The organism is Alcanivorax hongdengensis A-11-3 (assembly GCF_000300995.1).
Classification (GTDB): Bacteria; Pseudomonadota; Gammaproteobacteria; order Pseudomonadales; family Alcanivoracaceae; genus Alcanivorax; species Alcanivorax hongdengensis.
The window spans coordinates 112,142-169,812 of the sequence record NZ_AMRJ01000001.1 but is presented as its reverse complement, the minus strand read 5'-3'; the positions used below and the strand labels follow the sequence as shown (position 1 = coordinate 169,812).

The following is a 57,671-nucleotide window of genomic DNA, read 5'->3' as shown; positions in this document are numbered from 1 at the left end:
CATCGCGCAGCACCGCGCTCAGCTCGCTGGACAGCGGCACCCGGGCGCAGCTGGTGGAGTCGGTGCCACCGGCAATGGCCAGGTCGGTGTAACCGGCGACAATGTTGTCGGCCACGTTGGCGGTGGTCTGGAAGCTGGTGGCACAGGCGCGGGTAACGGAATAGGCATCCACCGTGTCCATGCCCAGGGCCAGGGCGATTTCCCGGGCAATAAAGGGGGCCTCCGGGATCATCACCGTCATGCCGAACACCAGTTGCTCGATGTCCTTCTGGTCCAGGTTGTTCCGGGCCATCAGCTCCTGCACCACCATGGCACCCAGGTCGATGGCGTTGAGGTCCTTGTAGTGGGTGGCGATGCGCGCAAACGGCGTGCGCAGACCATCGACAATGGCCACGCGGCCGGCGCGACCGGCCAGCTTCATCTTGCGAACGGGCATTCCTGTCTCCTTGGCGGATTCATGCCGGCATGGTGTAATTTAAATTACACAAGTGGCGGACATAAAAACTGACATTGAATAGTGTCAAAGTGTTTCGAGACTAGAAGGGTGTTGGAACCGAGTCAATGCCAAGGTGTACACTGTCCGACAGTGGTGTAATAAAAATTACAGACTGACATTCAAGGATACCCAGCCGTGACTTCCAGACACGCGGTGCTACCGCTCTCCCGGCAGGACCCGCAAGTGCGCGCGCGCATCGAGTGGGCGGCAGTACAGGTGTTTGCCCGCCAGGAATTCCACCAGGTCACCCTGCAGGAAATCGCCCGGGCCGCCCAGTGCAGCCTGCAAACGCTGTATCGCTACTATGGCAGCAAGGAGGCCCTGCTCAGCGCCTGCCTGCACCACGGCCTGGAGCAGCTGGCCGAACGCATGCTTGACCACCTGGCCGGCATCGATACCTACCGCGACCGGCTCAGCAAGGTGTTCTGGGTGGTGCTGGATTTCTTCGACCGCAACCCGCAAATGGGCCGCATGATGATCAACTCGGTGTACCCGGGGCGCTGGGGCAGCGACACCACGCCGGGTCAGCAGCGCCTCACCGAACTGTTTCTCAGTGTGCTGCATGAGGGCCAGCAACAGGGCATCCTCAACGACCGGGTGGCCACGCCCATCCTGCTGGATTTCTTCTACGGCGTATTGCTGCGCATTTCGCAGATGCATCTGCTGCGTGGCCGCGAAGGTCCCATGGCCGATCAGCACGGCGTGCTCTTCGACATGCTGTGGCGGGCCATTACCGCCTGATCAGGCCAAAAGCGCGCACATACCTTGTGGTTTGTATGGCCCTTTTCTATGTTGGTGAATCAAATCCGAATCGCCCATAGAGAGGAAGGTCCCATGCAGTCAGGCACCATCGCCAGTAACGGCATCGAGCTGTTTTATGAAAGTCGCGGCCCGGAAAACGGCGAGCCCGTGGTCTTTGTCATGGGGCTGTCCGCGCAGATGGTGTTCTGGCCCGACGTGCTGCTCGACGAGCTGGCCGAACAGGGCTACCGGGTGATCCGCTTCGACAACCGCGACGTGGGCAAATCCACCCGCATCCGCAAGCGCTTCAAGCAGGGCCCCATGGGCGCCATTGTGCGCAGCATGCTGCGCATGAAAGTGGAGTCCGCCTACACCTTGCACGACATGGTCGCCGATACCGTCGGCCTGCTCGATGGCCTGGGCATCGACAAGGCTCACCTGGTGGGGGCCTCCATGGGCGGCATGATCTCACAGCTCACCGCCGCCACCCACCCGGATCGGGTGCTCAGCCTGACCTCCATCATGTCCAGCACCAACAGCCCGCTGCTGCCGCCGCCCAAACCGGCGGCCCTGAAAACCCTGGTGGCGCCGCGAGTCAAAATCGAAACCGAAGAACAGTTCATCGAATTCGGCCTGGCCATGATGGCCAAGCTCGGCGGCACCCTGCCCCAGGGCACCGAGGAGCTCACCGAAATGTACCGCCAGAGCTGGGCCCGTGGCATCAACCCGCGCGGCATCCGTAACCAGTTCATGGCCATCATGGCCACCGGCAACTTCACCCGCCAGCTCAAGCAAGTGCGCTGCCCCACCACCGTCATCCACGGCGGCGCCGACCCGCTCATCCGCCCCGCCGGCGGCCGCGCCTCTGCCCGCGCCATCCGCGGCGCGCACCTGTCCATCATCCCCGGCATGGGCCACGACTTCCCGCCCTCGGTGATCGACCGCATTGCCACCTTGATCGTGGAGAACGTGCAGCGGGCCCAGGGCCAGGGCGAGGCGGTGGTGGCGTAACAACAATGGACCGTTGATCGTTGAGAGTTGACAGCTCGCGAGGACGGGTTGTTGATGCTGAGCTCATAGGAGCCGCGTCCATGGATTGGGTGCGGCTTTTTTGTTGCGGGGAGCTTGATCGGTTTTCAACGGAATCGGCCTTGATATTGGCAGAGTCTTCCTGCCCGTAACGCTAATGCGCTGATATATATCGGGAAAATTGAAACATGGAAAAGAAAACAGGGGGCAGGGTTCAAAGGAACGTTCCTTTGAACTCCGTGTAGGAAATTTGCCATTACATTCTATCGTGTTGTTATGGCAGGATTTTCTCTCAAGGAAGGGGGGGGCGGCTTCAGAGTTATAAGGAACCGAGTTATACGGAACGTTCTAATGAATATGCTGTTAGGCTTGCAAGAGAACATCGCGCATCGTGATGTCGTTTTAACAACAGGAGACATGCCATGGTCAAAGTAGCCTTGTTCGTTCGCCTTGAAGCGAAACCCGGAAAAGAGAAAGAGGTTGAGAACTTCCTTGTGAGTGGCCTTCCCATCGTCAATGAGGAGCCTGACACCACTGCGTGGTTTGGCATTCGCCTTGGACCAAGCACTTTCGGAATCTTTGATGCTTTCCCGGATGAAGCGGGTCGGCAGGCCCATCTCTCCGGCAAGGTCGCAGCCGCGTTGATGGCAAAGGCAGGTGAGTTGTTCTCCGAGCCCCCGTCCATCGAAAACGTTGATGTACTTGCGGCAAAGCTACCTAGCTAGCAAGCCTAACAATTCGTTCAAGCCGACGCCGCTTCGCGGCGCGGCTTAACTCAGGCGTTAGATTGAAAGGAAAATATGGCCAAAATCAGCCCATTGTATTCCAAAAAACAGGTCGCAAAAGCAGGTGATATCCTGAGGGATGCCGCATCCGAAAAAGCAGACAAGACTTGGGCAATGGAAGTGTTGAGCAATTGGAGGGGAATCCACTCTTATCCAATCAATACATTCCAGGCAACTCTCAGGGACAAGCTAAGAAGCATTGATAACGATGCTCTTGTTGCTCAGCGACTTAAACGTGCCCCCTCAATCATCAGTAAGTTGCAGCGCTTTCCCGGAATGAAGCTGTCAAGGATGCAGGATATTGGTGGTCTGAGGGCTGTGGTGGGCGATCTGGAAAAGGTATTCAAGCTAAAGGAAAATTATAAAAATTCCCGATTTCAACATGAGTTGGTTGGAGAAAAAGACTATATCGAATCGCCTAAGGATACGGGGTATCGCGGTATACACCTAATCTATAAATACAAAAATAATAGGGTCAATCACTATGATGGTTTGCAATTAGAACTCCAGATTAGGACAAGGCTTCAGCATGCTTGGGCAACCTCTGTCGAAACGATGGGGACCTTTCTAAATCATGCATTAAAATCTTCTGAAGGTCCTGATGAGTGGTTGGATTTCTTTGCTTTGACAGGCTCTGCTTTCGCGCTATATGAGGGCTGCGGTCCTGTGCCTGGCTATGAAGCGTTAGGTGAGATAGAGACATACGAAAGAGTGCTTGAAGAGGCCCAAAGATTAGATGTTATAGATAGATTGCAGGCTTTTGCTGTAGCTGCGCATTCTATAACAAATGATAGTCAAGGTGGGAGCTACCATATCGTTATTCTTCGCCCGCATGAAAAAACAGTTGAGATTGAGAGTTTTGGCAAGAAAAAGCTCCCTCAAGCTAACGCAAGGTATTCAGAGTACGAAAGCAAAATAGAAGCTGGCGATGATATTCAGGTTGTTCTCGTTGCGACTGGATCTATTGATTCTTTGAAACAGGCGTACCCAAATTATTTTTTGGATACGCATGAGTTTGTAAACGTTATCTATGTGTTAGAAGAGAAGGTAAAAGAGGCTAACAGCCCGGAGAATACAGGCAAATAAACTGCGCTACTTTATCGAACGGTCTTTTTATGAATAAAATACCTAGTTTACTTGCTTCCTTCCCATTGAGCGAGCCTAAAGAAGGTCGCGCCCAAAACTCCATAAATGGAGGTGACGCAGAATCATACGCCATGAGTAAGTTTATTTTGGCATGCAGGGGAGAAGGGCATTGGGGGTCAAGAGAGGAGGATAATTCGAAGATTGATCTAATCTTTTCATTCGAACATCCCTGGGCATCTGGGGAAAGAATGATGGTCCTTTGCCAAGTGAAGTCCGGGAACTCCTATGGCTCATTGACCGAGAATGGATTTGAATTAAAAAGTAAGGCGAAGGCAGCTGCAATTCGGTCAAGTCACCAAATATGTGTTGTTTGGATCGACCGTAATGAGAGAAAAGCTTTTTGGGCCTATATCCACCCTGACTCGGTCGCTAGAGCGCAAAAATATGGAGCATACCATGAGGTGACTCCTGCAACTAAGTTTGACTTGGCCCGCTGCATCTCTATGGCTAGATCGGGTTCAAAGGGGGCTAAAGGCTTACATATCAGACGAAGGGATACACCCATTGCGATTCGCAGAAAGACGGTGAAGGGCCGCTACCAGGATATTAGAACGGTTCGATCACCGGTTCTGGGTGAAATAGAGCTGGGCAGAGTAGGCTGGCGGCACATGTTCAGAAAAGGACGCCGCAAAGAAGGTAAAATCAGAAGTTTAGAAATCATCCCTTACTTGCACCGATTGCTTCCTAGGTGGCCAACTACTCACGCTATAACTTCTAGTTCAGAGTTTAAGGTTAATGGCTACACATACCAAGTTCGTGAACACCTCTTAAAGTTCGATGAGCTAACTGTGTCTTCAAAAAATGAGGAGGTGCGGGAAGATCTATGCGCCCACGTGAGAGTAAGAGAGGAAATCTGCTACCCAAACGACTGGGAATCAGTTGTCATGCTTTCCCAGCAAGTTAAGAGGCGTATAGTTTTAAAATCAGCGTATTACAAGTAAAAAAATGGTTGTTGGGCTGCCAGCACTTGCGTCATTGCTCTGCCAGAAGTACCGGAGCAACCCAGAATTTCATGGCATGGTTAGCAGATAGCGTGCTGGGCGCTAGCGATGCCAGCGCACTCAACCCAACTCCCAGTAAAGTCTCCCATTATTCGCGGGAGTTTGGCAAATCAATCTAACCAGTAGTTGCAGTTCGTTTCGGCCCTGGCGGGCCTCCACCGGACCGATTTTCCGGCGCGGTAGCGCCTCCAAACCGGCCGCTGAACATTGGCGTTATATTTCTTGGTGCCAATCATGTGGCTTCTAAACAAACTTTTTACCCACGTAGATCAGCCGAAACCTCGGTTTGCATTTCAAGGCACCGTAAATTGGATGCGAGGCTTAGCCATTCTCGCGGATGATCAATTTTCCCACCAGCAACTGAGGCTGTTCTATCAGGCTGTTCAGCGCCGCCAGCCAAATGAACAAGCAGATGCTTTAGCCTATGAATGCCTCACGATGTCGATGCACAACGTCAGTGCGCTCGATTCGCTAGAGGTAATTGAAGACCCTTACCCAATCGTAAGGTCAGCAATTGTTGCGTGGTATTACGCCACTTACTATGCCGCTAAGGCAATGTTGGCGGCGTCTTCTGGTGCTGATCCCCAAACGCACGCGTCAGCGGGAAAGGTGTGGCAAGCGGAGATCGTAGCTGGTGGTCTAGTTAAATCGCCGTTCGATCTGAGTATTACCGACATTACCCCCAACAACGTGCGCCAAGTTATGGCTACCTTGAGAGGCGGTAACAGGCACGACCTGAATACTGAGCCAACGGACGAAGATATGGCCAATGGCGCTCTCTACTCGTACCTCAAAGGAACGGCAGAGTACGAGCAGTGGCGCCTTGAAGAAATGGTTAAAGCAAGCCGCGAATACAGGCAAGGTGGTTTCAACAGCTTCCGATCTAATGCGGCAAAAGCCTTGCGGGATGCAAAGCTCAGACCCGCTCACGTGAACTATCTGGTCCAAGCGTTCCGCTATCGAGGCAAAGCCAACTATCGTGACGCCATCTATTTGTCCTACGGGCGAGATGATACGGAAAGGTTGCGGCAATTTGTCTCTGATCTCGCCACCGTAGCTGGTGCATTCTCACTAATGGCAGCGCACTATGCAGCAAAGCGTGTGATAAGAAATGATTGGGCCGAATTCAGTGCTGATTTGGAAGAACATGCAAAATTTGAGTTGCCCTTCGATTTGGGCGAAACCTAGTATCAAGTTTGAACCGCGACAGTAATCGGTGTCAGCAACCATAGTAGATTTCCTCTGGTGTTTTATAGTTGTGTCGCTTTCTTGGGCGGGAATTGAGCTTATCTGCGATCCGGTCACATTCAATCTGTGTAAGGCCTGACATAGTGGCGCCCTTGGGAAGATATTGCCGAACAAGGCCGTTCGCATTCTCGTTGCTGCCTCTCTCCCATGAGTGGTGAGGGGTGGCAAAGTAAAATTTGACACCGGTACGCTCTTCTATCTTTTTGTGCTGATGGAACTCGGTTCCGTTATCCGCAGTAATGGTCTTGTACGAGGCGGGATCACGCCCAATTAAGCGAATCACTTTTTTGTTGAGTGATTTTGTCGATCTATCCTTAAGCTTCCCGATTTGTATAAAGCCAGATTTGCGTTCAACGATGGTGACAATACAGTCCGTTGAGCCTGTGCCCATCACCGTGTCGATCTCCCAATGCCCCCTGTAACGCCGAGTTTCGACAGTTGCTGGCCTTTCTGAGATATGTCTCTTGTCGGCTAATCGGCCTCTGCTGTCATAGGCCCTGTAGCGTTTTCTACGCTGCTTGCTTGACTGCCTGAGATGCATCCACAGATTGCCGCCATCTGACTTGTCTCGCCATAAATACTGATAAATCGTTTCATGGCTTATATGTCGCGGCATTAGCGAATGACGCCGGATGTGACCGCTAATTTGCTCTGGAGACCACTTCTGTCGAAGCAGCTTGCGGATGATTTTGAAATCCGCATCCGTGTAATGCCGATTGCGCCTGGAGCGGCTGCGGCGGGCCCGGGTTCGTCGCTCAGCTTTGCTGGGCCGATAGGAGCCGTCAATGTGCGAGCAGCTGTTGCGTTTCAATTCCCGATATATCGTGGAAAAGTGACGCCCAAGCTGTTTGGCAATTTCTCTGACAGACAGGCCTTGCTGTCGCAATGTGGAAAGCATTACCCTCTCTTCGTAGGTGAGCTGTATATATCTCATGGCAATTTCAACTTCTTGGCGGGAGTGAAAGTGCTGGTATTACAGCTCACCTTTTTATTGCAGGGAAGTGTCGCGCTTAGTTTATGAATTCGGCAAACATAACAAGCGATTAAGCACGGACGCAGCAAAGCTGCGCCGCTTAGCTTGTCGTTAAGTGTAAGAGGATGCTGAACGATGATCATCAATAAAAAAAGAATCAGGTCGTTATCGAGCTACGCAAAGGGAATTCCAGAAAACCAAAACGTGGTTATAGCAGTTGCAGTTCCGGATATCGTTAAAAATAATCCACAAGATGTGGGGTTTAGCGACCAATTGGAACCGGGCGAAAAGGTGCTACCAACGGCTATTGGCAATGTCACTCTCTTCAATTCAGGTGGAAAAGAAATACCTCTGAAAGACCAGCCAAAGGAAACTCACTATCGGCAGCAGGAGTGGGCGTGGAAAGAGTTTAGGGGGAGATATGACTTTGAGGAGAAGTCAAGAATAGTAGATATACCTTATGAGCGATATCCCAGAAAGATAGTCCCTCCGCCGTCTATCGAGATTAGCATTGCTGTCGATATAGCGGGCACGAAGCTCATAGTGGCTGATCCAATTAGCTTAAACGCAAATAATGAGGAAACTATCGTTCATGTAATAAACATGTTCTTGGAAGCGTTTGGTATTTGCGAAATACGGAACGAGGACCTAGATTCCGTCATCCGGTCGCCCATAAAAAGATTGAATTGGGATGTGCTTCCAAAGGGTCAAAAACCTTGGGGAGCTTTAAAGCCGCTATTGCAGCCAGTAATTAATAATCAGTCCGAGGGCAACAAAGTTGTAATTGAAAAGCGTTTCGAAGCAATAAACTCTTGTGAGCCCGAGTTTGTGGCTGTTGGGCAAGCCGGATTTTCTGGATATATCGTTTTCGGTTTTCCAGAATCGGATTTATACGTCCTGGAAAGCACTCAGACAAACAATGCCACTTATGTTATTGAAAATAACTGGGAGTATTTATCCGGGTTAACCAAGGCCGAAATTCTTCAGAACAATCTCCACAAAGAGCGAATAATCCATAGGGAGAATTGGTTTGAAGAAATTGGCAGAGTTTTGTCCGAGTAAACACTTAACAATCGCAGGCAATCCGACGGATTTTTCGTTTCGCCTGCGGCTCCACTACAAACCCACGGTTGCTCCTGGCGTTAGGCAAAAGGAAATATGCGTTCAACAAGAGATAATCTATATTTCGGCGAACAGTCAAAAGATTTCTGGGTGTGGGTCAACCCCCAGAGCTTCTCTGTTCGCCACCAAATTGGGGTTGTTGGATGTTTTACATCTGCGGGCAGTATTGAAAGAGGAAAAAGTAATCTTCCTTTTGTGGTGAATCCTGATTTCCAGGGCGATGTTTCGCCGTTCTCGATTGGAGTTACACACCAATATACCGCCGAATATAACTTTGAAATAAACAGACTGTGTTACTTTGCCGAATACCCAAGTAGATTGAATGCGATATATCTTTTGCCATCAGAGCAAGAGGCAGAGAAATATAAGCAGCGACATATGGGGCATGTTGGTGGAAGGATTCTAAAAAAGGTGAGGTCAGTCGGGCCGTTTGTTTGTTCAACTCATGATTCTGGCTGGGTTGATTTTCTGAGGCTTCCTCATTGTTGTGATGACGATACGATACACAACGTTACGCAAGCCTATTGGCGAGGTGTTAATGTAGACCAATGCGGGTTAAAGTCTTTTGGCAAACCTTGGTCGCAATCACCTATTACTGAGGTTCTTTTTTTGGGTAGGGTTGACTTTTATGATCGTGCTTTGCCAGACCAGCAAAATGCCTAACAATTTGGTGCAGTGGAACCAGTTACGCTCCGTAAATTATATGGTATCGCTTCGCTCTTTTTACCATAAAATTTACTCCCACGGATCCGGGGCTAGGTCTCTCATCGTGCAATCGAAAGCAATGTTCAAGCCTAGATCAAAAAAACGAGACCATGACAAATGCATGAGCATTTATTAAATACAATCCTCGTCATCCGGCTTGCCGCAATTCAGGCAATGTTTCTTGAAGAAAATATCGAAGACATTCATTACGTCTCCTGACCTTACGTAAAACTGGCCTTCGCACCATGGGCAAAACCCCCTAAAAAAGAAGTTGAACCATAAAGCAACGGTTAGAAAAGTCAGGAAAATCAAAGGTGCGAAGAGGATTTCGTCAGATAAGCCAAGAAGGCTTGCCAGCACTGCACCAGCCGGTATAAAAACAAAAAAGCTTAGTAGAAATTGCTTTTTTGCCTTCATCATTTTCCTGTAGCGAAGGGTTTTGTCTCTGTCCTTGAGCTCAGCCATTCTATGCCATCCATGGGGCATGTAAGCGCCCTGGCCAAAAAATAACCAACAGAGCCAGGCCCCCATTTCCCATCAATACAACAGCCTGGAAAGTGTGAAACCTGACCCTGATCTTTCCCGTCCTTAAACCCGAGACCTGCCCCGAATCATATCCACCGCTTTCTCCGCAATCATCATCACTGGTGCATTGGTGTTGCCGCCGATCAGGGTGGGCATGATGGAGGCGTCGATGACGCGCAGGCCTTCCAGGCCGTGGACACGCAGTTGCGGGTCGACCACGGCGCTGTCGTCGGTACCCATTTTGCACGAGCCCACCGGGTGGTAAACGGTGTCGGAGCGTTGCTTGATGACCTCGCGGATCTCGTCATCGCTGTTCACGTTGGCGGTGAACATGTCTTTTTTCATCCAGCGTTTCATGGAGGGAGCCTGCATGATGTCGCGGGTGATCTTGTAGCCGGCGACCATGTCTTCCAGGTCCTGCGGGTCTTCCAGGAAAGCCGGGTCGATCAGGGGCAGGTCGTCCGGGTTGCCGCTGGCCAGTTGCACGCTGCCGCGGCTGCGCGGGCGCAGCAGGCAGACGTGGCAGGAGTAGCCCTGGGTGAAGTGCAGTTTACGGCCGTGGTCGTCCACCAGGGCAGTGACCATGTGCAGCTGGATGTCCGGGGCGGTGAGTTGCGGGTCGGTTTTCAGGAAGGCGCCGGCCTCCGCGAAGTTGGAGGCCCACAGGCCGCGGCGCTCCTTGCGGTAGGTCACCATGGCCTTGAGCGCTCGCCAGATACCGCCGGGGGAAAAGCCGAAGGTGGCCGGGCTTTGTGTGGTGTAGCCGAAAATGAAGTCCGGGTGGTCCTGCAGGTTCTTGCCCACGCCGGGCAGGTGATGGACCACCGGGATGCCGTGTTTTTTCAGTTCCTGCTCGTCGCCCACGCCGGACAGCATCAGCAGCTGCGGTGACTGGAAGGCGCCGGCGGACAGCAACACTTCCTTGCGAACACGCAGGGTGCGCAGTTGCTTACCCTGTTTGAATTCCACGCCCACGGCGCGTTTGCCCTCGAACAGGATGCGCTGCACCTGGGCCTTGGTTTCCACCTGCAGGTTGCGGCGTTGCAGGTGCGGGAACAGGTAGGCGCGGGCGCTGCTCCAGCGTTCGCCGTCTTTCTGGGTGACCTGGAAGACGCCGGCGCCTTCCTGTTCGGCACCGTTGAAGTCGTCGGTGATGGGGATGTCGCATTCGCGGGCGGCATCCAGGAAGTAGCCCTGGAAGGGGTTGCCGGTGCGGCTGTCGCTGACCCACAGCGGGCCGTCGGTGCCGTGGTAGTCGTTGTTGATGCGCTCGTTGTGTTCGCTGAGGCGGAAGTAGGGCAGTACATCCTGGTAGGCCCAGCCGTCATTGCCCAGCGCCGCCCACTGGTCGTAGTCCTCACGGTGGCCACGGATGTAGACCATGGCGTTGATGGCCGAGGAGCCGCCCAGGCATTTGCCGCGGGGCTGGAAGCCCTGGCGGCCGTTGAGGCCCTTCTGGGGTACGGTTTCCATGACCCAGTTGTTGACCGGCTTGGAGAGCATGGCCACGGCGCCGGCGGGTACGTTGACCAGCAGGCCGTCCCCGCTGCCGCCGGCTTCCAGCAGGCAGACGCGGGTGTCCGGGTCTTCGCTCAGGCGCCCGGCCAGGGCGCAACCGGCGGACCCGCCGCCGATGATCAGATAATCGAATTCGTTTTCCACGTTAGCTCCCCGTTTCTTGTTAGTTGTCAGGCTTTACGCGATGTCCACGATGCGCCTGTTGTCGCTGGCGTGCGACGACCCAGTCAGCAGAACGGACCGATGGAGCGACAGCCTGAAAACAGACTAGCACCGGGGTTTTGGGGCGGTAAGTACCCTTTGTGTCACCGCCGAGGAAGAAATGGGCAGGCCGCAAGGAGGCTGCCAGCGGGCGCCGGCAAGGTCAGGCGCGGGCCCAGGGGAAGGCCAGTACCGCGTCGATGCGGTCGCTGCCCTGGCCGGCCATCAGCAGCCGCTCCACGCCCATGGCCACACCGCTGCAGGCGGGCAGGCCGGTGTCCATGGCGGCCAGCAGGTAAGGGTCTGCGGCCATGGTAGGTTGCCGGTTTTGCTGGCGCAGGGTGTTGTCCCGGGCGAAGCGCCGGCGCTGTTCGTCGGCGTCGGTGAGTTCCTGGTAGCCGTTGGCCAGCTCCAGGCCCCGGTAATAGATTTCGAAGCGGCGGGCCACCGGGGTGCCGTCGTCGTCCGGGTGGGTCTGGGCCAGGGCGGCGGCCCAGGCGGGGAAGTCGGTGACCACGCTGAGTTGCTCGGCGGGCAGGGCGGGTTCCACCCGGGTGGCCATCAGGTAGTCCACGGCGGCGCTTTTGCTGAGGCCGGCCGGGGCGCCGTGCTGTTCGGCGCCGGCAATCAGGGCCGCGTCGCTGGCGATGAGCGGGTCCAGCCCGGTGCTGTCGGCGAACAGGGTGCGAAAGCGGTAGGCGTGGCTTGGCACCTGCGGGAACAACTCGGCAAACAGCGCCAGGCATTCGTCCACCAGCTGCGCCAGGGTAAAGCCGGGCCGGTACCACTCCAGCATGGTGAATTCCGGGTTGTGGCGCCCGCCGGCTTCGCCGTCGCGGTAGGCCTTGCAGAGCTGGTAAATGGGGCCACTGCCGGCGGCCAGCAGCCGCTTCATGTGGTATTCCGGGGAGCTTTGCAGGTAGCCGTGGCCGGGCACGGCAATGCACTGGATGTGCGGGTCGCTGACGCCGTGGCGAGCCAGTTGCGGGGTGTCCACTTCCAGCACGTTGCGGGCCGCAAAAAAAGCGCGCACTGTGCTCAGCAGCTCAGCGCGCGCCTTGATGGCCTCGAGAGAGGCGGTGGGCTGCCAGTCGCTCACGAGGCGGGCCTAGCTCTTGATGCGGCCCACGTAATCGCCGGTGCGGGTGTCGACCTTGACGATCTCGCCGGTCTGTACGAACAGCGGCACACGAACCACGGCGCCGGTGGACAGGGTGGCGGGCTTGCCGCCGGTGCCGGCGGTGTCGCCTTTCAGGCCCGGGTCGGTCTCAACGATTTCCAGCTCCACGAAGTTGGGCGGCGATACGGACAGCGGCTCGCCGTTGTAGAGGGTCACTTCACAGATGTCTTCTTCCTTGAGCCACTGCTTGGCGTCGCCCACGGCGGCTTCATCGGCCTGCTTCTGCTCGAAGGTGGTCTGGTCCATGAAGTGCCAGAACTCGCCATCGTTGAAGATGTACTGCATGGAGACGTCCATCACGTCGGCGCCTTCCAGGGAGTCGCCGGACTTGAAGGTGCGCTCCCAGACTTTGCCGCTGCGGAGGTTGCGCAGCTTGACCCGGTTGAAGGCCTGGCCTTTACCGGGTTTGACGAATTCGTTCTCGATAATGGCGCAGGGGTCGCCGTCGAGCATCACTTTCAAGCCAGACTTGAATTCGCTGGTAGAATAGTTGGCCATAAAACACTTCCACAGGGTTGATGTATGCCGTTACAAAGGCTGGCAATGATAACGCAGGAAGCCGCCGGTTGGCAGCAACCGGACTGGCAGCGTCAGCAGGCCGACCTGATCACCGAGCCCGGCGCTCTGCTTGAGCTGCTGGGGCTGGAGCCGGCGGACCTGCCCGGCCACCTGGCTGCGGCGGCGGATTTCCCGTTGCGGGTACCACGCCGCTATGCGGCGCTGATGGAGCCGGGTAACCCGGATGACCCCCTGCTGCGCCAGGTGCTGAGTGCCCCCGAGGAGCTGCACGACAGCCCCGGTTTCGGCCAGGACCCGCTGGACGAAGCCGAGCACACCGCGGTGCCCGGCCTGCTGCACAAGTACCATGGCCGCGCCCTGCTGGTGGTCACCGGCGCCTGTGCGGTGCATTGCCGTTACTGCTTTCGGCGCCATTTTCCCTACCAGACGCACCTGAGCGGCCAGCGCTGGCAACAGGCGCTGGACTGGCTGGCCGGGCGACCGGATATCAGCGAGATCATTCTCAGCGGCGGTGACCCGCTGACGCTGACCAACCGGCGCCTGGCGCAGTTGCTGGAAGCCCTGGCGGCGCTGCCGCATCTCAAGCGCCTGCGCATCCACAGCCGCACGCCGGTGGTGATCCCCGAGCGGCTGGATGACGAGTTGCTGGCCCTGCTGGCTGCGCCGCGTTGGCAGACCACCCTGGTACTGCACGCCAACCACCCCCGCGAGGTCAGCGAGGCGCTGGCGGCCCGTTGCCGGCTGTGGCGCAACCAGGGCATTACCCTGCTGAACCAGAGCGTGCTGCTGGCGGGTGTGAACGACTGCACAAAAACGTTGTGCGATCTGTCAGAAACGTTATTTGCGGCGGGGGTGTTGCCCTATTATCTGCACCTGCTTGATCGGGTGAAGGGGGCAGCCCACTTCATTGTCACGGATGACCGTGCCCGGATATTGCACTGGCAGTTGCGCGGGCGCCTGCCCGGCTACCTGGTACCGCGGTTGACGCGGGAGGAGCCGGGGGAGGATGCAAAAACTGTCATTGCTGGTTAAAAAGTCAACGTTTACAGATATGTAACTGTATCGTAAAGTCCTGTGATATAGGTCTCAGAAAAAACAATAAGTTGCCAGCAAGGAGTGCCTGGGCACCCTAAGACCCGCCTTCTCTCACTGTCGAGGCTTTGGATGCCACCGTAGTGAGGCGCTTCACGGCACCGGAAGGCATGGGCGGAGAAAAGGATTCTCTTATGGAGCAACAGACCCAGCCTGTGCGGCTGAAACTGCCCGAGCAGGATTTGCCGCACCTGACCATCGGCGCTGATCAGCCCAAGAAGCTGCAGCAGTGGGTAGACGAACTTCCCATCATGAACATGGGGGAGACGGCCCGGCAGCTTTACCAGTTCATCCAGGAACTCAATCGTTTGCAGATTGATTCCCGGCAGCGGCTGCAGCTGCTCGAAGTGGTACGCCCGTCCATTGATCATGTCAGCCACACCCTGGAAAAACACTACCTGAACCAGTCACTGGTGCTGCCGGAGAAGGCGCGCCGGGTGGCCAGCCTGGCCCAGGCCCTGCAGGGGCACCTGGCCAATGGCTACAAGCTGGTGGCGGTGCGCGGGGTGCGCAAGATCCGCGACAAGGCGGTGCGCCGCTCCGTGGCCATGGCCATCCAGCGCGCCCTGGCCGCGCTGGGCGATACCCTGCTGCGTTGCTACCAACTTTATTTCCCGTCGCCGCGCAACCTGTGGCTGGAGCTGCACCAGCTCTACCTGCTGGCCGAGGTGCATGGCCTTACGCACCTGGAACTGGGCGACAAGCAGCAGCAGGATGAACCGGATATCGCTGCCTGCTATATCCGCTGCCTGTTGCTGGCCACCGCCAAGCCCAACCAGCTGCGCCAGCAGGAGCTGGCCATGCTGTACCGGGCCGGGGCCAACTGGGCCTCGTTGGTGGAGATCAAGACCGCCGGCGACAACGATGACCTGTTCGTGTTTGATCTGCAGGCCGACCGCCCGCCGATTTACCGCACCCACTCCTCCCAGGCCTCGGAAAACTGCCGCTACATCGATGCGGTGCGGCTGGTGGAGGCCCTGAGCGCCTGGCAGCGCGACCCGGGCAGCAGCACGCTGGCGGTGCCCTCGGGCATCAATGCCTCGCTGGTCAGTCACCTGCAACAGGTGTGGGGCGCGCTCACCGAGCGGGCCTTCAAGCGCATGCCGGAAAGCGGCGAGATGGAACTGTGTTTCGGGCTGGGCGCGGTGCATTACTTCCTGGCCGGGCGCACGCCGTTCGAGAGCATGGTGGAGCGCGGCGAGCTGTCGGTGCTGACCCACGAGCAGGAGAACAACCCCTTCCTGACCAACATCAAGAACAGCCAGCGCAGCAAGCAGCACAAGGATGATCCCTGGGCCAGTGCCTACCGCACCGAATTTGCCGGGGAAACCATCGACATGTCCAAACCGCCCACTGTCACCGGCAAGGACAACAGCCTGCCGGAGAGCCACCATTGCCAGAAGGTCAATGCCAGCCCCGGCGGTTACTGCCTGTCCTGGCAGGGCAATACGCCGTCGTTGCTACGCACCGGCGAGCTGCTGGCCCTGCGCGACCACCCGGACAGCCAGTGGGCGCTGGCGGTGGTGCGCTGGGTAACCCAGCTGGCCAATCACGGTGCCCGCTTCGGGGTGGAGCTGCTGGCGCCGGGCGCCCGGCCCATCGCCGCGCGGTTGCTGAAAAAGCAGGGCGAGAATTCCGACTTCATGCGCTGCCTGCTGCTGCCGGAACTGGCGGCGGTGGGCCAGCCGGCCACCCTGTTGCTGCCCACGGTGGGGTTTGCCGAGGGGGCCAAGGTGGAACTGGTGGATGCCGGCGAATCCCGCAAGGTACAACTGCTGCGGCGCTGGCAGGGTGCCTCCGGGTTCAGCCAGTACCCGTTCCGCGAACTGGTCACGGCCACCTCACAGCCCCAGGACAATAATGACGATGGGGAGCTGGATTCCATCTGGTCGTCCCTGTAACGACGACGCTTTGTCTTGATCTGCGACCCCCTTGGGTGTTTGTGTGGTTGCTTGGCGCCGGTAGTCAGGCACAATAGATAATTCTAAGAATAAGGCATGAGATGTAAGCCATGAGTTACGCGCTGGACAATCTTCGCTTGTTGATCGCCCACGATTCCCAGGATGAGGCGGAGCAGCTGATGAATGCGCTGCGCAACGCCGGCCGGGCGACGCGGGCCCAGCTGGCGCTGGGTGAAGATGATCTGGTCCGGGCGCTCAAGGGCGGCGCCTGGGAGCTGATGCTGTGCCGGCCGAGCTTCGGTGATGGCTCCTTCGAGTCGGCCATGGGCCACCTCAATCGCCTGGGCAAGGCGATCCCGGTGATTCTGATGGCGGACGATTTCTCCGTGGACACGGTCAAGGCCGGCCTGGGCGCCGGTGCCCGCGGCGTGGTGCCCAATGGCGACCGCGACCTGCTGATGCTGACCGTGGATCAGGTGGCCGAGTTCGTGCGCCTGCGCAAGGAGCTGCAGCACTCCGAGATCACCCGCCACGATGCCGAGAAGCGCCTGTCCAAGCTGATGGATCAGAGCCGTGATGCCATCGCCTATGTGCTGGACGGCATGCACATCCACGCCAATGACAATTACGTGCAGATGTTCGGCTACGAAAGCGCCGATGATCTGGCCGGTGTGCCGATCATGGACATGGTGTCCGCCGAGGATCACGCCAAACTGAAACAGTTTCTGCGCAGCCGCGCCCAGGACGAAAACCAGACCCAGGAGCTGGAGTGCAAGGGCGTCAACACCGAGGGCGAAGCCTTCGATGCCACCTTTACCTTCTCGCCCAGCACCTATGACGGCGAGGCCTGCACCCAGATTGTGATTCGCACCTCCGGCCTGGACGAGAGTGCCCTGGAAGAGCGTTTGCAGGAGATCAGCCAGAGCGACCAGGTCACCGGCCTCTACAACCGCACCTGGTTCATGAACCAGCTGGACGAAGCGGTCACCCAGGCGGCCCGGGAAGGCCGGCTGGCGGCGGTGCTCTACCTGCGCCTGGATGATTTCGAGCAGCATCAGTCATCACTGGGCATGGAGGGCGCCGACGAGGTGCTCAAGGCCGTGGCCCGCTGGCTGCAGGAGCACTGCCGCGAGGAGGCCAAGCTGGCCCGGGTGGATGGTGAAGACTACGCCGTGCTGTTGCCGGTGGACGATACCGATGCCGCCGCCGAGGAGGCGGAAGCCTTGCGTGCCGGCATCCAGACCCTGATGCCGGAAGTGGCCGCCAAGACCGTGCAGGTCACCGCCAGCGTCGGCGTCAGCTTTGCCCGTGAAGATGCCCGCAGCAGCCAGGATATTCTTACCACCGCGCTGAAATGCTGTAACCAGGCCCAGCGCGAGAACGGTGGCCAGGGCAACAGCGTCAAGGTGCACGACCCCATGGACGATGTGGCGTCCGGCTCTTCCGAGGCCATTGTGATGATGTTGCGCCAGGGGCTGGAGCAGGGCGCCTTCCGCCTCAATTACCAGCCGCTGATGAACCTGGAAGACGAGAGCGAGCATGTCTTCGAGGTGTTCGTGAAGCTGCCGCAGAAACAGGGTGAGGCCCTGGAGGCCAAGGAATTCATGCCGGTGGCCGCCGAGCACGGGCTGACCGGCAAGGTGGACCGCTGGGTGGCACTCAATGCCATGCGCGCCGCCGCCAACCTGGACGAGCCGGTGAGCCTGGTGATCAACCTCAATGGCCAGTCCCTGGGCGACGCCACCCTGGCGGACTGGCTGGGCAAGGCCATGCGCGCGGCCAAGCTCAATGGCAACCAGGTGACCTTCCAGTTCAGCGAAGCGGATGCCACCACCTACATGAAACAGGCCGGTGTGTTCGCCGAGAAGGTCAAGGCGCTGGGCTGCGGCATTTCCATCAGCCGCTTCGGCGGTGGCCTGGATCCGTTCAAACTGTTCCAGCATATCCCGGCGACCATGGTGAAATTCGAAGGCTCCTTCACCCAGGAGCTGAACAAGGCCGAAGGCCGCGACCGGTTGTCGGGCATCATCAAGGACGTCAAGCAGGGTGGCCGCAAGACCGTGGTCGGCTTCGTGGAATCCGCCGCCCAGATGCAGGCGCTCTGGACCCTGGGCGGGGTGGATTACCTGCAAGGCTTCTACCTGCAGGCCCCCACGGAAGAGCTGCATATTCCCGAGTCGGCGTGATGGATTTGAATGGATAGTTGATAATGGATAATTGATAACTGCGCGATCAGGATTGATTGTCGAAGAAAACAAAGAGGCCGCGCCCAACATTTGGACGCGGCCTCTTGCGTTTAAGTAACAACGGGCCTGGCCCGCGACGTTATCAATTATCCATTATCAACTATCCATTGCCCTTCAACAGCTCCGCCTGATCCTTGTCACGCACGCCCACCAGATAGAGGATGCCATCCAGCCCGAGGGTGGAAATGGCCTGTTCGGCGTTTTGTTTGACCAGTGGCTTGGCGCGGAAGGCGATGCCCAGGCCCGCTTCGCTGAGCATGGGCAGGTCGTTGGCGCCGTCGCCCACGGCAATGGTCTGTTGCAGGCTGATGCCTTCCTGGGCGGCAATCTCTTTGAGTAGCTCGGCCTTGCGCTGGCCGTTGACGATCTGCCCGACCACCCGGCCGGTGACCTTGCCGTCCTCGATTTCCAGCTCGTTGGCATGCACGTAGTCGATGCCCAGCAGCCGCTGCAGCCACTGGCCAAACCAGGTGAAGCCGCCGGACAGGATGGCGGTGCGGTAACCCAGGGCCTTGAGGGTGCTGATCAGGCGCTCGGCGCCTTCGGTGAGCTGGATGCGTTCGCGCACCCGCTCCAGGGCGCCTTCGTCCAGTCCCTTGAGCAGCGCCACCCGGGCGCGGAAGCTTTCGTTGAAGTCCAGCTCGCCGCGCATGGCGGCCTCGGTGATTTCCGCCACCTGTTCACCAACCCCGGCTTCCGCGGCCAGCTCGTCGATCACCTCGGAGCGGATCAGGGTGGAGTCCATGTCGAACACTACCAGGCGCCGGTTGCGACGGTAGGCGCTGTCGCGCTGAAAGGCGATATCCAGATTGCGCTCGTTGGCAATGGTCAGGAAGGCCGCGCGCATGGCGGCGCCGTCCCTGGGCTCACCACGTACGGAAATCTCGATGCAGGCGCGGCTGTCCTCGTCCTGGGTTTCGCCTTCCAGGTGCACCCGGCCGGACAAGCGGGTGATGGAGTCGATGTTGAGACCGTTGTCGGCCACCACCTCGGTGACATCGGCAAGTTGCTCGGCGGTAATCTTGCGCGCCAGCAGGGTGATGATGTGGCGGTCCTTGCCCTGGCCGGCCACCCACTGTTCGTAGCGCTCTTCATCGATGGGCCGGAAGCGCACCGAAATATTGAGCTTGTGGGCTTCGAACAGCACGTCCTTGAGCACCGCGGAGGCATCCGCGTCACGAGGGGTTTCCACCAGCATGCCCAGCGACAGGGTGTCGTGGATCACCGCCTGGCCCATGTCCAGCACGTTGAAGCGGTAGCGCGCCAGAATACGGGTAAAGGTGGCGGTCAGACCGGGACGGTCATTGCCGGAAACCTGGATCAGAATGATCTCGCGCACGCTCGCAGCTCCAGTTGTTAGCCAATTCGCCGAATGCCTGAGGCCATTGCAGTGGGCCACGGCAAAACGGCGCTAGAGTAGCAGAATTTTACCCGGGCGCGGCGTTAATTGCCGGAACTCTGCCGGTTGGGCCAACTCTCATCCGCCAATGGCAGGGTATACTGCCCCGGCAATGGATGATCAGGAAACCGTTTTATGCCCATGAGGGAACAATGGCGCTGGCTGCGCGAGCAACGGCCGCTACTGCGCGAACTGGTGGCCATGCTGGTGGTGGCACTGGTGGTGGGTGTCTATTTTCTGCAGAACTTTTCCGACCGGCTGGCCGACGAGCAGAAGGTGCAGCTGCAGGCGCTGGCCCAGCAGACCGCCAGCCGGGCCGCCGAGGCCCTGGCCAGTGGCGACTCCATCAGCGCCAACCTGATCGGCCGCGAGACCCTGGCACTCAAGCCGGTGGCCGGTATTCGCATTGATGATGTGGGTGGCGCCGCCGTGGTGAGCCTGGGTAAACCCCAGGCCGGGCCGGTGGCCCAGGCGCCGGTGGCCATGCCCGACGGTGAGCTGGCCGGCATGGTGACCTTGCGTGGCGCCGAGCGCTTGGTGCCGCGCAAGATGCTGGAGGCCGGCTTTGTGGTGGCCGTGCTGTGCCTGCTGTTGCTACGGGTCGCCATTGCCCTGGTGGCCCGGCGGCTGCTGCCCGAGACGGTAACGCCGGCGCCTGCGCCGGTGGCACCGGCCGCCCCGGTGTCGCCGCCGCAGGCGCCGCTGGTACCCGCCTGCGAGCTACCGGCGGAGGGTGAGGACCCGGGCCCGGTGACTGCCAGCCTGTGCCTGAGCATTGTCAATTTCGATCACTTCCAGCAGCGCTATACCCGTGAAGCCCTGCAGGCGGCGCTGGCCGATTACTGCGGTCTGCTCAACAAGGTGGCCGCCCTCTACGGTGGCCGGGTGCAGGGCCAGGTCGGCGAGCAGGCCCGGTTGACCTTCCACGACCCGCGCGTCTCCCAGGCGGCCTTTGCCGCGCTCTGTGCCGGCCTGCTGTTCCTGCGGGTGGGGCGGCTGTGGGCACCGCTGCGCAAGGCCCACGGTGCCCAGCCACTGGAGTTCAAGGCGCTGGTCACCACCGACGACAATGCCGCCGATGCCTGGTCACTGTGTGTGGCCGGGGTGCCCGGGCGCCTGCAGGTGCCCGAAGCCCAGCTGGCCGAGGCGGAGCTGGATGTGAAAGCGCTTTATCAACCGGACAAGGTGCAGGTGGTGCGCGCCGGGGATCACAAGGTGCGGCTGCAGCCAGTGGAACAGCTGGCGCACCGTTATCAGAGCCTGCTGCGCACTCAGGCGGAGACTCTGGTGTCCGAGCTGGGTGACGAGGGTGGCGCGGAGAACAGGTAATCGGCCATGGCCTTCTGGACCCGCTGGTTGAGGTCCGGAATGCCGGTGTTACCGAATAGCCGGTTGAACTCCAGAATGTAGGGATGGCCATCCACCATGGCCACGTCGAACCCGGCATGGTTGATGTCCAGGTAGCGGGACAGTTCCTGCACCAGCTGCACGGCGTTGTCCGGCACCGGAATGTCGGTGCGCACCGTGCCGCCCTGGGCCACGTTGTTGAGAAAGCCGTGGCCCTCGCGCCAGTAGCTGGCAATCACCTGCTGGCCCACCACCACGATGCGCAGGTCGCGCACGATCGGCAGCAGTTTCTGCACATACAGCACGCTTTCACGCTCGGCATAGTCGAGAAACTGGGCACGGTTCTCGATCAGGGAGACGCCCATGCCCTGGCTGGAGCGTACGGATTTGGCCACGAACGGAAACCGCCAGGTGTCCAGCACCTGGCTGATGCCATAGCGATCCCCGGAGGTAATCAGTGTTTCCGGCACGTGATCCGGGCAGGCGGTTTGCAGGGCGCGGGTCATCTCCACCTTGTCATGGCCCAGGTGGTAGCTGCACAGGCTGGGGAAGATCGGCCGCTTGAGCACGTAGTGCAGGCTGTGGACCTGCCAGTAACCAGGGAACAGCAACCAGTCCGCCTGGCGCAATTCGTCCAGGTGCTGGTTCATGTGCTCCGGCTTGATGTAGCGCACTCCCGGCAAACCCAGGGTGCGGAACGGCTCAAAGGTAATCAGTTTCACAGTATCAGTCTCTGAGGGGCGGGGCTGCCCCGGGGCGGAGGGGGCCGCCGGTTCCGGATCACTTTTTATGCCGGTTTACCGAAAGCGTCAAGCACCGTTTGGCGGCGGCAATTGGCAGCGCGGCGGGCAGGTATTAGTCTTGGGGCCGCACTGGCGCGATGACGGCTCTGTGGATGATCGTCCGCGCTCTATTTTTGCAGTTATCTATTGTTATCGGGAGAGTTGCCGTGACTATGCCGGCTTTGGAAAGTGGCCAGATTGTGGCCGAGAACAAGGGTGCGGTGCTGGAGATTACCTTCGACCGGGCCGACAAATTGAATGCCTTCACCAGCGCCATGTACCGGGATCTGGTCAAGCTGCTGGACCATGCCGAGCACAGCGAAGCGCTGCGGGTGGTGTTTTTCCGGGGCGAGGGTCGTGCCTTCAGCGCCGGTAATGACCTGGCGGACTTTCTCAATGCCAAGCCCGGTGAAGCCGGTGAGGCGGCCCATTTCATCAAGGCCATCTACCGGTTCCCGAAAGCGCTGGTGGCGGCGGTGCAGGGCAATGCGGTGGGGGTGGGCACCACCATGCTGCTGCACACCGACCTGGTGGTGGCGGCGGACGATGCCAAGTTCCTGACGCCCTTTGTGGACCTGGGCGCCGTGCCGGAAGCGGGCAGTGCCAAGCTGCTGCCGGCCTGGCTGGGTTACCAGCGCGCTGCACGCATGTTGCTGCTGGGGGAGCCGATGCTGGCCCAGGAGGCGCTGGAGGCCGGGCTGGTGGCCAAGGTGGTGCCCACCGATCAGGTCCAGCAGACCGCGTCCGAGTGGGCGCAGACGCTGGCGAAGAAGCCGCCACGGGCGCTGCGCGAGAGCAAGCGATTGATGCGCTCCGGCATCAGCCGGGGCCTGGACGACATCCTCAACGAGGATCTGGCGCTGTTCGGCGAGATGCTGCAGAGCGACGAGGCGAAAGCGGTGCTGACCGCCATGCACAAGCGTTGACCGCCAGTTGAAAGGCAAGTGATGCCAGCGCGCCGCCCGGTGCGCTGGCATCATGGTCACTGGCCGAAGTGGCCGATCCCGCTGTTAACCTTCACTTTGCTGCCGGCTTTCAATGCCGGGTCAAAGCCTGCCTTGGCCTCCGGGAACAACAGAATCACCGTCGAGCCCAGCAGAAAGCGGCCCAGCTCGTCCCCTTTGGCCAGGGTCACCGGCTCGCGATTGCTGTAATCGGTTTCACTGACGGTTTTGGGCAGCGGCGTCACCTGACCGCTGAACACGGTTTCGATGCCGGCGACGATCATGGCGCCCACCAGAATCACCGCCATGGGGCCCTGTGCGGTATCGAATGTACAGACCAGACGCTCGTTGCGGGCGAACAGGTTGGGCACGCCGTTGGCCGTGGCCTCGTTGACCGAGAACAGATCGCCGGGCACATAGCGGGTGTTGCGCAGGGTGCCGTCGAAGGGCATGTGCACGCGATGATAGTCCCGTGGTGACAGGTAGATGGTGGCGAACTGGCCATTGGTGAATTCACTGGCCAGGGCGCTGTCGCCGCCCAGCAGGTCGTAGAGCGAGTAGTCGTGGCCCTTGGCCTGGAAGACCTGGTTGGCGCGAATGGCGCCCAGCTGGCTGACCGCGCCGTCCGCCGGGCAGGCCAGGGTGGTTTCTCCCTCCGCCAGCGGCCGCACGCCGTCTTTCAGGGCCCGGGTGAAGAAGGCATTGAAGCTTTCAAAGCGGTCCGCGTCGCTGATCTCGGCTTCCGACAGATCAATGTTGAAGCGCTTCATGAACAGGTTGATGAAGGTGGTCTTGATCCACGGCACTTCGCTGCGGGCCAGAATGCCCACCAGCCGTGACAGGCCGTGCTGGGGCACCAGATACTGCAGGGTAACGAAGAGCTTGTCGCGCCAGTTATTCAAGGCTGTTCCTCTATAGCGTTGTCGCGTTGTCAGTGGCCGTTGACCGTGAAAGCGGTCACTCGGATTTTTCCACCGGGGTGTCCGGGTGATTGCCCCATTCTGCCCAGGAGCCGGCATAACCGCGTACCCGCGGGTAGCCGAGAATCTTTGCCACCAGCCAGGAGAAGCTGGAGCGGTGGTGGCTCTGGCAGTGGCAGATCACTTCCTTGTCCGGGGTGATGCCTCGGGCTTCCAGTTCCTGGCGAATGTCATCCAGTGGGCGCAGGCGCAGGTTGTTCTGCTTGTCCATGGGCTCGGTCCACTCGTAGTGGCGGGCGCCGGGAATATGGCCGGCTTTCTGGGCAAAGGCGCGCACGCCGGCAAACTCTTCCTCGGAGCGCGAATCCCAGAGCACCAGATCGTCATCCTGGTAGTGGGCCAGCAGATAGTCCATGTCCACTTCGGTGAGCGGGTCGTGGCCGCTCACTTCGTAATCGCCGGGCCGTGGCTCGGTGGATTCGCTGCTGGTGGGCTGGCCTTCGGCCAGCCAGGCGTGAATGCCACCGTTCAGGTAGCTGTACTTGCGGTGACCAATGGCATCCAGTGTCCACAGCAGTCGGCCGGCCCAGCCGCCGCCTTCATCATCATAGGCCACCACATGGGTGTCTTCCGTGAGCCCCAGGGCCGTGAACAGATCGCCCAGGGTGTCGTCGTCCGGGATCATGCCCGGCGCCGGCTGGGCGCCGGTCTGCAGGCGCTTGAAATCCAGGTGAATGGCACCGGGCACGTGGGCCTGCACGTAAATCGCGGGTTTGCTCAGGTCGATGATCAGCAGATTGTCATCGTCGAGATGATTGGCGAGTTCGGCGGGTTCAAGCAGCAGAGGCAGCATAAGGACGCTAATTGATAATGAATAATTGAGAATGGAAAACGAAAATCGCTATCCAGCGGGGCCCCATTATCAATTATCAACTATCAATTATCCATTGCCTCACTGATACCGTTCCCGCCCGTCTTCGTCCAGGGTGTCGGCGATCTGGTAGAAGTTGGCCAGGCGTTCCTCGCTGATGCTGCCGTCGTCGGCGGCGGCGAGCAGGGCGCAGCCGGGTTCGTTGCGGTGCGAGCAGTTGCGGAATTTGCAGTGGCCGGCCAGGTCGGAGAGCTCCCGGTAACCGTGCAGCAGCTCCTCTTCGCTGATGTGCCAGAGGCCGAATTCGCGGATGCCGGGGGAATCGATCAGGTCACCGCCTTCCGGCAGGTGGAACAGCCGGGCGGTGACGGTGGTGTGCTGGCCCAGCCCGGAGGTGGCGGACAGGTCACCCACCGCCAGCGCCGCCTCGGGCAGCACCGCATTGACCAGTGATGACTTGCCGACGCCGGACTGCCCAACAAAGACGCTGGTCTTGCCGGCCAGGGCCTGGTGCAGGGGCGTCAGGCCGTCGCGCTGGTGGGCGCTGACTTCCAGCACCGGGTAGTCCAGGTGGCGATACATGGCCACCAGCGCATCAATGCGCGGGCGCAGGGTCTCGTCGATCAGGTCGGCCTTGTTGATCACCAGAGTGGCAGCGATACCGGACAGCTCCGCGGCCACCAGGTAGCGGTCCAGCAGGGCGGAGGAGGGCGTCGGCAGGGGCGCGAACACCACCAGCATCTGCTCCACATTGGCGGCCACCGGCTTGAGATTGCCGTACATGTCCGGGCGCTTGAGGACACTGTGGCGCGGGTCGATGGCCACCACCACGCCCAGGCCCTCGCTCTGCGGTGGCTGCCAGATCACCCGGTCACCCACCACCAGTTGCTCCAGGTTGGCGCGGAAGTGGCAGCGGCGGCTCTCGCCGTCGGCATCTTCCACCTGCACCTGCTGGCCGAAGTGGGCGGTGATCACACCATGCTGTTCGTCACCCAGGTCGTCGGCCACCAGTGATTCCAGCTCGGCACTGCGTTTCGCCGCCCGCTGACGTTTTTCCGCCTGGATCTTTTCGATGCGCCATTTCTGGCGCCGGTTCAGTTTGCGCTTGGCCACGGCCTGTCCTGCTCTTTCGATGCGGGCATCCTACCACGGTCCGCGCCACTTCGGTGCTGGTCTCGGCCTGTCAGCCGCGTATGATGTAAACGGCACCATAACAAGAGAGCACACCATGTCTGATGCGCCGCTGGACAAGCGAAACAACCTGATCTGGATCGATCTGGAAATGACCGGTCTGAGCCCGGAAAACGACCGTATCATCGAGATCGCCACCATTGTCACCGATGCCAATCTTAATGTGCTGGCGGAGGGGCCGGTGCTGGCGGTGTACCAGAGTAACGCGCTGCTGGACGGCATGGACGAGTGGAATACCGAGCATCACAACAACTCCGGGCTGGTGGCACGGGTGCAGGCCAGCACCGTCAACGAGGCCGGCGCGGAGAGCCGCACCATCGCGTTTCTGGAGCAGTATGTGGAGGCGGGCATGTCGCCCATGTGTGGCAACAGCATCTGCCAGGACCGGCGTTTTCTGGCCAACTACATGCCCAAGCTGGAAGCCTTCTTCCATTACCGCAATCTGGACGTGTCTACCCTCAAGGAGCTGGCGCGCCGCTGGAAGCCCGGCATCCTGGGTGGCTTCAGCAAGGAGAACAAGCACCTGGCGCTGGATGACATCCGCGAATCCATCGCCGAGCTGGCCTACTACCGCGAACACTTCATCGACGTTTGATTTGGCGGGGCCGGCCTTTACCTCCGAGGGCACCGGGTCTTGATGCGACGATCAAACCGGCCGTAGGAGCCTGCCTGCAGGCGATGCGGGTTTTTCTCTGTGCCCTCGGTAGTAAAAAAACAGCACCTGTCAGATGACGCTGGCGTGCTGCTTCTTCAGTGCCCAGGCCACGTGTTCGCGCACGGTCTCGTCCGGGTACTCGGATCTCGCTTTGAGTGCCGCCACGATGTCTTCGCTGTAGGGCGCATTGCCCAGTGCCACGGCAATATTCCTCAGCCATTTGTGATAGCCCGCCCGGCGAATGGCGGAGCCGGCGGTGCGTTCCAGAAATTGCGCCTCGCTCCAGCCGAACAGGGTGACCAGGTCACTGTCGCCCAGGCCGTGGCGAGGGTGGAAGTCGCTCTCGCCGCTGTGCTGCGAATAGCGATTCCAGGGGCACATCAGCTGGCAGTCGTCGCAGCCAAAAATACGGTTGCCGATCCCCTCGCGCAGGTCCTCGGGAATGCTGCCGTCGTGCTCGATGGTCAGGTAGGAGATACAGCGCCGGGCATCCAGCTGGTAGGGGGCGACGATGGCATCGGTGGGGCATACGGTGATGCAGGCGCGGCACTTGCCGCAGTGATCCTCGCCGGGCGCGTCTACCGGCAGTGGCAGGTCCGTGTAGATTTCCCCCAGGAAAAACCAGCTGCCGGCCTCGCGGTTGAGCAGCAGGGTGTGCTTGCCCTGCCAGCCTAGCCCGGCCTTGGCGGCCAGAGGTTTTTCCATCACCGGGGCGCTGTCCACAAAGGCCCGGGCCAGCTCGCTGTCGGCCACTGCCTCGCGAATACGGGCGCCCAGCTGGGCCAGGCGTTTGCGAATCAGTTTGTGATAATCGCGCCCCAGCGCGTAGCGTGACACATAGGCCTTGTCTTTCTGCTGCAGGATCTTTACCGGTTGGGTGTCCGGCGGCAGGTAATCCATGCGCGCGGAAATCACCCGCAGGGTGCCGGGCTCCAGTTCCGCCGGACGCGAGCGTTTGTTGCCATGGGCCGCCATCCAGTCCATGTCGCCCTGGTAGCCGTTGGCCAGCCAGTCCTTGAGCTGTTGCTCCGCGTCGGCCAGGTCAATGTCGGCCACGCCGATCTGCTGGAAGCCCAGTTCCCGGCCCCATTGCTGGATCTGCTGTTTGAGTTCGACAAGGTCCATGTATGCGTATAATGACGTGAATTGTTGCCGCGAAGGATAACAGGTGTGCGTGCTTCCACCGAATTGCCGGTAGCGCTGTACAGCGCTGCCCAGACCCGCGAGCTGGACCGCCTGGCCATCGAGGCCGGTACCGCCGGCGCGACGCTGATGCAGCGGGCCGGTCAGGCGGCCTTCGATGTGTTGTGTGAATGTTGGCCCCAGGCGCGTCGGGTGGCGGTGCTGTGTGGTGGCGGCAACAACGGCGGCGATGGCTATGTGGTTGCCTGGCTGGCCCGGCAGGCCGGGCTGGCGCCGACCCTGTATTTCACCACGCCACCGGAGCAACTCAAGGGCGATGCGCGGACCATGGCGCAGCGTTGCCAGCAGGCGGGCATCGCCATGCAGCCGCTAAGCGCGGAGGCGCTGCCGGACAAACCGGATGTGCTGGTGGATGGCCTGCTGGGAACCGGCCTGAGTGGCGCACTGCGAGACGACATGGCGCGCTTGCTGATGGCGCTGGATTCGATGCCGGTGCCGCGTCTGGCGCTGGATATTCCCTCCGGCCTGGGGGCCGATAGCGGCATGCCGCTGGGGGCGGTATTGCGCGCCGATGTGACCTGTACCTTCATCGGTCTCAAGCGCGGCCTGCTCACCGGCGAGGGTCCGGTACATACCGGCAGCCTGCATTTCTTCGACTTGCAGGTGGAGCGTGATGTCTACGCCCGGCTGCGGCCCGATTCCCTTTGTCCTCGCGTTGAGGAATTGTCTCAACAGCTGCCGCCCCGCCGCCGCGATGGTCACAAGGGGCACTACGGGCATGTACTGGTGATTGGCGGTGATTACGGTTTTGCCGGGGCGCCGGTGATGAGTGCCCAGGCCGCCGCCCGCTGCGGGGCCGGCAAAGTCAGCCTGATTACTCGCCCGGAACATGTGTTGCTGGCGCTGATGCGTCAGCCGGAAATCATGGCGCGGGGGGTGCAGAGCGCTTCCGAGGCCGAATCCCTGCTGGCCCAGGCCACGGTGGTGGCCATCGGCCCCGGGCTGGGCCGGGATGCCTGGGGCCGGGCGTTGCTGGCGCTGGCGCTGGAGAGCGGCAAGCCGCTGGTGGTGGATGCCGATGCCCTGACCCTGCTGGCGAAGCAGCATGATGTGGGCCAGGCGGATTGGGTGCTGACGCCGCACCCCGGTGAGGCCGGGCGCTTGCTGGGCTGCCAGGGCAAACACATTCAGCAGGACCGCTTTGCGGCCCTGGAGGCGCTGGTGGCCCGCTACGGTGGCACGGTGCTGCTCAAGGGGCTGGGTACCCTGGTGCAGGGGGCGCCTGGCCGGGCGTTGATCCGCGAGGGCAATCCGGGCATGGCCTCCGGCGGTATGGGCGATGTGCTCACCGGCGTGATTGCTGCCCTTCGTGCCCAGGGCCTGAGCGGGTATGATGCGGCGCGACTGGGCGCCCTGGCCCACGCCCGGGCGGCGGATGTCTGTGCGGCTCGCCACGGCGAGCGTGGTTTGCTGGCTACGGACCTGCTGCCGGCCCTGCATGAATCATTGAATGGAGCCTGCCATGACCGTTGAGCAGTATGCGCTGCCCGATGAGGATGCCACCCTGTCGCTGGGCGCCGAGCTGGGCCACCGCCTGGCCGCGGGGGGCTGCGTTTATCTGCGCGGGGATCTGGGGGCGGGCAAAACCACCCTGGTTCGGGGTATGCTTCGTGGTTTGGGGTATCAGGGGTCGGTCAAGAGCCCCACGTATACGATTGTGGAACCCTATGAATTCGGGGACGTCCATATCTATCACTTTGACCTGTATCGTCTGGCAGACCCGGAAGAACTGGAGCTGATCGGCGTGCGGGATTATTTTTCCTCCACGGCCCTGTGTCTGCTGGAGTGGCCGGAACGGGGCGCCGGCGTGGTGCCGCCGCCGGATCTGGAAATTACGCTGGCGGTGGATGGCCGCGGAAGACAGGCAACCCTGGAATGGGCGAATGAGCGACGCGCGCAACAACAATAACGGTTCCTTCGTGGCCGGCCTGGTGCTGGCACTGATCACGCTTTTCTGGTCCGGGGCCGTGTCGGCCCAGGCCACCATTGAATCCGTGCGCCTGCACCGGGCACCGGATCACACCCGTATCGTGTTTGATCTGCCGTCACCGGTGGATCACCGTATCGACAAGCTGGCCAATCCGGACCGCATCGTTGTCGACCTGATGGACGCGACCCTGGACTTTGATGTCAGCACGCTGGATTACGGCGATAGCCCGATTGCCAACATCCGGGTTGGCAAGCACAGCGACAAGACCCGGGTGGTGTTCGACATGAAACAGGCGGTGCGCCCGCGCACCAACCTGCTCAAGCCCATCGATCCGCACGGCTGGCGCCTGGTGGTGGACCTGTTCGACAAGGACGGCAGCAGCGCCGAGCCGGTGAAAACCGTCACCCGGCCCGAGCCCAAACCCCAGCCCACCGGTGACCGGCCGATGATCGTGGCGGTGGATGCCGGCCATGGTGGCGAGGACCCGGGCGCTCACGGCCCCAGCGGTACCTACGAGAAGAACATCACCCTGCAGATCGCCAAGCGCCTGGCGGCCAAGATCAATGCCGCGCCGGGCATGAAGGCGGAGCTGGTGCGCAACGGTGACTACTATGTGCCGCTGGCCGAGCGGCGCACCATCGCCCGCAACAAGTTCAATGCGGATGTGTTCATTTCCATCCATGCGGATGCCTTCACCGATGCCAGTGCCCATGGGGCGTCGGTGTTTGCCCTGTCCAACCGGGGCGCCACCAGTGCCAAGGCCCGTTACCTGGCCAAGATCGCCAACGAATCGGACAAGGTGGCCGGCGTCTACGAGGACGAGAAAGACGACAGCAACCTGCTCAGCGTGCTGGCGGACCTGCAGGTGACCGGTTCGGTGTCCCACAGCCTTTATCTGGGGCGTCAGGTGCTCGATCAGCTGGATGACGTGACGCGCCTGCATGGCGGGCGCCACCGGGTGGAGCAGGCTGGCTTCGCGGTGCTCAAGGAGCCCAAGATGGTGTCCATCCTGGTGGAGACCGGTTTTATCTCCAACCGCAACGAGGAGCGCCAGCTGCGCTCGTCCAGCCACCAGGACAAGATCGCCGAGGCGATCCTCAAGGGTGTGCAGTCCTACTTCCGCACCCACCCGGCCCCGGGCAGCTGGTTTGCTGCCCAGCGTCGCGCCAGGGGGGATGAGTACCGTATCCAGCCCGGTGATACACTGTCGGAAATCGCCACGCAGTACAGCGTGTCCGAGGATGCCCTGCGCGCCGCCAACGATTTGCAGAGCGATCGCATCATGGTGGGCCAGGTGCTGAAAATTCCCCGTTCCTGACGCCGTTTGAAGGTTTCATCTTGTCAAAAATACAGCTACTGGATTCCCGTCTTGCCAACCAGATCGCGGCCGGTGAGGTCGTGGAGCGGCCTGCCTCCGTGCTCAAGGAGCTGCTGGAGAACGCCCTGGATGCCGGCGCCGAGTCGATCACGGTGGACGTGGAGCAGGGCGGCACCAAGCTGGTTCGCGTGCGCGACAATGGGGGTGGCATCGAGCGTGATGACCTGCCGCTGGCCCTGTCGCGCCATGCCACCAGCAAGATCCGTGGTTTGGAAGACCTGGAGGCCATTGGCACCCTGGGCTTTCGCGGTGAGGCGCTGGCCGCCATCAGCTCGGTATCGCGCCTGACCCTGTCCAGTAATGTGGAAGGTGAGGCGGAAGGCTGGCAGGTGCAGGTGGAAGGCCGCGACATGGCGCCCACGGTCACGCCGGCGGCCCACCCCCGTGGCACCACGGTGACCATGCGCGACCTGTTCTTCAACACGCCGGCCCGGCGCCGCTTTCTGCGCACCGAAAAGACCGAGTTCAACCACCTGGAAGAGGTCTTCCGGCGCATTGCCCTGAGCGAATTCAATACCGCCTTCCGGCTTACCCACAATCAGAAGGTCATCCACCAGCTGCCCGCCGGGCTGGATGACACCCTGCGCGCGGCGCGGGTGGCCAAGCTCTGTGGCAAGGGTTTCATGGAGCAGGCCATCGCCGTGGATGTGGAACGTGACGGTATTCGCCTGCACGGCTGGATGGGGCTGCCCACCTTTTCCCGTTCCCAGGCGGACCTGCAGTATTTCTATGTCAACGGTCGGGTGATTCGCGACAAGGTGGTCAACCATGCGGTCCGCCAGGCCTACGCCGATGTGCTCTACCATGGCCGCCACCCGGCCTATGTGCTGTTCCTGGAGCTGGACCCGGCCATGGTGGATGTGAATGTGCACCCCACCAAGCACGAGGTGCGCTTCCGCGAGCAGCGCATGGTGCACGGCTTCCTGTATAGCTCCCTGCACCGGGCCATTGCCGAGGTGCGCCCGGGCCAGTCCGCCGCCGGGTCGGTGGTGGAAGAGCCCATGCCGTTGCCCCGCAGTGAGCCCAGCCAGGGCAGCATGCCCCTGTCGGCTCCGGCCGGGCGCCCCTACAGCCCGCCGGCCTCCGCGTTCGGTGTCGGGCAGGGACACCGCCAGGCCGATGCCTATGGCGCCCTGGTGCAGGAGCGCCAGCCCGCGCAGGTGGCCGAGGCCCCGGCGGCCATGCCGCCGGCCAGCGATGAGCAGACCGTGCCGCCGCTGGGTTATGCGGTGGCGCAGCTGCACGGCATCTTCATTCTGGCGGAAAACCAGCACGGCATGGTGGTGGTGGATATGCATGCCGCCCATGAACGTATTACCTACGAGCGTCTCAAGCAGAGCTGGTCTGATGACAAGGTGCGCAGCCAGCCGCTACTGGTGCCGGTGTCCCTGGCAGTGTCCAGCCGTGAGGCGGACTTTGCCGAGCAGAACCCGGAGGTCTTCACCCGGTTGGGGTTTGTGGTGGAGCGGGCCGGGCCGGAGAGCCTGATGGTGCGCGAAGTCCCCGCCCTGCTGCGCAACAGCGACAGCGAGGCGATGGTTCGCGATGTGCTGTCCGACCTGCTGGCCCAAGGCAGCAGCGAGCGCATCGAGCAGAAACTCGACGAGCTGCTTTCCACCATGGCCTGCCATGGCAGTGTGCGTGCCAACCGACGCCTGACGGTACCGGAAATGAATGCCCTGCTGCGTGACATGGAAGCCACGGAGCGCTCCGGCCAGTGCAACCATGGCCGACCCACCTGGACCCAGATGAGCCTCAAGGAACTGGACCGGCTCTTTATGCGGGGCCAATAGATGGCCGATAGCGCCCTGCCTGTCTTGCTGCTAATGGGCCCGACCTGCTCGGGCAAGACGGCGCTGGCCATCGAGGCCGCCCGGCAGCTGCCGGTGGACATCATCAATGTGGACTCGGCGCTGGTCTACCGGGGGTTGAATATCGGTGCCGCCCGCCCCACAGATGAGGAACTGGCGCAGGCGCCACACCGTCTGCTGGGTTTTCGGAATCTGTCGGAGCCTTATTCGGCGGCGGATTTCCGGGCAGATGCCCTGAGAGAGATTGCCGACATTCATGCTGACGGCCGATTGCCGCTGTTGGTGGGCGGCACCATTCTTTATTTCAAGGCACTGGTGGAGGGGCTGGCGCCCTTGCCACCGGCGGATGCGGCGGTGCGTGCCGAGATCAGCGCCGAGGCGGCGCAATCCGGCTGGCCGGCGGTCCATGCGCAGCTGTGCCAGGTGGACCCGCAAGCCGGGCGCCGGCTCAAGCCCACCGACCGCCAGCGGGTGCAGCGGGCCCTGGAAGTGTTTCGCCTCACCGGGCGACCGTTATCCGACTGGCACCGTGAGCATCATACCGCTGTCACAATTGGCGAGGATGGTCTGGGAAGGTTCAGCGCCTTTCCCTACCCGGTGTTCAGTGCCGCGCTGACACCCCGTGACCGGGCCTGGCTGCATGCCCGTATTGTCCGGCGCTTTCAGCAGATGCTCGATGAGGGCCTGGTGGACGAGGTGCGGGCCCTGCGTGAGCGTGGTGATCTGCACGCGGATCTGCCGGCCATCAAGGCGGTGGGGTACCGGCAGGTATGGGATTACCTGAACGGTGACTGTGATTACGACACCATGGTGGAGCGCGGCATTATTGCCACCCGCCAGCTGGCCAAGCGCCAGTACACCTGGCTGCGGAAATGGCCGGGTCTGCATGACGCTGACAGCAATGATGAGGTACAACGTTGCGCCCTTGTGGTGCAGATGAAAGAGATTTGTAAATCTGTATTTTGATGACCCTCTACCGGTCATTTTCGGTTTATACTGTGGCCGATGGTCGGTGCTTCATGTTCATTGAGGGGTGAACCCGGCCACACTTTGCGGGTCGGGGCCTGGAACGAAATACCTGGGTTGTTGACAAATACGGCCTGATGGCGCATCAGGTTAGGGCGGTGTTTGATGGGACGATGGCACTGCTCAAGGCGCTGATTGCCCGAAGTGTTGGGCACTACTTTTTACTGAGATTTCAAGGAGACTTGCCATGTCAAAGGGGCACTCACTACAAGACCCTTTTCTCAACGCGCTGAGAAAGGAACGTATTCCGGTTTCCATCTTTCTGGTTAACGGCATAAAGCTGCAGGGCCAGATCGAGTCCTTCGACCAGTATGTGGTGCTGCTGAAAAACGCAGTGAGCCAGATGGTCTACAAGCACGCCATTTCCACCGTGGTCCCGGCCCGCAACCCGCGCGCCGCCGGTCAGGGTGGTAACCCGGGCATGACCGCCGGTACCAATGGTTCCAATGGCGGTAACGGCAATGGTGGTGAGAGCTACGGTAACCAGTAGTCTTCACCCTGTTCCGCTGTATTGCAGACAAGGCCACCCTTTGGGTGGCTTTGTCGGTTATAACCCTGCCTCCCCGTCCCCTTCCTGGTTTACACTGACCCCCTATGGACTTGTTTGATCGCACAGAACAGACCCGGACCGGCGCCGGTGAACGCGCCATCCTGGTTCACATGGAGCTGCCCGACGCCATGGGCCGCGAGGATCTGGATGAATTTCATCATCTGGTGACCTCCAGCGGTGTGGTGCCGGCGGTGGAGCTCACCGGTAAACGGGATCGTCCGGACCCGGCCCTGTTCATTGGCAGTGGCAAAAGCGAGGAGCTGGCGGCCCTGGTGAAAGAGCACGAGGCCGACGTGGTGCTGTTCAACCACGCCCTGAGCCCGGCCCAGGAGCGTAACCTGGAGCGGGCGGTCAAATGCCGCGTGCTGGACCGCACCGGTCTGATTCTGGATATCTTCGCCCAGCGTGCCCGTACCCATGAAGGCCGGTTGCAAGTGGAACTGGCGCAATTGCGCCACCTGTCCTCACGGCTGGTGCGCGGCTGGACTCACCTGGAGCGCCAGAAGGGCGGTATCGGCCTGCGCGGTCCCGGTGAAACCCAGCTGGAAACCGACCGGCGCCTGCTGCGTGATCGCATCCGTGCCATCGAGTCGCGCCTGGACAAGGTGCGCAAGCAGCGCGCCCAGGGGCGCCGCGCCCGGCAGCGGGCAGAGACGCCGCTGATTTCCCTGGTGGGCTACACCAATGCCGGCAAGTCCACGCTGTTCAATGCCATTACCACCGGTGATGTCTACGTGGCCGACCAGCTTTTCGCCACCCTGGACCCGACCCTGCGCAAGGTGAAGATCCCCGGCGTGGGGCCGGCTATCCTCGCGGATACCGTGGGCTTTATTCGTCACCTGCCGCACCGGCTGGGGCAGGCCTTTCGCGCCACCCTGGAAGAGACCGTCAATGCCTCCCTGCTGCTGCACGTGACCGACTGCAGTGCCGAGGAGCGCGATGCCAATGTGGAGGCGGTCAACGAGGTGCTCGAGGAGATCAAGGCAGAAAAGATCCCGGTCCTGCATGTCTACAACAAGGTGGATAATCTGGATCAGCCGCCGCGGCTGGAGCGCGACGAGCATGGCCAGCCCTGGCGGGTATGGATTAGTGCCCACACCGGTGATGGCTTCGATCTGCTGTTTGACGCCATCGCCGAGCGCCTTGCGGTAGGCTGGGTGGATTGCTGGCTCAAGCTGCCACCGGCTGCCGGGCGCCTGCGGGCCCGTCTTCACGAAGCCGGTGAAGTGCTGGAGGAAACCACGGCCACCGATGGCAGCATGCTGCTGCGCGTCACGGTGAACCGGGTACATTTCGAGCGGTTGCTGCGAGAGCAGGGCCTGAAGGAAGAGGATCTTCGGGTGGCCGCCCCAACGGTTGCAGAGGGAGAGGCCCCTTCCTACAATTCTGAACGCTCGCCGAAGGCGGGCTAATCTTGGCCAAGCGGAGTGCTACATGGCGTGGAATGAACCTGGCGGCAACAAGCCGAAGGACCCTTGGGGTGGTGGTGGCGACCAGGGGCCACCGGATCTGGATGAAGCCCTGAAGAATCTCAAAGACAAGATCAACAATGTCTTTGGTGGTAAAGGCTCAGGCGGCAATGGCAGTGGCAACCGCTCCGGCGGTGGTTCCCCGAAGGCCTTTGTGGCCGTCGCCCTGGTTATTATCTTGATCGGTTACCTGCTGATGGGCCTGTTTCAGGTGGATCAGCGTGAACGTGCCGTGGTGCTGCGTTTCGGCAAGTTCAATCGCATCGTGGAGCCGGGCCTGAACTGGCGCGCGCCCATGCTTGAGCAATACATGAAGGTGGACGTGGGGCAGAACCGTCGCTACGAAATCACCGAGGAAATGCTCACCCGCGACACCAATATCGTGCGTGTGACCCTGGAAGTGCAGTATCAGGTGCTGGATCCCAAGCCCTTCCTGCTCAGCGTCAGCCGCCCGGAAGAGGTTCTCGAGAACGCCACCAGCTCGGCCCTGCGCCATGTGGTGGGGTCTTCCACCATGGACGATGTGCTCAAGGATAACCGTGAAGCCATCCGTGTCATGGTACGCAAGCGTCTGGAGGAATACCTGCAGCGCTACAACACCGGCCTGGTTCTGCGCCAGGTGGTGCTGGACAAGACCGAGGCACCCAGCGCCGTGCGCGATGCCTTTGATGATGTGTCCAAGGCCAAGGAAGACGAGGACCGCTTCAAGAAGGAAGCGGAAGCCTACGCCAATGCGGTGATCCCCCAGGCCGGTGGTAAGGCCCAGCGTGTGCGTGAGGAGGCCCAGGCCTACAAGCAGAAAGTGGTTTCCGAAGCCGAGGGTGATGCGGCGCGCTTCAGTGACCTGCTGACCGAATACCGCAAGGCGCCGGACGTGACCCGCGACCGCCTCTATCTGGATGCAATGACCCAGGTGTTGGGCAGCACCAGCAAGGTGCTGGTGGATTCCGACAAGGGTGGCAACAACCTGATTTACCTGCCGCTGGACAAGATGTTCAAGCAGTCCGGCGGGTCCAGCCGTGCTACCGACAAGAGCCAGTCAGGCAGTACCGTCGCGCCATCGGCGGCTGGTGCAGATGATGGCGGCAGCGGCAGTTCCAGCAGCCGCAGCCTTTACGGTAGCCGCAAGGGAGGCGCTAACTATGAATAATCGCAGTTTGATGGCGCTGATCGCGCTGGGCGTTGTCCTGTTGCTGGCGCTGGATTCGTTCTTCATCGTCAACGAATCGGAAAAGGCGGTACTCAAGCAGTTCAGCCGTATCGTCAAATCCGACATCAAGCCGGGCATTTATTTCAAATGGCCGCTGGTGGATAGCGTGGTGAAGGTGGATGGCCGCTCGTTGATCTATGACGTGCCGACCCAGTCTTTCCTGACCGCGGAGAAAAAGCTGCTGAATGTGGATGCCTTTGTCATCTGGCGCATCAGCAATGTGCAGCGCTACCTGGTAAGTGTGGGTGGCGGTTCCTCCGACAAGCGCATCATGGAGCGCCGTGCCGAGGATCTGCTGGCGCCACGGGTCAACGAGGGGCTGCGTAACGAGTTTGCCTCGCGCACCGTGTTCCAGGTTGTTGCCGGCGAAAGTGATGTGGAAAAGGTGGAAGGCGATACCGCCGTGGTCCGTGATCCGATAACCGGTCAGACCACGGAAGTGCCCAAGGACAAGCTGGACGAGTCCGTGTTGCCGTCTTCGGACAAGAGCGACAAGGACCAGCGTGAGGAACTGATGGACCAGGTTCGCCAGGACGTGAACAAGTCCACCATGGAGGATCTGGGTATCGAGGTGGTGGATATCCGCGTCAAGCAGGTGGACTGGCCGGAGCAGGTTCGTGGCCGGGTGTTCGACCGTATGCGGGCCGAGCGTCAGCGTGATGCGGCATCGCACCGTTCCAAGGGCCGCGAAGAAGCGGAGAAGATTCGCGCCTCCGCGGATCGCCAGAGCACCGAAATCCTGGCGCAGGCCTACAAGGACGCCCAGACCACCAAGGGTGAGGGGGATGCCCAGGCCGCGGCTATCTACTCCAGGGCCTATAATCAGGACAAGGAGTTCTTCCGTTTCTACCGCAGTCTGAAGGCCTACAAGGACACCCTGAACAAGCCGGAAGACATCATGGTGCTCAAACCGGATAGCGAATTCTTCCGTTATCTGAACAGCGCAGAAGGCAAATAAGCGCTTGTCCTGACAGCAGGAACGAAAAAACCCGGCTTCGGCCGGGTTTTTTTATGTCCGATGAATGGCAAAAAATCGTACAGGCGTACTCAAACCCGGGATGAGTGGTGCTTTTTGCCGGGCAAGTGGTATGCAAGCCCTTGTCAGGCGGCGTTTTGATGCCATTCGTCAGTATTTTACAAAGTTGTGATTTAAGTTGAACCTAATTAATGCAAAATGAGCATCAAGTCACAAACAATATATTGACAATTACAAAAATTGTCATTTTTAGACAATTTTGGTTATTTCGGGCTGAAGGACTATAACGAATGCGACATTTTCTCGTTTTGGGCTTGTTGGTGCTTTCTTCCGCTCTCTGGGCGGCCGGTCCCCTGGAAAGCGACATGAAGAGCTACCTGGTGGTTAGCAACGATGGCAAGGAGGTTTTCTCCGAGGCCAAGGAAGCGGCGCCGGGTGACACCATCGAATATCGCCTCACCTATACCAATACCTCTGACCAACCGCTGGCGGGCCTGGTGGTTACCGGGCCGATTCCCGCCAACACCGCTTACCTGAAAGGCAGTGCCCACAGCAGTGTGCCCGCCGTCTTTACCGTCAGTGTGGACGACGGCAAGAGCTTCAGTGCCGAGCCGGTGAAAAAAACCGTAAAGGGCGCGGATGGTCAGCAAAAGAACGTCACTGTTGACCCGAGTGCCTACACCCAGCTGCGCTGGGCGCCCAAGGGCAAACTGCCGGCGGGCAAGGTACAGACTTACCGTTATCGCGTGTCCGTGAAGTAGTCATACGGAAAACAGGACCGGGGTCCAAGGATCCCTGGAAGTCTTGCGCGAGCGGCCTGTAAAGGTCGCTTGGGGAGGGGCGGTATCAGGCCGTTCTCGCAAGGCTCTCCAAAATGGGGGTTTTAAATTAATTCCACTTAAAGGATGAAGCCATGAAACATGCCTTCAATAGGGGGATGTTGTCTTCGAAACTGGCCGCGTCACTGGTGACCGGGAGTCTGCTGTTTGCCGCCGGGCAAACCTGGGCCCTGACCGCCGCCGGCACGGACATCAAGAACAAGGCGACAGTTACCTACGAAGATATCAACGGCAACAGCTATTCCGCCCAGTCCAACGAGGCGGTGGTGACGGTCGAGACGGTGTATGCCGGTAGCTTGCTCAATGACGGCAACAAGAGCGGCGCACCGGGCCAGACGGTTTACTTCAGCCATACTCTGGAAAATACCGGTAACAGCACGGATACCTTCACCCTGGACGGTGACGGCAACAGTGTTTACGTGGACACCAACAGCAATGGTGTGCCGGATGCCGGTGAAACCGCCGCTACCTCCGTGCAGGTAACGGCAGGCAGTACCGTTCACCTGATTCTGGCCGTGCCGGTCAGCTCCGGGGCAACCGCGGGCAGTACCATCAACGGCAATCTTTATGTCCACTCCAGTGGCGGCAATGGTCTGGTCACCGATAACGGTACTAACGGTGATGCTGGCAGCTACGACTCTGACGGCGTCAATGGTGCCGATGGTAACGACAGTAACAACGACACCGTTACCGTCACTACCGACGCGGTGCTGGACGTGACCAAGCAGGCGACCGTCAGTGGCAATACCATCACCTACACCTTGACGGTGAAGAACAACGGTGGCCGTGCCGCTACCGGTGTGGATATCTATGACGGTATTCCGGCAGGGGCCACCTTTGACAGCGTGGTTTCCGTGAACGGTCTGCTGGGTAGCAACAGCGATACCTACCAGGACGCCAGCGGCACCGACCAGTCGCTTCCCCATGGTTACTCCGGTACCGCTGCCCTGGCGCACCTGGATGAAACTGCCCTGGGCGTGGACCTCAATGGCGATGGTGATACCAGCGATGCCGATGTCTCCGGCATGCTGTTCACCGACCAGTCCCTGGGCGTGAATACCACCGTGTCCATTGTCTACAAGGTGACAATGAATGCCGGTCTGAATGCCGGTACCCAGATCAAGAATACCGCCTATGCGGACGGCGATCTGGATGGTGATAGCAACCAGGATGGCCCGTCTTCGTCCAATACGGTGATCACCACCGTGGGTCAGACCTATGCTGTGACCGCAGATGACACCGAAGTGGGTGCGGATACCACTGACGATGACGTTTACACCGTCGCCAGTGCCGCCAGTGGTGCCGTGGTCGAGTTCAAGCACACCATCACCAACAACGGTAACGGTGATGATGCCTTTGAACTGAGCATTGATAACAGCGGTGGCTCCGCGTTCCCGTCTGGCACTACCTTCAGCTACTGGAATGCCAGCGGCACGGTACAGGTCACGGATACCAACGGTGACGGCAACCCGGATACCGGGAATCTGGCACTGGGTGCGTCTGTGAACATCACCGTGAAAGCCAACCTGCCCGCCGGTATCAGTGGTTCCGCGGGTTACGATTACACCCTGACCGCCACATCCGTGGGCAACACGGCCATTTCCGATGATACTGCCGGCCACCTGGATGCCATCTCTTCCCCCGCGGTGGATCTGGCCAACAGCGATACGGCTATTACGACTGCCAATGATGATCTGGACCCCTACACGGGCACCTATCCGGCTGGCACTCCGACGGTAACCCAGGCGGCAACGTCCGGTACTGCCGTTTTCGATCTGTATGTGGCCAACGAGTCCGGTAACCCGCAGTCCTTCACCCTGAGCCAGAATCTGCCGACCGGCTGGTCCGTGGTTTATACCGAAGTGGGTGTGGATGCTGATGACGATGGTACCTACGAAAACACCACCAATGCCGGCAACGTGGTTACCGCCACCCCCAGTCTGCCGCACAATGGCGTGTACCATTACCAGGCCACCGTGCAGATATCCAGCGTGCTGGCCGAGTCTTCCGCGGGCGACCATAACGTGGAGTTCATCGTGACCTCCGCGTCTGACAGCAATGTCAGTGACAGCGTGCTGGATGCGGTCACCGTACCGACCAACCGCAATGTCAATGTGACGCCGGACGGCACCAACCAGGTGCAACCGGGCGGCAATATTGGTTACAGCCATGTGGTGGCCAACAGCGGCAATACCGACGAGACCGTTGAGTTGACCGCCTCCAACTCCCAGTCCGGCTGGACCAATCTGACCCAGGTCAAACTGGGTGGCTCCTGTACGCTGACGGCCATTTCCAGCCTCACCGCCGGCACCGGCCAGCAACTGTGTAATGCTGCGGGCACTGCCGTGACGGTGGATATTGCCATTGGCACCAATGGGCCGCAGGTGACCCTGAACCCCGGCGAGAGCTTCTCCGTCAATGTCACCGTGTACGCGCCGTCCAACGCCGCCCAGGGTGATGTGGATACCCTGACACTGAGTGCCACCAACACCGATTCCGGTGCCCCGGCGGCAGCGTCTGGCAGCGCCACCGACATCACCAATGTGATCACCTCCCAGGTTCGCCTGGACAAGTCCGCCGCCGTGCAGGTGGCTGATGGCAGCGGCAACTGCGGCTGTGAGTCCGGCACCTGGCCGGCCAGTGGTGACTTCATGGCGGTGCAGACCACCAAGGTCAAACCGGGCAGCTGTGTGGTATGGCGTCTTGAAGCCACCAACGAGAGCTCGGTGTCTGCGCAAAACGTGACCATCAGCGATGAAACCACGCCCTATACCTCCCTGCTTGCAGCGGACAAGGCGTGTAAGGACTCGGATGATGGCGCCAACTGTACTCCCACCACGGGTACCGCTGCTGTGGCTCCGACCGCATCGCCGCTGAGCTGGAACGTCGGTTCCCTGGCCAGTGGTGATACGGCACGGGCCCAGTTCTGTGTTCGGGTGAATTAAAACCCGCCCCTCCTCGGTCTTCCCTCCCGTCAGGGAGGGAGGGCTTTCCCCGTTGCTGTGCGCAACAACGGGGAAAGCCCTGTGCCCGGCTGTGCCTGAAATCTGGGGGATTTAGTGAAACGGACTCATTGGTGCAAGCATGCGTTGAGTATGCTGCTGGCGCTTGCCAGCGGCCTGCTCCATGCTGCCACCGCGCCGGGGACCGTGCTCTACAACCAGGCGGATGTGCGTTACCTGGACCCGCTTGAAGGTCAGATCAAGACATTGCGCTCCAATGTGTCACGGGTGGTCGTGGGCGAATTGCGTGACCTGATGCTGGATAACGGTCGACAGACCAATGCAACGCCTGCTCAGACCGTCAGCTTCAATCATGTGATCACCAATACCGGCAATGTGGCGGACCGTTACACCCTGACCGTAAGTAATGACAGCGGCGATGATGGTGAACTACAGGGCGTCACGCTGTACCAGGATGTGAACGGCAATGGTGTGGCCGATGCCGGCGAACCGGCGGTTACCCAGACACCGGTGCTGGCGCCGGGCGCCAGCCTGGCACTGGTGATCTCGGCGGCGGTAGCCAGCAGTCAGCGTGATGGCGACCATCTGAATGTCAGCCTGAAGGCGCAATCACAAACAGATGGGGCGCTGTCCGCGCAACTGACCGATACGGTGGCGGTAGGCTCCGGCGCCTTTCTGGTGCTCAACAAGACCACCAGCCAGTCCTGCGATGTGCCGCTACAGGCCGGCCAGTCCCTGCAATACCGCATTACCTTTACCAATACCGGCAGTAATGCGCCGGCGGCGCGAACCTTCCAGGTATCAGGCCAGGCCCTTGATGGCGTGATGGTCGAGGATGCCTTGCCCGGTAATGTCTCTCTGGTGGCCAACAGCCTCAGTGGTCTGGCGCCGGTGCAGGGCATTGCCGTGGTGCATCTCACCGGCGCCAGTGCCGATAGCTGGCAACGGTTTGACCAGTGGAATGGCGTCACGCCACTGGACCGTTTTGGGGTGCTGATGCCGGCCCTGGGCATGGAGGCCAACGAGAGCGGTGGCTTTGCCTTCGCGGTGACGATCAATCCGGGGCTCACCGATGGCACCATGTTGTTCAACCGGGCGTCGGTGGATACCGATGGCGATGGCACCGCGGACTTTACCAGCAACCAGGTCTGCAATCGGGTCAGCAGCACCCTCAAGCCACAGATCGTTTTCCAGAAACCGGCACCGGATGTGATTCGTAGTGGTCGTGCCCCGGTCCATGATGAAGACAGTGATTTCGAGAAGGCGAGCATTTATTCGCTGGTGCCGGAGCAGAGCAATCAGGTGCTCAAGGACGGTGTCTACATTCAGCTTAACGCGGCCCAGTTGAACCAGTCGCGCGTGGCTGCGGATTATGTGGAAACCACCGCCAGCGGATTGCGTCTGTTGCAGGCCACGGTCAGTTCCACCGGTACCGGTGACAGCGTTCGAGTGGTGCTGCTGGAAACCGGTGTCAGCACCGGGGTTTTCCGCAGTGTCTATCCGTTGGTGCTCAGCGACATGCGCGCCGGCAATGGTGGCCTGTGCCCGGCGACAGCGGCCCCCGGCCAGCTGATTCAATATGACAGCCAGACCACCACCGGCGATGCCATGGGGCTGGGCTGTGTCCTGCAGGCCCAATCCCGGGACAGCCTCAAGGTCAGCTTCCAGATTCCGGTATATGGGGCAGACGGCAATATTCAGCGTGTGGAAGCGGTCAATGATGTGGCGGCCGTGGACCCGGCCGGCACCGTGTTTGACAGTCGCAACGGCCAGCCACTGGCCAATGCGGTGGTGTCTCTGTATCAGTCGCGCCAGACCCTGGCCGCCAGTGGCGCCAGCCGCTGTGCCGACCTGGCGGAATCCGATTACCGGCTGGCCGTGGACCCTTACACCGGTGATACCCTGAAACGGGAAAATACCGGCTCACAGGCCGGCGACAATTCCACCGAGGTGGGGCGCTACCAGTATCCCTATGCCAGCCCGGGCTATTGCTACTATCTGGATGTGACGCCACCGGCCGGTTACCACTTCCCGTCAACCCTGTCGCCAGCGGCGGCAAAAAGTCTCTATGACAATATTTCCGACAGCTCCTACGGGTTGCAGGGCTATCAGCCGCAGGCGGCCACCCGGTCGGCCCAGGCGCCGCTGGGTCGGGCGGCGGCGGTGCTTGCCAATAATGGCGCCTTTCCGCTGGGTGCGGCCAACGTCTTTGTGGATATCCCGCTGGATGCGGACGCCAATACCACCAGCGGCACCCTGGTGCTGGACAAGCAGGTGGATAAGGATGAGGCGGCAGTGGGTGATGTGCTCAGCTACAGCATTGACCTGACCAATAACGATAGCGATGCGCTGTATGCGGCAAAGATCATCGACACGCCGCCCTATGGCTTTCGTTATGTGCCGGGCAGTACCTGGCTGTCCGTGAATGACACGCGTATTGCCATCCCCGAGCCGGTGCGTAATGGCAGTGCGTTGACCTTCCTGGTGCAAAAACAGAACCCGGATGGTTCCGTGGACGCCTTGCCCATTGCCGCGGGCAATACGGTCACGGTGCACTATGCCTTGCGCCTCTCCGCTGGCGCCGTGGACAGCAATGGCATCAACCGCGCCACCGGTTATGCCAACAGCGTGTCCGGTTATACCTATAGCTCCAACGAGGACCAGGCGAAGGTCACCATTCGTAATGAAGGGGTGTTGTCTGACAAGGCCATGCTGTTCGGCAAGGTCTACGTGGACGCGGACTGTAATAACCTGCAGAACGATGGCGAGTGGCCCATCGGCGGCGTGAAACTCTATCTGCAGGATGGCACCTGGGTGATCACCGACGAGAACGGTCAGTACAGCATTTATGGCCTCAAGCCTGGGCTCAATACCATCAAGGTCGATCCGCTGACGCTGCCGCAGGGCGTGCAACTCAAACCGATTGATAACCGTAATGCCGCGGACCCGGAAAGCCGCTTTGTGGACCTGCGTCCGGGGGAATACCACCGTGCGGATTTTGCGGCTATCTGTCCGTCCGGTGAGCAGGCCGAGGCGCTGGCCAGGGAGTTGAAAGAACGTAACCGGTCCATCAGTGGTGACTGGATGCTGGATCAGGCTGCGCGCTTTGATCCGCTGCGTAATCAGGATAGCGGCAACCGCTTGCGCCAGGCCGATGGCAGTGGTGACCTGGGTAGCGGTGTTTATACCCAGACCGGCGATCAGTCCCTGACCCAGGCCTGGGAAAAAGTTTCCCAGGGGCGCAATGCCCCCGTGCCGGCACCCGCTGATGCCCCGGCAGCCGCCGAACCGGCGGCCATGAAAACCACCCAGGAGGTGGCCGCCTCGGTGACCCATGAGCAGGCCATGGCGGGCACCTGGTTGTGGCCGAAGGGTCCGGTCAGTCGTGATGGCCGCTTCCAGGTGGTGGTGCGTGCCGGCGTCGAGCCGCATCTTTATGTGAATGGTCAGGCCGTGGCAAGCAGCCAGCTGGGTGAGCAGGTGCTCAACAAGAGGCAACAGGCCCAGGTGCTCACCTGGTACGGTGTGCGTTTGCAGGAAGGGGCCAACACGGTTCAGGTAAAGACCCGGGATATGTTCGGCAATGAACGTGTGATGGCGGAAAAAACCGTCTCCAGGCCGGCGGCCGCCCATGCCCTGCAAATTCTGCCGGCCAACAGCACACTGCCGGCGGATGGAGGCCGTTCCTCCCTGCCAGTACGGATCCGTCTTAATGACGCCTGGGGCAACGCGGTACTGGGCAGCTATTTTGTCACCCTGGAAACCGACCGTGGCCAGTGGCTCGAATCCGACCTGCAAAGTGGCACGCCCGGTTTCCAGGTGCGATTGGTGGATGGCGAGGCGTTGGTGCACCTGCGCAGCACCGAATACACCGGGCCGGTAAGAATCAAGGCGAGCGTGGACAGTTTCATCGCCACCGCGGATATCGAACAGGTGGCACCACTGCGCCCGTTGCTGGCCACCGGCTTTATCCAGGTCAAAAGCCGGGTGGGCAGCCTGCATGACAAGGGCGTGGCCCCCAGTGATCCCATGGACGAGCTGGACGACGACACCAGCGGCCGGGCGGCGCTGTTCATGAAAGGCCGTGTCAAAGGCGATGCGCACCTGACCCTGGCCTATGACACCCACAAGGACCTGGATGAAGAAGACGAGATCCGCCGCGATCTCAACCCGGCGGATTACTATCCGATCCCCGGTGATGCGTCCATCCGCGGTTATGATGCGCGCAGCCGCAGCAAGCTCTACGCCAAACTGGAGAAAGGCCGCAGCAGCCTGATGTGGGGCGATTACCTCACCGACAGCCAGGGCGATACCAATGATCTGGGGCGCACGCAGAAAACCCTTACCGGTCTCAACGCGGTGTACGACGATGACGTGAACCGTTTCCAGGTGTTTGCCGCCCGCCCCGAGCTCGACCAGGTGACCGAAGAGCTGCCGGGCAATGGCACGGCGCTGCTGTTCACGCTCGGCAATCGTCCGTCCCGTGACAGTGAAACCGTAGAAATCATTACCCGTGACCGGGACAATCCGGGCCTGGTAATCGATACCCGAACCCTGACCCGTTACCTGGATTATTCGGTCAATTATTTTACCGGTGACATCCGCTTCCATGATGTGGTGCCCACCGTGGACGCGAACCTCAATCCGGTATTCGTGCGGGTGTCCTACAACATCGAGGGCGACCAGGAAGAATACAATGTCTTCGGGGCCCGGGTGAGTCACCAGTTTAACGATCAGTTCGGTGTCACGGTGGGGCGCACGGTGGACGAAAACGACACCGACGGTTTCGACCTGACCAGTGTGTCCGCCCAGTACAAACCGGATTCGGTGACCACCTTGAGCCTGTCCACCGCGTCCATGAGTCATGAAAACAATGATCCGGAAGGGCGCGCGTTCAGTCTTTCCGCCACCCGTAAATGGCAGGGCGGCTCCAGTACGGATCTGCGCTGGGCCAGGGCCGAGCAGGGCTTCGACAATCCGGCCTCCGGTATTAGTGAAGCCCGTGAGGAGTTGCGTCTGGAGCATGAGCAGAAGCTGGCCGCGGACCTGTCATTGAATGTGGAAGGCATTCGCTCCCGTCAGCTGGATGGCGATGACGAACAGAACAGTCTGGGCGTGATCGGCGAGAAGCGGCTGGGTCGCACGTCACTGCGTGCCGGGGCCCGTGGCATTGATCAGCAGAGCAATCAGGTCGAGGACCGTTTTGGCACCTATATTCTGGGCGCCAGCCAGGGCTTCTCGTTGCTCGGGCGGCCGGCGCAGATCGGTACCGATTACGAGCAGGCGTTTGCCGATACCGGGCGCCGGCGCATTGCCGCCGACGGGGATGTGCAGATCACCGACAAGACCAGCCTCTATGGTCGCTATGAACTGATCAACAGCCTCAGTGGCATCAGTACCCTCAGTGATGATGTGGAGACACAGCAATTCACCATGGGGGTGCGCTCCGCGGTCAGCCGTAACACCGATGTCTATTCCGAGTATCGTCTTCGCGGTGCGGTGGATGGCCGTGATGTGGCAGCGGCCAACGGCGTCAAATCGGATCTGGAGATCGAGCCCGGTCTGACCGTGACACCGTCCATGGAATGGATTCAGACCCTGGACGGACAGACCGACCAGGACTCCACCGCCCTGTCCGTGGGGCTGGAAGACAAGCGCAACGCCAACCGCCGCTCGCTGCTGCGTGCCGAGACCCGTTTCGGTTCCCAGCGCACCTACTACGGTCTCAGTGCGGCCAATATCTGGCGTCTTAACCTGGACTGGTCCGGTGTGGTGCGTGAAGACCTGCATCTGCAGTACTTCGACGAGCAGGCCAGAGAAGGCGAGAATATCGTCACGCTGGGCCTGGCCCGTCGGCCGCGCCGGGACAATCGCCACCACATGCTGTTCATGTACAAGTGGAAGGAAGAGTGGGGCGGTGATGCCGGTGTCGACCGTACGGTGCACCTGTTGTCCACCCATCACAACTACCAGCCGCTGGATAACTGGATATTCTCCGGGCGACTGGGTGGCAAGTGGCAGACTACCCACCTGGGTGCCTTGTCCGTGGATACCGATGCCTACGTGGCCGACGGGCGTATCATCTGGGACATGACTCGCCGCTTTGATCTGGATCTGCATGGCGGTGTGCTGACGACGCAAGGCTGGGACGAGCAACGCTACAGCTACGGTATCGCCGTCAATGCCCTGGTGCGTCGCAACCTGCGCATGGGCATTGGCTATAACGCGGCCGGTTTCCGCGATAACGATCTGGACCCGGAAGGCTACAACGCCGAAGGCGTGTACGTGGGTCTGGAATACAAGTTCGATGAAGATGATCTGGGTTGGCTGGGTAGCAAGGCTGCCGGCCAGCGCAGTTACATGGGGGAATGACCATGAAGCAGGCGCTGATAATCGTGGTGCTGTTGTGGCTGGCCGGTTGCGCCAGCACCGAAGCGCTGTATGCCCAGTATGATGACCTGTGCCCGGTCAATGTGACGCGTACGAACACCGGCATGATGACCGTGACCGGTATCGTGACTGGCGGTGCTGCCGTGGCGCAAGGCAGTGAGCGTAGCCAGGTGTGGGAGCCGGCGGTCTACTTTGGCTTTGATAAGACCACCCTGAATGAAGAAGAACAGCAACGTCTGGGGCGGGATGTGGCCGTGTTGAATCAATATGAGAGCCTGCAGGTCAGCGTTCAGTCCTTTACCGATAACAAGGGGGCGGCCGCCTATAACCGCAAGCTGGCTTCCCGGCGGATGGCCCATGTGGTGGATTATCTGGTGGACGCGGGTATTGCCCGCAGCCGTATCAAGCAGGCATCCCTGGGCGAAGAGTCGCCCATCCTGCCCAACCGCAACGAGAACGATCGGGTGGTGAACCGTCGCGTGGAACTGATGCTGCTGGATGCCCAGGGACGACCTTTGGCGATCAAGGCGGATGTGGGCGCATCGGATAATGGCACCTTTGAAGCGCCGTTGCCGATCAGGTAGGAGCAGGGAGGCATGATGACAGGGCGGCAGCCAACACGGTTTGTTTCACCATGGCGCGGAATCGTTTTTCTGGCCGCCATGCTGCTGATGTTGACGATAATGAAGCCGGCGCTGGCCGCCGCGCCGCTGGCCGGCAGCTGGATCAAGAACCAGGCCAGTGCCACCTACCGCAGCTGTCTGGACGACAGCTGTGCCGCCGTGTCCGAGACCGTGGAGGTGAGCTCCAATCTGGTACAGACCCTGGTGCAGAGTGTGCCGGCACTGACTCTGGTGAACAGTCAGCAGAAGCCGGGGTTGCCCGGTTCCCTGGTTTACTTTCCTCACCAGCTGACCAATACCGGTAACAACAGTGATTACTATCAGCTGTGTATCAGCAATGTGTCCTCCTCGATCGAGACCTGGAAAGTCTTTTCCGATCTGGACAGTGATGGCCAGCCGGATGGCAACAATGTGCTGTTCGACAGCAGCGATGGGGATGGCTGCTGGGATGCGTCGTCGCCGGCGAGGGGGCCGGGGGAAACCTATGCCATTGTCATCGAGGCCGGCATTGCCCAGGGCGCCGCGACCGGTAACCAGAGCCTGACGATCACCGCCACCAGCCAGGAGAATGCCGGTGTCTCCGCCAGCAATACCGACACCGTGCAGGTCACCCAGGGGCCGGTGATCGAGGTGGTAAAAGCCATGTCCCGGCAAACCGTTCGCTCGCCGGACGGGCCTGTGACCGTGACCCTGACCTATCGGAACACCTCCCGTCAGGTGGCCGAGAATGTGGTGCTGGTAGATCAGCTGCCAGCAGTATCCGCCAATGGGGTCAGTGCCGGCCTCAGCTATCTGCCCGCCAGCGCCCGCTGGAGTGTCACCGGCAGCACCGTATTGACGGATGCCGATGATGGTAACCAGGGCAGTGGCAGTGATCAGGTGGCGTTCTGTGCCTATCAGAGTGGTAGCGCGGATTGCCAGCAACAGGTGCGGGCGGTGATTGCCCGACTGGCGCCGGGGGATACCGGCTCGCTGACCTTCCAGGTCAATGTGGATCAGGGGCTGGACGGCGGTGATCGCCTGCAGAACCAGGCCGCTTTTTCCTATCAGGATAGTGATGGGGGGCTCTACGGTTCTCCCTCTCCCTATACGACCAACACGGTGAGTCTGTCCATTTCCAATGCCCTGGAAAATGCCCAGGTGATTGCCAACAACAGTGACACGAATTCGGCCACCGGGCTCGATGACAGTGTCGATACCGGCAACCTGGTGGTGCGCAGTAGCCTGGATCAGGGCGGCGCCGTGCGTTTCCAGAATGTCATCTGGAATGGTGGCGATGGCGAAGACACCGTGGACATCCGCGTGGATGCTAGCAGTGATCGAAACGGCGCGGCATTGGCCTCGCCCTTTCCCGCCGGCACCCAGTGGCAGTTTTACAAGGCCGACGGCTACAGTCCGCTGACAGACAGCACCGGCGATGCGGTGGTGGATACCGGCCCGATTCCGTTACCGGATGCGCTGGGGAACTGTCCGCCGCGCTTTGTCAGTGATGGCAATCGCTGTGGTGTGCTGGTGGTGCTCAAGGCGACGTTGCCCGCTGATGCCCAGGGCGGGCCATTCCAGGTGACCGTGCGCGGCACGTCCCATACGCTGCCGGCGGTCAGTAATGCGGTCACCGATCAGCTGGACAGCATCCAGGTGGCCGGCGTCGATCTGACCAATGACCGGCCAGTGGATGGTGCCGCTCCCGGTGAGGGCGCCGGGCCGGCAAGCACACCGGTCAGCACCTTGCCGCTGGTGGCGGGCAGCAGTGGCATGTTGCGCCTCTACGTGAACAATACCGGCAATCGTCAGGACACCTTTGACCTGACCTACAGCGATACCAATTTCAGTGCCGGCTCACTGGCCAGCGGCTGGCAAGTGGTGTTTCTCGCCGATGGCGGCAATGATGATTGCAGTACCACCGGGGCCGCCATGAACAATACCGGTCTGATTCTGCCGGGCAGTGCCCGTCTGGTATGTGCCAGGGTTTCCGCTCCGGCGGATGGTGCCGGTAATGCCACCTTGCCGCTCTATTTCCGCGCGCGCTCGCCGACCACCGCCGTCAGTGATATCAAATATGATCAGGCTACGGTGGCGCCCACCGCGGCGCTGATGCTGACGCCGGATCAGGCCGGTCAGATCGTGCCCGGCGGGAGTCAGGTTTACACCCATCATCTGGATAATACCGGCAATGTGACGCTGACCCAGATCCAGCTCAGTGGTGTCAGCAGTGGGGGCTGGGGGCTGGTGCTGTTCATGGATTCCAATGGCAATGGCCAGTGGGACAGCGCCGATGCCAGCATCCCTGCGGGGTCTGCCTTGCCGGTGTCGCTGGCGGCCGGTGACAGCCTGGCCGTGTTCGCCAAGGTACTGGCGCCGGCCAATGTGGCCATGGGCACCGTGGATACCGCAACGCTGACGGCGACCGCGGACAGCGTCGCCGGCACCGTCAGCGCCACGGCCAAAGATACCACCACCGCCAATGACAGCCAGGCCTCGATTACCAAGGAGCAGGCGCTGGATAGCGACTGCGACGGGGTGCCTGATGGTCCGGGCACCTGTAGTGGTGACAACTGCTTTGTCTATACCCGCTTTAGCGTCGAGCCCGGCCAGGCCTGTGTGGTCTATCGGCTGGTGGCCACCAATGTCGGTGCGGCAACACTCTATGGCGTTACCCTTAATGACCGCACCCAGCCCTACACCGGGTTTCTGGCCGCGGCCACGGATTGCCAGTCCCCGGCCGGGGATTGCAGTACCTCGGTACAGGCGCCGGCGGATAACGGCAGCGGCGACATTACCGTCAACGTGGGGGAACTGGTGTCCGGCGCCAGCGCCACCCTCAAATTCGGGCTGAGGGTGCACTGATGATGGGAATGCGGGAATCAGGTTTGTTGTTATGGCGCGTGGCCGTTGTGTTGTTCGCCCTCTTTCAGGCGCCCATGGCTCTGGCCACACAGACGGGCACCTGGACTATCGGTTCCGGCACGGGTAGCTCTGCCACCGGGGGTAATGTCACCACGGTCACGGCGACCACCGGCCAGTACTGGACCGTGGATGGCAACACGACGCTGACACAACCGGTCAACGGCACCTATACGCCTTATATGTCCGGGGCTTCAGCGGTGCTGTTGACCTATGACCCGGGCAATACCAGCCGTACCCGTAATGTGACTTTCACCTTCTCCAATCCGGTCACGGATCCGGTGCTGCATATTGACCGTCTGGGCGGCTCGTCCGGGGGCTATAACAACAGCAGTGCCTGGACTCTGGTGTCCGGCAATGGCGCTACCTCCCTGACGCGCCTTTCCGGCGTCGGCCATTTTCTGGTGGATCAGGGCGGGCAGCGTTTTCGCGCCTCGGTCAATGATTCGGTGGGCGGCGGCTGGTCCTCCACCTGCTCGTCCAGTGCCTACAATGGTGCGGCCTGTGGCAGTGTGCGCATCAATGGCACCTTCACCACGCTGACCTTCAGCGTGAGGATGGAAGGGTCCGCCGGTGCCGGTGATCAGGTGGGGGTGGCCTTTACCTTCAATCAGGATCTGGGCGATGCGCCGTCCAGTTACGGCCGGGCGCTGCATGCCATCAGCGCGGCCAATGACCGTTATCTGGGCAACCAGGCGCCGGATGATGATGCCAGTGGCAATGAATATTCCAGTGCCAGCGATAGTGATGACAACAATGGTGTGGATGACGAAGACGCACTGTCGCTGTCGCCGCTGCCCCGAGGGCAGAGCACGCCGGTTACGCTGACAGTCCATGAGCCCACGGTGGGCAGCAGCTATCTCTCCGCCTGGGTGGACTGGAATCAGAATGGCCAGTTCGACAGTGGTGAACGGGTGGCCAATAACATCGTCAATAACGGCAGCGGCGATAGCGACAGTGACAGCGGCACCATCACCTTCAATATGACAGCCCCCGCCAATGCGGCTACCGGGTCCACCAATATGCGGTTGCGCTGGTCTTCGCAAAACAATTTGGGGGCAGGCACCGCAGCACGGGATGGCGAGGTGGAAGACCACAGTATTACCGTGGCATCCGGGGTATTGATTACCTGCCCCGACGGCTCGTCATCCACCGGCGGTGGTATCGCCAGTGCCGGGAATGGCCCGTATCGGGAGGCGGTGTACTGGCTGGACTGGAATTGTGGCTCGACCAATGTGTTCAATGCCGGCGACAGTATCAAGAAGACCTGGAACTTCGGGCCGGTGACCATCCGCGCCACTTTGGTGATGAATGGCTCCAGCGCTTCCGTTTATCCCTACGATACCGGCGACTGGTCCGGGGACCTGCTCGATGATCTCTACCAGGGCGTTAACCCGATTGGCCTGATGGTGGATGGCGGTACGGCCAACTACACCATCTCCTGGCAGGTGTTTCGTTACGGCGTACAGATCCCCGCGGATGTGATCGTGGCGGATGCCGAGGATACCGACGGCGGCGAATACCTGCAGTTTGGTACCGATGGTGCCGCCTGGGAAGTGTTTGCCCGCTCCCCGGCGAACCCGGATCTCGTGGCCACGTTCAGTGGCGGCGGCACATCGCTGCGCCTGGATACCGGCAACCAGTCGCCGGATATCGGCACCATGCTGGCCATGAGCCAGGGGGTGACGCAGACATCGCACACCTATCTGGGCAGCGGCAAGCAGGCGGAGGCCTTCGGCGTCTTCGTGCAGACCGACTATGGTGACCTGCCGGCGGGCTACCCGGAGAGTGGCGGCCACTCCATCCGCAAGATCGCCACTGGTGGCAGCAAGCCCACCTCCGCGACCAATGTGGGCAGCCTGTCGTTGGCGCAGCTGGCCGTACACACCCCGTATCTGGGCAATGTGGCGCCGGACCCGGAAAGCGGTGATCTGCACTCGGCCGCCGCGGATGGCGATGACGGCAGCGGCGATGATGATGAGGACGGCGTTGCCTTTTCCACGTTCCGTCCGGGGCAACAGGCGGATGTCACACTCCAGGTACAGGATGATTCCCTGGGGCACGGCTACCTGCAGGGCTGGATCGACTGGAACAATGACCAGGATTTTGATGATCCCGGTGAGCAGGTGGCCTACAACGTACGCGACAACGGCGAGCAGGATCGGGATGCCACTGCAGGGCGTGTCGTGCTGCGGGTTTTTGTGCCGCCCTATGTGCCGGTGGGTCAGGTTTATGCCCGTTTCCGTTTTTCCAACCAGGCGGATGTCAATGCCGGCTCTGACCGGGTCATTGGTGGCGAACAGGAAGACTACCGAATTCCCGTCTCTCCACCGCAATATACCGGTCTGGAGGGGGCGGTCTTCGCTGACGATGGCGCCGGGGGCGCCACGGCCCATGATGGCGTGCGTGGGGGCACCGAAGCGGGGCTGGCGGACGTCTATGTTCGCCTGCTGGAAGACACCGACAACGATGGGTTGTGCGAGGCGGATGCCGCCGTCTGGGCGCAGACCCGCAGCAACGGTAGCGGTGACTGGCACCTGGATATTCCCGCCGCCCATGTGGGCCAACATGCCTGCCTGGTGAGCGATCTGGCACCGGGTTACCGGGCCGTCAGTGAGAATAATGGCAGCCAGTCTCTGGTCATGGGCAGTGCCGAGGACAGCACCATGGGGCTGGTTATCCCGCCGGCCAGCAGCTACTGGAGTGGCCTGCTGTTTGGGCAGGTGCCCAGCCCCATGCTGGAGCCGCCGGGCCAGAACAGCATCGAGCCGGGGGGTACCCGCTTCTATGCCCATCTTTTCACCGCCGGCACCCTGGGGACGGTGGATTTCGCCCTGGGCTCGGCAAGCGGTCAGCCCGCCGCGCTGAACTGGGGCACGGTCCTGTACCGGGATGCCAACTGTAATGGCGAAGTGGACGGACTGGATGCGCAGTTGCCCCTGACCGGGGTGGCGGTGTCTGCCGGGGATCAGCTTTGCCTGCTCGCCAAGGTGTTCGCGCCGGCCGATGCGCCGGTGGATGCGGTGCTCAACCTGCCGGTCCAGGCGGTGCAATCGCTGACCGGCACGACGTTGCAGGACACGGCCAGCGTCACCGACCTGACCCGTGTGGTGATCACCCAGTTGGCGCTGGTCAAGAAGGTGCGCAACATCGGCCCGGACGGGCTGGCCGGCACCGCCGATGATGTGGATGCCAGCGCCCGCGACAGCAACAGCGCCCGGCCCAATGATGTGCTGCGCTACAGTCTCCTCTACAGCAATCAGGGGCACAGTGCGCTGACCGCGGTGGATGTCTATGACAGCACACCGCCCTATACCTCGCTGGCCAGCCCGGCCAGTTGCCCGGCATCCCTGCCAGCCGGGTTGACCGCCTGTACCCTGAATGCCCCCCAGGGAAGCAATAGTGACGGCTACCAGGGCAGTCTGCACTGGCATTTTGAAGGCCAGCTGCCCGCCGGGGCGTCGGGCTCGCTGTTCTATGACGTTCGGGTCAGCCCGTAACCGTTTCACGGTCACTGGACGCGAACTATCTGCACCGGGGAGACCGTGGTAGAATGCCGCAACCGAGCCTGAGGGTTCGGTTTTTTGTGGCTGTCTGGCAGGAACGATGGACTTCAGTGTACTGATCAAAGCCCTGTGTCTGGTGCTGGTGATCGAGGGCATTCCGCTGTTCCTGGCGCCAGAGCGCGCCCGCGAGGCAGCCCTGCAGGTAGCCCGGATGCCCGGGCGCTCCCTGAGAATCCTGGGGCTGGTACTCATGCTGGTGGGTGCCGGCCTGCTAGTGGTGATGAAATGAATCAGGAAGAACAGTGGCTGCTGCCCGATGGGGTAGAGGAAGTCCTGCCCGGCCGCGCCCGGGCCATAGAGCAATTGCGCCGTCAGGCGCTGGACCTGTTCCAGCGCTGGGGTTACGAGCTGGTCTTTCCACCGCTGATAGAATTTCTCGAGTCCCTGCTCAACGGCGCCGGCCGTGACCTGGAGCGGGAGACCTTCAAGATTACCGACCAGCTCACCGGCCGTCTGATGGGCGTGCGTGCGGACATGACGCCCCAGGTGGCGCGTATGGATGCCCACAGCCTGCGCCGCAATGCGCCATCGCGCCTGTGTTACTGCTCCACCGCCATGCGTACCCGTCCGGCCCAGGCCGGCGGTACCCGGCTGCCCTATCAGCTGGGTGTGGAACTGTTTGGCCATGCCGGTGCCGATAGCGACCTGGAAGTGATCAGCGTGATGCTCGATACCCTGGCACTGGCCGGGGTGGAGCAGCAGGTGGTGCTGGATCTGGGCCACGTGGGCCTGTTCCGGGCGCTGCTTGACAGCGTGTCGCTCAGCGAGGCCGACCAGAATGCGCTGGAAGCCATCTACGTGCGCAAGGCAAAGGTGGAGCTGGATACCTTCCTCGCCGAGCGGGATCTGCCCGCCGCCAGCGCCCGGGCCCTGGCGCAACTGCCCTGGCTGGCCGGCGGCGCGGCAGTGCTGACGGATGCCCGCACTCTGCTGGCGGAGTTTCCGGACGCGCTGACGGCCCTGGATGAATTGCAATTGTTGCTGGACGTGCTGCACGCCCGTGGCATCCAGGTGCACCTGGACCTGGGTGAACTGCGCGGCTATCACTACCACACCGGTTGTGTGTTTGCCGCCTACCTGCCCGGCGAGAGCGAGCCGGTGGCCAAGGGCGGGCGCTATGATCACATCGGTGAAGTGTTCGGCCGTGCCCGGCCGGCCACTGGCTTCAGTGCCGACCTGAAAATGCTGGCAGCGCGCCAGCAGGTGGCAGCGGCACCGGGCATTCTTGCCCGTGGCTCGCTGCAGGACAGTGAATTTGCCGGGCAGGTGGCGTCATTGCGCCAGGCTGGCGAGCGGGTGGTGCTGGCGCTGCCCGGGGCGGACAATGATGCCGCCGAACTGGGCTGTGATCGCCAACTGGTGGCCACGGCAGACGGCTGGTCAGTGACCGCCCTGTAACGGGCTGTTTTTCAACAGCCTGGTAAACCAAACCTTTTATCCTGAAAAACACGGCAGCTTAGACTCATGGGCAAGAACGTAGTCATTCTCGGCACCCAGTGGGGTGATGAAGGCAAGGGCAAGATCGTTGATCTGCTTACCGATCAGGCCTCCTATGTGGCCCGCTTCCAGGGCGGCCATAACGCCGGTCATACCCTGGTGATCGACGGCAAGAAAACCGTCCTGCACCTGATTCCGTCCGGCATTCTCCGTGACGACGTACAGTGCCTGATCGGCAATGGCGTGGTGCTGGCGCTGGATGCGCTGCTCAAGGAAATCGGCGGTCTGGAAGAGCAGGGTGTGCCGGTGCGCGAACGCCTGCGCCTGTCCGCGGCCTGTCCGCTGATTCTGCCGGTGCATGTGGCACTGGATCAGGCCCGTGAAGCGGCCCGTGGCAACAAGAAGATCGGCACCACCGGCCGTGGCATCGGCCCGGCCTATGAAGACAAGGTGGCGCGCCGTGGTCTGCGTCTGGGCGATGTCTACCAGCGCGAGGTGTTTGCCGCCAAGCTGGGCGAAGTGATGGACTACCACAACTTCGTGCTGCGCAGTTACTACAATGCCGAGCCGGTGGACTTCCAGAAAACCCTGGATGAAACCCTCAAGATGGGCGAAGACGTGCGCAGCATGGTCACCGATGTGACCGCCGTGCTGCACGGTGCCCGTGAGCGGGGTGACAACATCATGTTCGAAGGGGCCCAGGGCACCCTGCTGGATATCGACCACGGTACCTACCCCTACGTGACCAGTTCCAACACCACCGCCGGCGGCACCGCCACCGGCACCGGTTTCGGGCCCCTTTATCTCGATTATGTGCTGGGCATCACCAAGGCCTACACCACCCGTGTGGGTAGTGGTC

44 protein-coding genes (2 of these 44 running past the window's edge) are annotated in these 57,671 nt (G+C 60.8%); 32 read left to right on the top strand and 12 right to left on the bottom strand.

Annotation, left to right across the window (positions count from 1 at the left end; translation table 11 throughout):
- A protein-coding gene (fadI, locus tag A11A3_RS00735) for an acetyl-CoA C-acyltransferase FadI (RefSeq protein WP_008927337.1) crosses the window boundary here: on the bottom strand, window positions 1-436 show its start. 869 nt of this gene lie to the left of the window's left edge; the window shows 436 of its 1,305 coding nt (coding positions 1-436); the start codon lies at window positions 434-436; its stop codon lies off the left edge, out of view.
- Window positions 437-631: 195 nt separating this feature from the next.
- On the opposite strand from fadI, the gene A11A3_RS00730 reads away from it, so the two are divergent.
- The 6 genes from A11A3_RS00730 (at window position 632) to A11A3_RS00710 (ending at window position 6,386) form a co-directional block, all read left to right on the top strand.
- Window positions 632-1,237, top strand: coding sequence for a TetR/AcrR family transcriptional regulator (locus tag A11A3_RS00730; RefSeq protein WP_157375192.1), 606 nt, complete (start codon window positions 632-634; stop codon window positions 1,235-1,237).
- Between the two features lie 93 nt (window positions 1,238-1,330).
- Window positions 1,331-2,248 carry an alpha/beta fold hydrolase gene (locus A11A3_RS00725; protein ID WP_008927335.1) on the top strand — a complete coding sequence of 306 codons (918 nt, stop codon included), beginning with the start codon at window positions 1,331-1,333 and terminating at the stop codon, window positions 2,246-2,248.
- 440 nt (window positions 2,249-2,688) lie between these two features.
- On the top strand, window positions 2,689-2,991 hold the full coding sequence (locus A11A3_RS00720; protein ID WP_008927334.1) for a putative quinol monooxygenase: 303 nt from the start codon (window positions 2,689-2,691) through the stop codon (window positions 2,989-2,991).
- Between the two features lie 75 nt (window positions 2,992-3,066).
- The gene (locus A11A3_RS00715; protein ID WP_008927333.1) at window positions 3,067-4,137 is read left to right on the top strand and encodes a RelA/SpoT domain-containing protein; all 1,071 of its coding nucleotides are present in this window, start codon (window positions 3,067-3,069) and stop codon (window positions 4,135-4,137) included.
- Between the two features lie 131 nt (window positions 4,138-4,268).
- A complete protein-coding gene (locus tag A11A3_RS17360) occupies window positions 4,269-5,138 on the top strand; it encodes a hypothetical protein (RefSeq protein ID WP_202802655.1) in 870 nt (289 codons plus the stop codon).
- A gap of 294 nt (window positions 5,139-5,432) precedes the next feature.
- Entirely contained in the window at window positions 5,433-6,386 is a 954-nt protein-coding gene (locus A11A3_RS00710) for a hypothetical protein (RefSeq protein ID WP_040296546.1), read from the top strand.
- Between the two features lie 31 nt (window positions 6,387-6,417).
- Here the strand turns inward: A11A3_RS00710 and A11A3_RS17355 are convergent, their stop codons facing one another.
- Window positions 6,418-7,380, bottom strand: a complete 963-nt coding sequence (locus A11A3_RS17355; protein WP_008927331.1) for an IS30 family transposase — start codon at window positions 7,378-7,380, stop codon at window positions 6,418-6,420.
- 174 nt (window positions 7,381-7,554) lie between these two features.
- Here A11A3_RS17355 and A11A3_RS00700 point away from each other — a divergent pair, with 174 nt between their 5' ends.
- Together A11A3_RS00700 and A11A3_RS17630 are read left to right on the top strand one after the other, a co-directional pair.
- Window positions 7,555-8,481 carry a hypothetical protein gene (locus A11A3_RS00700; RefSeq protein WP_008927330.1) on the top strand — a complete coding sequence of 309 codons (927 nt, stop codon included), beginning with the start codon at window positions 7,555-7,557 and terminating at the stop codon, window positions 8,479-8,481.
- A gap of 96 nt (window positions 8,482-8,577) precedes the next feature.
- Window positions 8,578-9,204, top strand: coding sequence for a hypothetical protein (locus A11A3_RS17630; protein WP_157375189.1), 627 nt, complete (start codon window positions 8,578-8,580; stop codon window positions 9,202-9,204).
- Between the two features lie 174 nt (window positions 9,205-9,378).
- Here the strand turns inward: A11A3_RS17630 and A11A3_RS00695 are convergent, their stop codons facing one another.
- The 4 genes from A11A3_RS00695 to efp form a co-directional block, all read right to left on the bottom strand.
- Window positions 9,379-9,711 (bottom strand): hypothetical protein, encoded by a 333-nt coding sequence (locus A11A3_RS00695; RefSeq protein WP_008927329.1) that lies wholly within the window; start codon window positions 9,709-9,711, stop codon window positions 9,379-9,381.
- A 123-nt stretch (window positions 9,712-9,834) separates the two neighbouring features.
- Window positions 9,835-11,433 (bottom strand): GMC family oxidoreductase, encoded by a 1,599-nt coding sequence (locus A11A3_RS00690; protein ID WP_008927328.1) that lies wholly within the window; start codon window positions 11,431-11,433, stop codon window positions 9,835-9,837.
- A gap of 220 nt (window positions 11,434-11,653) precedes the next feature.
- Window positions 11,654-12,589, bottom strand: a complete 936-nt coding sequence (gene epmA, locus A11A3_RS00685) for an EF-P lysine aminoacylase EpmA (RefSeq protein WP_008927327.1) — start codon at window positions 12,587-12,589, stop codon at window positions 11,654-11,656.
- Between the two features lie 9 nt (window positions 12,590-12,598).
- Window positions 12,599-13,168, bottom strand: a complete 570-nt coding sequence (gene efp / locus A11A3_RS00680) for an elongation factor P (RefSeq protein WP_008927326.1) — start codon at window positions 13,166-13,168, stop codon at window positions 12,599-12,601.
- 45 nt (window positions 13,169-13,213) lie between these two features.
- Here efp and epmB point away from each other — a divergent pair, with 45 nt between their 5' ends.
- From epmB to A11A3_RS00665, 3 genes are all read left to right on the top strand, one after another.
- Window positions 13,214-14,221, top strand: coding sequence for an EF-P beta-lysylation protein EpmB (epmB, locus tag A11A3_RS00675; protein WP_008927325.1), 1,008 nt, complete (start codon window positions 13,214-13,216; stop codon window positions 14,219-14,221).
- 194 nt (window positions 14,222-14,415) lie between these two features.
- The gene (locus A11A3_RS00670; protein WP_008927324.1) at window positions 14,416-16,182 is read left to right on the top strand and encodes a cyclic-di-GMP receptor FimW-related protein; all 1,767 of its coding nucleotides are present in this window, start codon (window positions 14,416-14,418) and stop codon (window positions 16,180-16,182) included.
- Between the two features lie 110 nt (window positions 16,183-16,292).
- Entirely contained in the window at window positions 16,293-18,368 is a 2,076-nt protein-coding gene (locus tag A11A3_RS00665) for an EAL domain-containing response regulator (RefSeq protein ID WP_008927323.1), read from the top strand.
- A 160-nt stretch (window positions 18,369-18,528) separates the two neighbouring features.
- Here A11A3_RS00665 and serB read toward each other — a convergent pair whose 3' ends face one another.
- Window positions 18,529-19,767 (bottom strand): phosphoserine phosphatase SerB, encoded by a 1,239-nt coding sequence (gene serB / locus A11A3_RS00660; protein ID WP_008927322.1) that lies wholly within the window; start codon window positions 19,765-19,767, stop codon window positions 18,529-18,531.
- Window positions 19,768-19,962: 195 nt separating this feature from the next.
- On the opposite strand from serB, the gene A11A3_RS00655 reads away from it, so the two are divergent.
- Window positions 19,963-21,156 carry a hypothetical protein gene (locus tag A11A3_RS00655; RefSeq protein ID WP_008927321.1) on the top strand — a complete coding sequence of 398 codons (1,194 nt, stop codon included), beginning with the start codon at window positions 19,963-19,965 and terminating at the stop codon, window positions 21,154-21,156.
- Here the strand turns inward: A11A3_RS00655 and A11A3_RS00650 are convergent.
- Window positions 21,099-21,896: an ATP-grasp domain-containing protein gene (locus A11A3_RS00650; protein WP_008927320.1), complete on the bottom strand. Its 798-nt coding sequence runs from the start codon at window positions 21,894-21,896 to the stop codon at window positions 21,099-21,101. The two genes, A11A3_RS00655 and A11A3_RS00650, sit on opposite strands and share 58 nt — an antisense overlap.
- A gap of 233 nt (window positions 21,897-22,129) precedes the next feature.
- Here A11A3_RS00650 and A11A3_RS00645 point away from each other — a divergent pair, with 233 nt between their 5' ends.
- Complete coding sequence (locus tag A11A3_RS00645; protein ID WP_008927319.1) at window positions 22,130-22,882, top strand: enoyl-CoA hydratase-related protein; 753 nt, start codon at window positions 22,130-22,132, stop codon at window positions 22,880-22,882.
- 56 nt (window positions 22,883-22,938) lie between these two features.
- Here the strand turns inward: A11A3_RS00645 and asd are convergent, their stop codons facing one another.
- The 3 genes from asd to rsgA all read right to left on the bottom strand — a co-directional run bounded on the left by asd (window position 22,939) and on the right by rsgA (window position 25,804).
- The gene (asd, locus tag A11A3_RS00640) at window positions 22,939-23,802 is read right to left on the bottom strand and encodes an archaetidylserine decarboxylase (protein ID WP_008927318.1); all 864 of its coding nucleotides are present in this window, start codon (window positions 23,800-23,802) and stop codon (window positions 22,939-22,941) included.
- Between the two features lie 55 nt (window positions 23,803-23,857).
- Window positions 23,858-24,673: a sulfurtransferase gene (locus A11A3_RS00635; RefSeq protein ID WP_008927317.1), complete on the bottom strand. Its 816-nt coding sequence runs from the start codon at window positions 24,671-24,673 to the stop codon at window positions 23,858-23,860.
- Window positions 24,674-24,772: 99 nt separating this feature from the next.
- The gene (rsgA, locus tag A11A3_RS00630) at window positions 24,773-25,804 is read right to left on the bottom strand and encodes a small ribosomal subunit biogenesis GTPase RsgA (protein WP_008927316.1); all 1,032 of its coding nucleotides are present in this window, start codon (window positions 25,802-25,804) and stop codon (window positions 24,773-24,775) included.
- A gap of 115 nt (window positions 25,805-25,919) precedes the next feature.
- Here rsgA and orn point away from each other — a divergent pair, with 115 nt between their 5' ends.
- Entirely contained in the window at window positions 25,920-26,477 is a 558-nt protein-coding gene (gene orn, locus A11A3_RS00625) for an oligoribonuclease (protein ID WP_008927315.1), read from the top strand.
- Between the two features lie 129 nt (window positions 26,478-26,606).
- Here the strand turns inward: orn and queG are convergent, their stop codons facing one another.
- Entirely contained in the window at window positions 26,607-27,662 is a 1,056-nt protein-coding gene (gene queG, locus A11A3_RS00620; RefSeq protein WP_008927314.1) for a tRNA epoxyqueuosine(34) reductase QueG, read from the bottom strand.
- 45 nt (window positions 27,663-27,707) lie between these two features.
- On the opposite strand from queG, the gene A11A3_RS00615 reads away from it, so the two are divergent.
- The 18 genes from A11A3_RS00615 to A11A3_RS00530 all read left to right on the top strand — a co-directional run.
- Complete coding sequence (locus tag A11A3_RS00615) at window positions 27,708-29,213, top strand: bifunctional ADP-dependent NAD(P)H-hydrate dehydratase/NAD(P)H-hydrate epimerase (RefSeq protein ID WP_008927313.1); 1,506 nt, start codon at window positions 27,708-27,710, stop codon at window positions 29,211-29,213.
- Window positions 29,203-29,649 (top strand): tRNA (adenosine(37)-N6)-threonylcarbamoyltransferase complex ATPase subunit type 1 TsaE, encoded by a 447-nt coding sequence (gene tsaE / locus A11A3_RS00610; protein WP_008927312.1) that lies wholly within the window; start codon window positions 29,203-29,205, stop codon window positions 29,647-29,649. The genes A11A3_RS00615 and tsaE overlap by 11 nt, the downstream gene beginning before the upstream one ends.
- Window positions 29,624-30,988 carry an N-acetylmuramoyl-L-alanine amidase gene (locus A11A3_RS00605; RefSeq protein WP_008927311.1) on the top strand — a complete coding sequence of 455 codons (1,365 nt, stop codon included), beginning with the start codon at window positions 29,624-29,626 and terminating at the stop codon, window positions 30,986-30,988. The genes tsaE and A11A3_RS00605 overlap by 26 nt, the downstream gene beginning before the upstream one ends.
- A 20-nt stretch (window positions 30,989-31,008) precedes the next feature.
- Window positions 31,009-32,841 carry a DNA mismatch repair endonuclease MutL gene (gene mutL / locus A11A3_RS00600; RefSeq protein ID WP_008927310.1) on the top strand — a complete coding sequence of 611 codons (1,833 nt, stop codon included), beginning with the start codon at window positions 31,009-31,011 and terminating at the stop codon, window positions 32,839-32,841.
- Window positions 32,842-33,825: a tRNA (adenosine(37)-N6)-dimethylallyltransferase MiaA gene (miaA, locus tag A11A3_RS00595; RefSeq protein ID WP_008927309.1), complete on the top strand. Its 984-nt coding sequence runs from the start codon at window positions 32,842-32,844 to the stop codon at window positions 33,823-33,825.
- 247 nt (window positions 33,826-34,072) lie between these two features.
- A complete protein-coding gene (gene hfq / locus A11A3_RS00590) occupies window positions 34,073-34,375 on the top strand; it encodes an RNA chaperone Hfq (RefSeq protein ID WP_008927308.1) in 303 nt (100 codons plus the stop codon).
- Window positions 34,376-34,479: 104 nt separating this feature from the next.
- Window positions 34,480-35,847 carry a ribosome rescue GTPase HflX gene (gene hflX, locus A11A3_RS00585; RefSeq protein WP_008927307.1) on the top strand — a complete coding sequence of 456 codons (1,368 nt, stop codon included), beginning with the start codon at window positions 34,480-34,482 and terminating at the stop codon, window positions 35,845-35,847.
- A 22-nt stretch (window positions 35,848-35,869) separates the two neighbouring features.
- On the top strand, window positions 35,870-37,054 hold the full coding sequence (gene hflK, locus A11A3_RS00580) for an FtsH protease activity modulator HflK (protein WP_008927306.1): 1,185 nt from the start codon (window positions 35,870-35,872) through the stop codon (window positions 37,052-37,054).
- Entirely contained in the window at window positions 37,047-38,072 is a 1,026-nt protein-coding gene (gene hflC, locus A11A3_RS00575) for a protease modulator HflC (protein WP_008927305.1), read from the top strand. Before hflK ends, hflC begins: the two co-directional genes overlap by 8 nt.
- A 383-nt stretch (window positions 38,073-38,455) precedes the next feature.
- Complete coding sequence (locus A11A3_RS00570; protein ID WP_008927304.1) at window positions 38,456-38,851, top strand: DUF11 domain-containing protein; 396 nt, start codon at window positions 38,456-38,458, stop codon at window positions 38,849-38,851.
- Window positions 38,852-39,003: 152 nt separating this feature from the next.
- The gene (locus A11A3_RS00565) at window positions 39,004-41,874 is read left to right on the top strand and encodes a beta strand repeat-containing protein (protein ID WP_008927303.1); all 2,871 of its coding nucleotides are present in this window, start codon (window positions 39,004-39,006) and stop codon (window positions 41,872-41,874) included.
- 114 nt (window positions 41,875-41,988) lie between these two features.
- A complete protein-coding gene (locus tag A11A3_RS00560; protein WP_237738799.1) occupies window positions 41,989-48,264 on the top strand; it encodes a DUF11 domain-containing protein in 6,276 nt (2,091 codons plus the stop codon).
- A gap of 2 nt (window positions 48,265-48,266) precedes the next feature.
- Window positions 48,267-48,866 carry an OmpA family protein gene (locus tag A11A3_RS00555; RefSeq protein WP_237738798.1) on the top strand — a complete coding sequence of 200 codons (600 nt, stop codon included), beginning with the start codon at window positions 48,267-48,269 and terminating at the stop codon, window positions 48,864-48,866.
- A gap of 12 nt (window positions 48,867-48,878) precedes the next feature.
- Window positions 48,879-51,752, top strand: a complete 2,874-nt coding sequence (locus tag A11A3_RS00550) for a hypothetical protein (protein WP_237738797.1) — start codon at window positions 48,879-48,881, stop codon at window positions 51,750-51,752.
- Window positions 51,753-51,775: 23 nt separating this feature from the next.
- Complete coding sequence (locus A11A3_RS00545) at window positions 51,776-55,309, top strand: CshA/CshB family fibrillar adhesin-related protein (RefSeq protein WP_040296543.1); 3,534 nt, start codon at window positions 51,776-51,778, stop codon at window positions 55,307-55,309.
- Between the two features lie 106 nt (window positions 55,310-55,415).
- Window positions 55,416-55,604: a DUF2065 domain-containing protein gene (locus A11A3_RS00540; protein ID WP_008927298.1), complete on the top strand. Its 189-nt coding sequence runs from the start codon at window positions 55,416-55,418 to the stop codon at window positions 55,602-55,604.
- On the top strand, window positions 55,601-56,773 hold the full coding sequence (locus tag A11A3_RS00535; protein WP_008927297.1) for an ATP phosphoribosyltransferase regulatory subunit: 1,173 nt from the start codon (window positions 55,601-55,603) through the stop codon (window positions 56,771-56,773). The genes A11A3_RS00540 and A11A3_RS00535 overlap by 4 nt, the downstream gene beginning before the upstream one ends.
- Window positions 56,774-56,839: 66 nt before the next feature.
- A protein-coding gene (locus A11A3_RS00530) for an adenylosuccinate synthase (RefSeq protein WP_008927296.1) crosses the window boundary here: on the top strand, window positions 56,840-57,671 show its 5' portion. The gene runs 461 nt beyond the window's last position; only the first 832 of its 1,293 coding nucleotides appear in the window; the start codon lies at window positions 56,840-56,842; the stop codon falls past the right edge of the window.

What these genes read in the sequence shown, in the direction of transcription:
- A11A3_RS00725 (WP_008927335.1), top strand. Translation starts at nt 1,331, where the DNA reads ATGCAGTCAGGCACCATCGCCAGTAACGGCATCGAGCTGTTTTATGAA.
- A11A3_RS00720 (WP_008927334.1), top strand. Translation starts at nt 2,689, where the DNA reads ATGGTCAAAGTAGCCTTGTTCGTTCGCCTTGAAGCGAAACCCGGAAAA.
- A11A3_RS00715 (WP_008927333.1), top strand. Translation starts at nt 3,067, where the DNA reads ATGGCCAAAATCAGCCCATTGTATTCCAAAAAACAGGTCGCAAAAGCA.
- A11A3_RS17360 (WP_202802655.1), top strand. Translation starts at nt 4,269, where the DNA reads ATGAGTAAGTTTATTTTGGCATGCAGGGGAGAAGGGCATTGGGGGTCA.
- A11A3_RS00710 (WP_040296546.1), top strand. Translation starts at nt 5,433, where the DNA reads ATGTGGCTTCTAAACAAACTTTTTACCCACGTAGATCAGCCGAAACCT.
- A11A3_RS17355 (WP_008927331.1), bottom strand. Translation starts at nt 7,380, where the DNA reads ATGAGATATATACAGCTCACCTACGAAGAGAGGGTAATGCTTTCCACA.
- A11A3_RS00700 (WP_008927330.1), top strand. Translation starts at nt 7,555, where the DNA reads ATGATCATCAATAAAAAAAGAATCAGGTCGTTATCGAGCTACGCAAAG.
- A11A3_RS17630 (WP_157375189.1), top strand. Translation starts at nt 8,578, where the DNA reads ATGCGTTCAACAAGAGATAATCTATATTTCGGCGAACAGTCAAAAGAT.
- A11A3_RS00695 (WP_008927329.1), bottom strand. Translation starts at nt 9,711, where the DNA reads ATGGCTGAGCTCAAGGACAGAGACAAAACCCTTCGCTACAGGAAAATG.
- efp (WP_008927326.1), bottom strand. Translation starts at nt 13,168, where the DNA reads ATGGCCAACTATTCTACCAGCGAATTCAAGTCTGGCTTGAAAGTGATG.
- epmB (WP_008927325.1), top strand. Translation starts at nt 13,214, where the DNA reads ATGATAACGCAGGAAGCCGCCGGTTGGCAGCAACCGGACTGGCAGCGT.
- A11A3_RS00670 (WP_008927324.1), top strand. Translation starts at nt 14,416, where the DNA reads ATGGAGCAACAGACCCAGCCTGTGCGGCTGAAACTGCCCGAGCAGGAT.
- A11A3_RS00665 (WP_008927323.1), top strand. Translation starts at nt 16,293, where the DNA reads ATGAGTTACGCGCTGGACAATCTTCGCTTGTTGATCGCCCACGATTCC.
- A11A3_RS00655 (WP_008927321.1), top strand. Translation starts at nt 19,963, where the DNA reads ATGCCCATGAGGGAACAATGGCGCTGGCTGCGCGAGCAACGGCCGCTA.
- A11A3_RS00645 (WP_008927319.1), top strand. Translation starts at nt 22,130, where the DNA reads ATGCCGGCTTTGGAAAGTGGCCAGATTGTGGCCGAGAACAAGGGTGCG.
- A11A3_RS00635 (WP_008927317.1), bottom strand. Translation starts at nt 24,673, where the DNA reads ATGCTGCCTCTGCTGCTTGAACCCGCCGAACTCGCCAATCATCTCGAC.
- orn (WP_008927315.1), top strand. Translation starts at nt 25,920, where the DNA reads ATGTCTGATGCGCCGCTGGACAAGCGAAACAACCTGATCTGGATCGAT.
- queG (WP_008927314.1), bottom strand. Translation starts at nt 27,662, where the DNA reads ATGGACCTTGTCGAACTCAAACAGCAGATCCAGCAATGGGGCCGGGAA.
- tsaE (WP_008927312.1), top strand. Translation starts at nt 29,203, where the DNA reads ATGACCGTTGAGCAGTATGCGCTGCCCGATGAGGATGCCACCCTGTCG.
- A11A3_RS00605 (WP_008927311.1), top strand. Translation starts at nt 29,624, where the DNA reads ATGAGCGACGCGCGCAACAACAATAACGGTTCCTTCGTGGCCGGCCTG.
- miaA (WP_008927309.1), top strand. Translation starts at nt 32,842, where the DNA reads ATGGCCGATAGCGCCCTGCCTGTCTTGCTGCTAATGGGCCCGACCTGC.
- hfq (WP_008927308.1), top strand. Translation starts at nt 34,073, where the DNA reads ATGTCAAAGGGGCACTCACTACAAGACCCTTTTCTCAACGCGCTGAGA.
- hflX (WP_008927307.1), top strand. Translation starts at nt 34,480, where the DNA reads ATGGACTTGTTTGATCGCACAGAACAGACCCGGACCGGCGCCGGTGAA.
- hflK (WP_008927306.1), top strand. Translation starts at nt 35,870, where the DNA reads ATGGCGTGGAATGAACCTGGCGGCAACAAGCCGAAGGACCCTTGGGGT.
- hflC (WP_008927305.1), top strand. Translation starts at nt 37,047, where the DNA reads ATGAATAATCGCAGTTTGATGGCGCTGATCGCGCTGGGCGTTGTCCTG.
- A11A3_RS00570 (WP_008927304.1), top strand. Translation starts at nt 38,456, where the DNA reads ATGAAGAGCTACCTGGTGGTTAGCAACGATGGCAAGGAGGTTTTCTCC.
- A11A3_RS00565 (WP_008927303.1), top strand. Translation starts at nt 39,004, where the DNA reads ATGAAACATGCCTTCAATAGGGGGATGTTGTCTTCGAAACTGGCCGCG.
- A11A3_RS00555 (WP_237738798.1), top strand. Translation starts at nt 48,267, where the DNA reads ATGAAGCAGGCGCTGATAATCGTGGTGCTGTTGTGGCTGGCCGGTTGC.
- A11A3_RS00550 (WP_237738797.1), top strand. Translation starts at nt 48,879, where the DNA reads ATGATGACAGGGCGGCAGCCAACACGGTTTGTTTCACCATGGCGCGGA.
- A11A3_RS00540 (WP_008927298.1), top strand. Translation starts at nt 55,416, where the DNA reads ATGGACTTCAGTGTACTGATCAAAGCCCTGTGTCTGGTGCTGGTGATC.
- A11A3_RS00535 (WP_008927297.1), top strand. Translation starts at nt 55,601, where the DNA reads ATGAATCAGGAAGAACAGTGGCTGCTGCCCGATGGGGTAGAGGAAGTC.